This window comes from Acinetobacter sp. 766875 (assembly GCF_000582055.1).
In the GTDB taxonomy this organism is placed as follows: domain Bacteria; phylum Pseudomonadota; class Gammaproteobacteria; order Pseudomonadales; family Moraxellaceae; genus Acinetobacter; species Acinetobacter nosocomialis.
On record NZ_JEXX01000017.1, the window covers coordinates 1 to 57,671 of the forward strand.

The window sequence follows — 57,671 nt, forward strand, 5'->3', positions numbered from 1 at the left end:
TAAAAATGAGTTAACAATAAAAATTGTTATACTTATAAAAATAGAATATATATGATTTATAAATATTATATTTTATAAAATTAACAACAACAAACTGACAAAATATTAAATCTAACAAGCAATGATTGCTTAATAAATAAGCCATTATAACAAGTAAAATGGCTTATAAACAGTCTTAAAATAAATTTAGACCTATTATTAAAAGACAAACAAAGCTTTAAAAATAGTGATTTAAGAGGTTTTGTCTATTGATTTAAAACCTTAAAAATTTCTTCTAAAGTTATTCCAATCGCAAGCAATTCACTATCTTGATGAGCTAAGCCATCTATTTCAAATCCGATTGGCAGTTTTGATTTCGCGCCCTTTCCAATAGGTAAACTCAGGCCCGGTATTCCCATATTACTGCCGGGGTCTGTATTTCGCATGAGTGTCTGGAAAGTTTCAACTGAATAGACTTCTTCGTTTGCTAGTGGTGCAACAATCGGTGATGTCGGAAATAATAAAGCATGTAAATTATGCGCTTTAAATGTGTTTTGGTAGAGTTCAAGCAATTGTGGACGAGCTTCACTAATCGCTTTTTCATACAAAGGTAAAACAGGAACAAATTGACCAGTCTGATCTAAAGTTAACTCAGGAAGAATATTCAGTTTAAAAATTGCCTGTACATCTGGGCTTGAGATCTGATCGACTACAGTCTCTATGGTCAAATTTACATGATGATCTTTCAAATATTGAATCAGGTCATACTTGCCTTCATAGATGGCCACAGGAAATGAAATAGCTTGATTGAGTTGTTCTAAATTTGGCATATCAACCGAAATAATTTCAACTCCTGCACTTTTTAAAAGCTCAAGCGCAATATGAGCCTGTTCATGAACGTCTTCATCTAAATGATTCCAAAAATATGAATTGATACCGAGTCGAATTTGTTGGGGCTGTAATGGTTCTTTTCTTGGCTCCTGAGTAATAAGCTCACCAACTAAGATAATGTCAGATACGGTATGTGCAATAGATCCAGCGGTATCTCGAGTATGTGAAATCGGGGTAATACCTTCTTGTGAATATCGTCCTACCGTAGGACGAAAGCCGACACAGCCATTTAAGGCACTTGGCAGACGAATAGAAGCGCCTGTGTCTGTACCCATAGCAATCGGAACCATGCCCGCCGCAACAGCCACCGCACTACCCGAAGAAGACCCACCAGCAATATGTGACGGGTTTACAGCATTTCGTGTACCCACAACGCCCTCTATATGCATGGCAGTATTATAACCGGTTACCCCAAAGGCTAATTCGTGCATATTGGCTTTACCAACAATGATTGCACCTTGATCAATAAGCTTTTGAATAACGGGCGCAGAAGTTTGAGGTCTAAATTGAGCTAAAGCTGGTGTACCTGCACTATTTGGAAAACCTGCAACATGAATATTATCTTTAACCGCAATTAAAATACCCATCAAAGCTGGACATGGTTTTCCACTCAGTAGGTATTCATCCCAATATTGAGCTTGCTGAATTGCTGAAGCTTTATCTGTGCTAATAAAAGCATTTAAGGATTGCTGTTTTTCAATCGTATCGAAGTAATGATGCACAAGCTCTTCACAAGATACTTTTCTTTCATGAATCAGTTTAGTAATGATATCTACTGAAGCGTTTGATAAACCCTGTGATTCGATCCAATTATTTTTTTCATTTGTATTTAACATAGTAACTTAGAATCCATTTAAGTTGTAATTTTAGGACCTTAGTATAAGTTGCTCATTCATTCGCATCCTCAAAATTGAGGATTGCTTAAACTTTAATGTCGAATGAGCAAGGCCATTTCAGTGCGATTATTGCAGCCGATTTTTCTCATAGAATTGTTCAGATGAGTCCTTAATGTAGTAAAGCTAATTTCCAGTAAATTTGCCACATCTTTATCACTTAAACCTTTAGATACCAAGCGAACCACTTCTTGCTCACGCGAAGTTAAACCGTATTGGGTTGATAAATCTGCTGGTAAAGCTTGGGTAAAATAAGGTTCAAGTAAGTTTAATATTCTTTTTTCACGTTCACTAAATATATCGGCGTCTTTCGCACGCCAAATACGTAAATCACCAATATCCATACCATTTCGGACAAAATAAATATTTATACCGTGATATAAACCATAGGCTCTCAAAAACTCATTGTAATATGGTGTTTTTTTAAGTTCAGCAAGAGGCATAACTTCATTTACAAATGTTGGTTTTTGACGTTTGCGAAGCTGTGACGTAATCGGATCATCAAATTGCCAAACACACTCATAGTCCTTCATGGCTTTTGGGTCGATTTTCCATATTACGCCTTCCCTCGATAAGTTTTTGGTTGAATCCCAAATATAAGATGCAGCGAAATCAGCCCGTAATAAAATGGCAATATCTGCAAGGATATTTTCACGTAAATTGTATTGCCCTTTCCCTGAGCCAAGTTTCCATAATATTTCAGAAAACAATGTAAACTCAGATGGACTGAAATCCTTTTCTAAAAGTGCGGTCATCGTTTACCTATATAACCAAATCCATCGAATTTTAAGAAGATCGGTTAAGTGCTTCCTTTGAGCTTAATAACAAGCTTATCCTTTTATTAACTTCTTAAAAGGAATATTTTTCCAGCGAAGTAAACAATTAGCTATGTGATAAAAGCAATATATACTTTTATCTAATACATATATATAAATACGAAATGAAAAAACCCGCTTCAAAAAGAAACGGGTCATAAAAACAATAAACTTTCAGCGCAGTATTTGATACTGATAATACAAATTAAAATATGTATTTACAATATATTTTAAGAAAATAAATGTTGGGATAGGATGTTAGCCAACCACGTATTAAATGCTTGCTTTGATAAGAAAGATGGAGCTTGGAATAGATCGATATCAAAATTTAAATCATGATGACCAACAACTTTATATCGACCACCACCTAAAATAATGATGTTTGTATGAGGATATCTCAATGTTGTTAATGCATGGCCTAAGAATTTAGCTTGCTTTTCTTTATCGTGCTGATACGTCTTAAACTCATGTGAATTTACAAAGAGATCATATTCTCGATCTATTGTTGCCTTAATTTGCGTAAGTTCCACTTCGATCTCCTTATTATGGGAAATCTTTTTATAACACATAAAAACTCACTATTAGAGAGCTCTTAAGTTAAAAATTGATATCGATGTTATCGAAAACAGATGATGCAAAATCAACTATATCTTTCCCGATTTCTACAATTAAATCTTTAACTTCAACTAGATCAGGATTCACAGAATTAAGCACCGAGTTTTCTTGCTTTGGCTCATCTTGGACATCTAACTGCTCAACGTTATTAATTGGGTGTATTTGATTTTGCATAAGGTTAGTTATTCTTCAAAAGTCTGAAATTCCGGAGGAGCAAATAATGCCGTTTTATCCTTTGTACAAATTCTTTCAATTCTCAAGCCAAAATCTGTAGCCGCTTTTTGTTTTTCATCTTCTTTTGTATATAGAGGTGTCTCATAAGCCAAACCACTTACATGACCAAAAAAGTTATTGATATGGTAATTGATTATCATATTTTTCTTATCTTGGTCCAAAGGAATCATTAGCTTTTCAAGCAAATCAAGGGGCTTAATACCAGTCTGTCTTTCTAACATGATTTGATATGCTGCACTATTAAGCTTTTTACAAACTGTTGATTCTTTTTCTTCAGCATGCAATAGACTTCCAAGTGACATTAAAATTACTATAAGTATTAGTCTCACTCACCTATCTCCACATATATAAATCAGTAGCACAATAAAAACTAACGGGATTCTTCAACATTTTCAGCTAAACACGTAGCTAATATCGTTGCATAGTCATATGTCATCTGCGAAGTATATTCTGAAATAACCAGATCCTTAGCTTTGTAATCATTATTTCTATAAATTTCTTCAACTATTTCCTTAAAATCTTTAGTTTGGGTTTTACCTGTATCAAGATCTGTATATAAAACTTCTAATCCTTTTACTCTATCTAAAGCAATTTCTTTAGTAACATTGTCAACTTTCCAAAATGCAGTCATTACATAAATTTGTGCTTTGCTCTCACAATATCCTGCATGCCCCAAAATAGGTAAAAGTATTAAAGAAAGAAGTATTTTATTCATGCGCTACGCTTTAATAAATTTAAAGCCCGCGAATGCGAGCTTTATCTACTTAGTGAATTACTATAACTTCGACCACTATAACGCAAAAATAGCATTTACCCTATACAGGGTCAAGTTCTAAAGTCCTAAACAATTCAATTATCTCAGACACCTAAGATTTTTTTAACAACAAGAGCATCATCCAAATATCCAACAATATAATGTGGTTGGAAATACTGTGTTTTTGCCCTTAAGTTCTGAATCTCTGGTTTAACATTATATGGAGGGTTCGTTAATAAATAAGCCGAAACAAAATCATCCGTGTCATAAAAATTAAACCAATCTCCTTTTAATGAAGAAGGCTTAGTACGATCTTTGAAATAATCATAAAATACAGGGATACCTAAAGGAGAGCCTAAAGTCACAAATCGAGAAATTTTATAAGAGGAATTTAAATGCTGTAGAGCATCTAGACAAACAGCACTACCAAGAGAATGCCCAACCAATACAATTTCCTTAGAAGGATCCTTTTTTATCTCAGTTAATAATTTTTCTCTCACTTGTGATCTATATTGTTCATTCTCAAGAAATAGATTTGCCTCTTTGGCAAATATCTTAAGCACCCACGTATGAAACTTTTGAAATCTACTCGTAATTTTGATTAATGCCTTCGCCCCCTTATCTATAAAAGAATATGGAGTTAAAGTACTTTTTAAATTAACAGGAATTGCTTCAATAGGTAATGTTCCCATCTCATCAGTACTATGTCCGTCCATCGAGTCAGCAATATTGATTAAAATATCCTGCTCGTCTAATGACAAATCATTAAAGTTTTTTTCAAAAGCATGAAATCCATTGGTCTGTAAATCAAACAAGACTTTATTAGAAGTCGGGGTATTTAAATAATCCTTCACCAGATCTCCATAGTAAATAAACTCAAATTCAGTTGTAGCTGGAACATTCGGTATATGTGCCTGAAATACCCCCTCTAAGAAGGCCTCTATCCATATCTTTTTCAAAGTTTCAGGATCCTTATCAGTCTGGTTGATCCCGTGTACCATTATTATTTTCATGACTTTATCCTTTTAATTATATTGAAATTTTATTATATTCCTTTAAATATTAAGTGCAAACATAAGCCAGTTCAAAGCATAATATTTATATAGAACACAGCTAAAATATTTTAAATGAAATCTCTAGAAGTCGTTGCTGCAGTCATCTGGCACCAGCATAAAATTTTATGTGCCCTTAAAGGTGAGCATAAGTATCCTTATTTATCGAATAAGTATGAATTCCCTGGCGGTAAAGTTGAAGCTGAAGAAACACTCGAGCAAGCGCTCATTCGAGAAATTAAAGAAGAGCTTAATCTTGATGTTGAAGTAACAGAATATCTATTAACTGTAGAGCATACTTACCCCAACTTTAATATCGAGTTGGCCACTTTTATGTGTGTGACTAAGACTATTGAAGAATTGGCTTTAAGTGAGCACCAGGATGTACAATGGTGCGCTATCGATGAATTAGAACAGCTCGACTGGGCTGCTGCTGATATCCCCATCGTGAAATATTTACTTGATAATAAGACTGCAGAATGTTGAAAGATTTTAAACTACTAAAACCAGGTACCATTTTAAATAATGCAGAATTATGCGAATACTTCCTGTGCTCACCTCAGGGCGAAATGCGTAGATCTCATAAGACAAATACACTTATCATTGTTTTAAACCATGTTGAATCTATTTATGAAGATCAATGGATTGGCGATAAGCTACATTACACTGGTATGGGCCAAGTAGGTGACCAAGAATTAAAAAGTCAGAATAGAACATTAGCTGAAAGTCATACTAATGGCGTGTCTGTTCATCTTTTTGAAGTTTTTATCGATAAAGAATATATCTATCAGGGTCCTGTAACTCTCGTAGCTGATCCGTACCAAAAGATTCAACCTGATGCTAATGATCAAGATCGTTTAGCATGGATATTCCCGGTTAAATTGTCTGATTCATATACGGCGATTAGTGTAGAGACCATAGAGCGCGCTAACCAGAAAAAGAAGCGTAAGTATAAGAAGAAATCGATTGAACAATTGATCGCTGATGCTCACGCTACAGCACAAACACAAGTTAGTTATCGTAATACCAAAACGAAATACTTTATTCGTTCTGTTGCAATTGCAGAGCTTGCTAAGCGTTTAGCAAATGGTGTTTGTCAGCTCTGTGAACAACCTGCCCCTTTTAAAGATCAACATGGTGAGCCTTACCTGGAAACTCACCATATTGAATGGTTAGCGCACGGCGGACCAGATACCGTCGAAAATACAGTAGCACTTTGCCCGAATTGCCATAAGAAAATGCATGTTGTGAATGCTGAGGCAGATCGGGAAAAGCTAAAGATAATAAATTCTCAGCTCAATACAACTTATTCATTTCAATAAAGAAAGTTTAAAATTTAATAAATTGGTATTTTTATGCGATTAAGAGAAACTATTTTAGCTTTGATGATACCCGCCATATTAGGGTATCTATTTATATCTGGCCGTTATTTCATTATAGGTAGTGTTGAACAGACAGGTTATGATTATATAAACCTGGGTTTTGACTTTCATGATTATGTATTTCAAGGTTTTTTAGCCAATTTTAGGGCTTCTTCTTTTTTGGCACTTATACTAGCACCACCATTAATTCTTATATTGAGACAATTTTTTTACTCAAAAGAGCTTTTTGATAAAATAAATATTATATTTTCATATCTTATAGTTTTATTTATCCATAAGTATATCAAAAGAAATAAAAACATTGATAAAAAGGAATTATTTAAAGAAGAAGAGAATAAATATTTTCAAAAAAAAGAAAAAGCTGAAAAGAACCCTCTCTCGAAAACACTATTAACTTCTTATTATTTATCTATTTTCTTATATCTTTTTCTTCTTGTTTCCTTGGTGAAAATTTTAGACTTTTATAAGCAAGGTAAAGAAAGTGCTCAAGCAAATATATTAGGTAGTATCACGTATATAAAGGATGATGAATCTCAACTTTTTAGAGTTATTTGTGGAAAAGAAGTTTGCATATATGCAAATAAGAACTTTGACTCTTTCAAGAAAATAAAAGAGGATAACTACTCAGATAAAGATCTACAGCAAATTAATAATTTAGAAAAAAATTCACCATTTTTCTTCTTTCTACTATCTGAAAAGCAACTTTCACCAATAGAGAAAGTTGTCTATGTACAGATTCATTCAAAAGAAATTAATTTACACTCTAAAAATCCATATTTCTTTAGAGCCTATACCCGAAAAGTACGGCCCTATCTTTCTAACTTAAAATTTGAAAAAAGATGTTATAAAGATATTGAAAATGATGAGATTAAAGGACTGAATCAAAAAGCATCTCAGAATAAAGAAAAACTACCCTATTTTGTGGCATTTAAAATTCCTGTTGAACAAAGTATTGATCATATTGATATATTTGATCCTAAGAAAAATATCCAACAGTACAACTTTTGCAAGCAACTTTATTGATTTATGAGAGGAAACTCTAATAATTCTGGGTACCTGTCTTATTTAAAAGCTCACCACTTGATGAGCTTTTCAAAATAAAATTTTTTATACTTCAAACAGGAATAAAAATTAATCTATACACTAGAGGTTTTCTGATCTAAAAATGAATATACCCTGCAAGATAAGAAAATAAAATACAAATAAGATAAATTGAATCGGAAAACTTCTTCTTTTTATCCCAAAAGTTTTTGGGGTAGGAAAATAGAAAAAGGTGCCAATCACAAAATGAATTGTACATAAAATGATTAATCCATATCCTAAATAGTGGAAATTCTGATAATCCATTGAGTATTGTTGTGAGAGTTTTTCAGCGAAGGTATGAATCTGTTTTGTCACTCAATTGATATGGTGTGCCCGGCGAGCATCGAACCAGCGACCCTAAATTTCGGAAATCTAACTGTTCACGTGTTTAATATTTATCACATACGTTAAGTCTGCAGAGTGGTAATGCATGAGTTCATCACAAAGATTCTTTGCAGGATTGTAACACCTACTCATTGAGTGGGCTTTTTATTACTAACCGTTTTGCCTGAGGTGGTCTTGGAACTCTTGGTCGTGTACTTTGTCATAATTAACTGGGTCGTAAACGTATCCAGTTAATATAAAACTTAAGCCTCAGCCCCTAAATACCAATTTTTCCAAGAACTGGTTCCTCTCGTTTCAAGTGGTATCGTTGGAATCAGTTTTTCTTTTAGCACTTCGGTTTGCTTAACAGCTTTGGCAAGTCTTGCTTTAACGGAATGAATACATTCACGGTCACCAAATTCGCAGCGGTCTAAAGTTGTACCGCCACAAGGCCCGTTGGCTAAACCTTTTGGACACGTTTCAGGACAAATATATAAGGTATCGCTTAGGCGACACTGACCACAGCTTTCACAGCCGACTAGGCTATGTTTACTCAAGACTTCTGTTTTGAGTAATGCTTTAGCGACCACAGAATTTTCCCAAAAAGACGCTTTAAAAATAAACCGCCCAACGCCTTTGGCAATTTTAGATCCGAACAGGGCCTCATGCATCACATGTAGTTGGCGATATTTAATGATTTGTTTAGATGTTGGCTGACGTGAAAAACGAGCAATTTCAGGGGTAAACTCTTTGCCTGTCTTGACTTGCCAAAGTGAACTCCAAAGCTCTTCTAAGGCCTTAAGGTTAAGATGTCTGTATTGCTCGATGTAACTTTCAAGCAGCATTTGCTCTTCTGGCTTATGACAAGCAGATAAATGAATACCCGCAAATCCTAAGTGTCCACATATTAAAATCTGTAAAGCGCAGCGCAAATAAACACGGTCTGTATGCCCTGCCTGTTTTTCGTCTGCCAAAACTTTTAGCATGTGTGGAGTGATTACAATACCCGCAACTTTATGCTTTACCATGAAGTTGGCACGGCCTAAAGTCAGTGGCATGACGCAAGCTAGTATTTGCTGCGAATAATCATGCTTGGTTAAAAATGATTTGGCTTGTTTTAAGGCTTCAATGTCATAGCCCAATTGGGTAATGATAAAGTCAGCACCTGCTTTAATCTTCTTATGCAGTTTTAAATACTGTGCATCACGCTCAGCTTCGACATATTTAAACGGATTAAAAGCAACCCCAATACGAAAACCACCATGTTGCTTAGCTGCCATTACGGCGTTTACCGACTCTAGGTAACGACTACGAGGCTGCCCATCTCGTCCATTATGATGTTCTTTGAGTTTGTCGCCTGTAAGCAATAACAAGTTTTGAATATTGGCAGACTTGGCTTGTTCTAAAAAGCGCTCAAAGTCTTGTATGTCTCTCGCTTTACCTGAAAAGTGTAAGACTTTCTCTATTGAGTCAGGGTAACTTTTGCTGGCTTCCAGCGGCGCGATATCATGATCTGAATGTACACGATCTGCCAATGTCATTGCAGCCGGATATCCTGCAAACTCATGTCTTACAGGATAAATTTCATGTAGTGAAGTGAGGTACTCCACCAACACAAAAAACTGGTTTTGCTGGAAGCAGGGAGAAACGTGTGACATAGGCAAAGCGCTTATCAAAACATGACATCAATCATAAGCGCGGCATTATAAATCAAAATTGCATCAAGATGCGCTAGTCAGAAAGCTCATTGTTTTGCTTGTCTTCACTCTCTTTATTTCTAGGTAATTCGAGTGAACGAGGAAATATAAAATCGAAAGAATCGAGTGCATAGCGGTAAAGCTGAGCTGGTCGTTTGCCTACAATTTTACTGTGGTTGGTTTCTTCAACTGCGCCTGCTTCTATCATACGGCGTCTAAACGCTTTTTTATCTAAGGATTGTCCAAGAATAATTTCATAAATGGTTTGTAGTTCGGTCAGTGTAAATAACTCGGGCATGAGACTAGCTGGCAAAGCTGTATAGCGAGTTTTACTGGTTAAACGCTCTAAAGCTAAGCTGAGCAATTCATTATGATCAAACGCCAATGCTAAATCTTGTGCTTTTGCTACAGGCACCCATTCACTGTATTCAGCCAAAGCTTGGTGTTGATAGGCATTAAAATCGATTAATGCAAAATACAAAATGGTTACTGCCCAGCCACGCGGGTCACGTTTGGCATTGCCCACAGAGGCAACTTGTTCCAAATAAGGTGAACTAATTCCTGTTTTTTCGACCAGCTTACGATATGCAGTAGCCATCAAATCTTGATCGTGCTTTAAATCGGCAAAACCACCCGGTAAGGCCCATTGGTCTTTAGCTGGAAAGTTGGGCCGCTTAATGAGTAATACCTGCAACTGACCATTAAATACCGAGAAAATAGCCATATCGACAGTGAGTAAAGGTGCGTCATAATCTCGGCGATCATAACTGGCAAGGAATTCTTGTTCAGTTTGAATAGTCACGTTCAGTCTCTCAATGAAAATGATGAGCCGATACTCATGCAACGGCTCATCTAAACTCAGTTATGCGATGGATAAACGCTCACGTATTTGATCCAAAGTACACTCATATTGAAGTTTACCATTTTCAAAGACTGTTTTTAGTGCTCCACCTTGTTCTTGTTCGGCTGTTTGCTCATCAAACAAAGTAAAGCCATTTTCACTTTCTTCGATGCGTAATAGACCTTTCGCAGATTTTTTAACGCCTGAGTCAGTAATCGGGTCTTTAAACAGTTCGCGGCCTACACCATTCACCTGTCCCCAAGTCGCTTTTACAGCAAACCCAAAGGTGTCACGAGTTAAGTAGTTATAGGTAAAGCTGCCTATACCAAATACTAAGTTGTTTGAAGCAAAACCTTTGGCTTCTAACCCTTCTAAAATGCGCTGCGCACGGTCTAGTGTAATCGAGTCACCATAAATTAAACCGACACGTTCATTAAGCACTTTATAGCCTTGGTCCGTGGTTGTACCACCAAACACTTCCCATAAACATTCAACTGCGCCTTTATATGCTGGGCTGCCGACTTCGGCGTCTGGGTCACCACAAATAATTTTAACTGGGTCACCAGAGTCTGGACGGAAAACCAATTTAGCCAAACCTAAAGCATTGGGTTGTCTTGCCAGAATTTCAGGTTTTAACGCTACTGTAAATTCTGTAATGACTCGCCAAAAGTCCCAAGTATCAGACACGATGCTGACAACACCAGACGGATAAAGCTCGCAAATTAAACGTTTAAATGTTTCTAGCTCACTGTCTTCTGTACCCATACACATCACACTGTGTTCGGTCGCTGGTACAGATACACCAATCACACCTGTGGCATTGTAATATTCTTCCGCGTAGTCAATTGAAGCAACCGAGTCTGTTCCAATAAAACTGGTTAAGTGGCCCACACCAGACTGAGCTGCATCATAAATTCCACTCATGCCACGGCTACTAAAATCGTGCCCTTGCACAGGTACAAAATCAAGCGGTGCGCCAGTTTTTACAGCATATTGAGTTAATAAACGTTTGTACTCATAAGCAATAGTGGCGGTTGTACAGCTTTTCCAAAGCTCAGCACTTAACACCGTTTCAATATAATTCGTTAACCAAAAGAAACGCGGGTCGGTATTAATAACGGTGAGCACGGGTACACGCATATTGACGCGGCTGCCTTCTGGCAAAGCTTTAATGCGTAATGGTAAATAGCCCAAGTCGTGTAATGCTTCAATGTGATCGACTGGTACAGCACCTTCACCTAGTGAAGTATCCATACGGCGTTTATAAGCAGCCACTACCTTGTCTTTAGGCTGTTTGAAAAAGCCTTCATTCCATGTATCGATTAAAAAGTGTTTGATAAAACCCTGAAGACCAAAGAACACAACTTTATCGCCAAAGTCAGGCAACATTTTAGCAAGTCGAGATGAACGCGGTGTAAAGTTTGCGTACACGTACTCTGTACCTGCTGGATACTGACGTCTGTGATCCGCTTTATAAAAATCGATAGCGTTTAATGGATTAAGTTTAATCGTCATCTTTGTTCTCTTTATTCTGCTGCAAAAGCAATTACTGAAATTTTGTCTGATGGTTGTTGTGGAAAGCTGTCCGAGGTAAATAGCTGGTCAAGCTGCCCATCAAAAACCTCTATTCCTTTACTAAAAATACCGTGGGTCACATATAGAACGACCTTAGTGCAATTGAGACGACGTAGTTCTTTGGCAATACCAATAAAGGTTGCACCGCCGTCACAAATATCATCGGTAATGACCGCTGTTAGGCCTGATAAATCAGTCGCATGTACATGCGTACCTAAAATTTTGCCAGTTACTGGGTCACGTTTTTTATCACACTGAACAATAGTGATTGGTAGTTTTCGCTCCAGATTAAAAGCGTCTGCAACCATTTGTGTGCGTGCTTTTGCGCCTTTGTCTGGGCAAATCAGTACTGTTTTTTCATCTTTTAACAGTGTGCTTAGCGCTTCACTCTTTGCGATGATGTCTACTGAACTGATGTTTACAACTTCACTAAAAGAAGTATTGGCAGCAAGTAATGCTGTCGTTACTTCACTATGGCAGTCCCAAACAGTGATCTTGCCTTGTTTGCCCGCCTTTTTGTCATCATTGATGTTGAGTAACTTGGTCATCACATCAAGCGAGAACGCTTGGCCTACTGCACAAATACGGTCCTGACGTGCATATGGAAAATACGGAACTTCTAGGTCAATGGTTAAACCCTGAGTCAGCAATATATTTTCAAGTAGTAAATAGTCCATCACATCGTGACTTGAGGCCATGTGTGCACGGACCAATACCTTGCCAGATAGTGAACCTAAGGTTGTCTCATCAATTTGAACATGACGCTCGCCACCAGAAAACTGCGTGAATTTCACTGGAATCTCATTTCTTGCCGCATCTAAAAGCTGGATAGCCATATCATCCTCTTTTTGTCTGATGACCTTCGATGAATATATAGTGGCACAAAGCCACTATATATTTCAAGTCTAATTTTTAAACTTTTTTCAATGCCCTTTAAGACATAAAATTTGCAGTTTTAGAGCATTTAGAAATTCGATATTTAAGAGAGATTATTCTTCAATTAATTGAAATAAAAAGTTAATTTACAAAAAGTATGACGAGTAGAACTATTATTAAAAGTAGCGGATATAACTTTGCCCGCCATAAATCAGGTAGTTTTGAAATAAATTTTTCTGAAAAATATAGTCCGATCCATGTTCCAGCAACCAAGAATAAAGCAGCTTCAAACCAGATTAGTCCGATAAATCCGTTGGGTGTCCATGTAGATTGCCAAAGTGACAATACGCAATAAGTCAGCGTTGCAGTTAAAGACAAAGGCAGCGTGAGAATGTTTGCAATAGCCGCAGCCTCTGCCATAGAACTACCCCGCCGCCGTAATAAAGGAACCGTCATTACACTTCCTCCAACACCTAAAAGTGCTGCAACCCAACCAATAATGCCCCCTTTAATGAGTTCACTGTTTTGACCATAGTGTTGCTTTTGGCTTGAGGTCACTATAAACCCTGGTCGGTAATAACAATCTAGAATGGTTATGAATACATAACCCATAAATATCCAGCGAAGCCAATTTCCATTAAACAATGAGGCCATTACCGCACCGACAATTCCACCAAGTGCAATACCACCCCATAAAAAGCGGATTTTTTGCCAATCTATATGTCCAGACCGATAGTGCCGAAAGACTGCAAAACTTGCCGAGCAGAGCATGACAAAAGCTGATGTAGCTACGGCGATTTGCATGGCATGTATGCCGATATTACTTTCATTACTCCACTTTTGAATAATGACTGTATAAAGCAAAGGTACAGCAACAAATCCGCCGCCAAAACCAAATAACCAAGTCGTTATGCCTGACAGTAGTCCAAATAAAAATAGCTCATATAGCATCATCATCTTCCTCACGTTTATAGAGGCATGATATAAAATAGCTCTATGGCAAACTAACGTAGAAAAGCCATATTTTTATTTGTTTCAGCCAAAAATATATGCGTAATATTCCAATTAACGATGTAGACCATCTACCACAAGCAGTTCTAGCGTTAGGGTCAGATTATCCTGCTGATACCTTGTTAGATACGCATAGCCATCGCCGTGCACAGTTCTTATATGCACCCGAAGGCCTCATGAAAGTTGAAACTGAAGATGGACAATGGCTTGTGTTACCGTACAGCGGTGTATGGATACCGGCAGGCAAACCACATCAGGTATGGTTATCTAAAGTCAGTACCTATAGTTTGTATATAGAAGTGAGTAATGCCCCAAGACAAGCAAACTATTGCGAGGTTATACAAGTCTCGCCTTTGTTACATCAATTGCTCATTCAGGCAAATAAGTTATCCATTGATTACTCGCGCTCAGGCCGTGACGGCGCTCTTATCGATTTATTGTTATATGAATTAGAAGCTGCACCAGCCCTGCCTCTGTTTATTCCGCTGCCTAACAACACATTATTATCTAAACAGTGTGCTGAGTTTATGCAGCATCCTGATATTCATAGCAGCCCTAAAGATTGGGCACATGACCATAATAAAAGTGAACGAACTTTTCATCGTTGGTTTAAGTCTGAAACTGGCATGTCCTTTCAGGCTTGGCGTAATCGAGTCTGCATTATTTATGCTTTAAATGCCTTAAAAGAAAATATCTCAATTACTGAAATTGCCTTTAGTTTGGGCTATGAACATTCGGCAGCTTTTACCGCAATGTTCAGTAAAATTATGGGTTATTCACCTAGCCAATTTCAAAAAAGATTTCATACGCATGATAAAGCGCTATAAAGATTTACTCATATGAATGGTGTCATAGGTATCGATCCATTCCCGTTGAATAACCTCAAAACCTTGTAGACGCCAAAACTCTTCAGCCGCCGGTAAAAATGGATGGGTATGCAAATACAAAGTCGTAATTTCACTGTTTTTGGCATGGCTAAACAACATGTCACATAGCTGGGTCGCGATGCCCTTACGACGGTATTCAGGCAATACAAATAACTTAACCACCTCAACCGTATTAGACGGTAAATTTAAATCAAAACGATGGTCATAAGCCCGATATGCAATCGTGCCAATAATGCGGTTTTGGTCTTTTACTGTAATGAAGCAGCCCAGTGGATCATGGACATAATGCTGCTCAAAATTTTGTAAATCTTTGGGGACTTGCCCATGATAAATTTCTGGGAATAACAGCTGTCTTGTATAAAGTGCAAACTCTACCGCAGACGCATAGTCTGATTTGTCTACTAGCTTATAACGAAGCGTCATATTTACAGCCACGAATGATCAGGAATCACAATGGTTTTGTCTTGAATCATGGCTTCATGGAACTCAACATCATAGACACTTTTTAAAAACTTCGGATCGGTTATTCGAGTTTTTGACTCAGGCTTAACTACTTCGTGTTGGCGCATAAAGAACAAATGATCTGCAAATAAAAAAGCCAAGTTGGGATCATGCATAATCGCAATCACCGTAAAATTTTGCCGCGACAACTGACGCAACTTTTTCATTAAATAAGACTGGTAATAAACATCGAGATGATTGGTTGGCTCATCGAGCAAAATAACTTTTGGAGCTTGCACTAAAATACGGGCAATCATAACCAACTGCCGTTCACCACCCGACAACTCGGTATAAGGACGATCGCGTAAATGCTCAATGTCTAAATCAAGCAAGGCTTGATCTACACGCTCCCAGTCTGATTTTGAAGGACGATATCTGCTAAAAGCAGCACGCCCTGTAATCACCACATCTTTAACCAAAAATGGAAATACGGTTTTATGAAACTGCGGTAAAAAACCAAGTAATGCAGCCCGATCTTTCCCTTTAAAGTCCGATAGTGGTTTTCCAGAGTAACGAATCAAGCCATCTTTTACCGGTTCTAGGCCCGCCATCAATTTAAAAAGTGTTGATTTACCACAACCATTACGCCCTAAAATCACTGAAAACTGATTTTCAGGAAACTCCAGATGAATACTTTTAAGAACCTGTTTGTGCCCATAGGCATAATTTAACTGATCAATTTGAATCATGCCCAATGAGTCCTCTGTGTTTTCATTAATAATAAGAAAAATGGCGCGCCAAGTAACATGGTAAAAATACCAATCGGTATTTCAAATGTCAGTAAAACCCGAGAAAAGTTATCAATCAACAGTAGAAAACTGCCGCCCAGCACCATATTTGCAGGAATACTGTAGCGGTGATCTGGCCCAACCAACATTCTCACAATATGTGGCATAAACAGCCCATATAAACTAATAATGCCCGCCGCAGCCACAGAAGTTGAGGTACATACAGTCACCAGCACAATTAAAACAAGCTGTTCCCAACGCGGATTAACGCCCACAGCCTGTGCTTCTTCAGCACCGAGTGCCATTAAGTTTAAGCGCCAACGCATTGCAAATAATCCGGCAAGGCCAATACAGATTGGTAACACAGCGTATTGAACTTTTTGCCAAGATGCCTGATGTAAGTTGCCCATCGTCCATTGCACGATCGCTTGCAGTTTAAATGGATCACTTAAGTATTGAATAACGGTAAGTCCTGCCAAAAACAGCCCCGAAACAATCATGCCTGATAAAATTACCATGACTAAAGACGTCTGGCTTTCATGTTTCTGGTGCGCAAATAAATAGGTTAAGCCAACAGCGCATACACCAAAAATAAAGGCTGATAGATTTGGCGAAAGCCAACTTAATGAAAGCGCTAAAGCTGCACCGAACGCTGCACCAGATGAAATACCGAGTACATACGAATCGACTAAGGGATTACGAAACAATGCTTGCAAGCCATTACCCGCAGTTGCTAATGCGGCTCCCACCATAAAGGTCAGTAAAATTCTAGGCAGCCTGACATTTACTAAAATGTTTTGCATCAGCCTAAATTGTTCTGCATCAAAATATGGTGTACCAAAGACTGCTTGCACACCCCACCGCAAATAGTCCCATGCACTCAATGTTTGAGTTGGCCCAATGAGCAAAGAGATAAAAATCATGAGGAAAGGTAACGGGTAAAACCAGTAATATTTCAGTTTTTCCATATTTATTGCACCAACGCTTTTGCAAGGTTTTCACCATACAACTTGGTTAAAATACGCTGTTGTAAAGCACTTACAGGTAAGTCGGACTGTTCAGGGTAAATACTGTGATTTAGATAAATCGCCGTAATAATAATTTTGATGGTGTGTGGGTTATATATAAATGCAGGACTCAAATTAAATACCTTTCGGTTTTGTACGGCGCTTAAACCTTGTAATTCTTTTCGTTCATAAATCAGTTTAGGATTGGTATTCCAAAGCACAATATTGTCAGGGTTCCATTCAATTAAAGTCTCGGGGTTGACGTTGGGCTGGTTAGCAGCAGTCTGAACAATGTTGTAAGCACCAGCTAGCTCTATAAAATCATTGGTAATCGACTCCCGTCCTGAAGTAGAAAAAATTCGCCCTCCTGACCATGCATAGTAAATCGATTGTTTATTTGGCTGACGTGCAGTTTTGGCTGCGACTTCTGCCACAATTTCATCCGAAAAGCTTAAAATTTCTTGAGCACGCTTTTGGGCACCACTAAGAACGGCAATTTCAGATAGCTCTTCTTTCACTTGTTTGTAGGTGCCTGACTCCATTACATATACAGCGATACCAAACTGCCGTAACAGTTCAATCGTTTGGGTTTGCCCACTTCCCAAAATGACCAAATCTGGTTTTAGCAACACCAGACTTTCAATATTGGTTGCATTGGCTCCTTGCGAAGGTGCTGCAAGCTGCTTATTAGCAATGCGTTTATCTATTTTTGAATACGCATTAAATAATAAAGGTTGAATGTATACTTCAGCAGGTATACCAATTACTTTGTCACCTTGCCCTAGCATATAGAGGCCATCTAAACCCGACTCAAACAAAGAGACAATTCTTTGGGCAGGTTTGGCTACACAGACTTTTGTATTTGTACTATCAAAGACACATATTGAATGAGAGGTTGAGTTTTCTTGAGTTTTTCTATTTTGCTCAGATGAGGAACATCCACATAGAATGAGTAAAGTGAGTAATGAAGCCAATAACTTCATTATGGCACCCCGTGCACAAATAGAGTGCAAAATAAAAAGATGTGTTTATTTAGTGCATTTTTCATGTGAAAAAAACACCATAAGAGAGCAAGACGGTTTGAATCATCATTTATACAACAATCAAATTAAGTATGTTAGCTATGGCCTTAGATAGTAAGCAAAAAAAACGCCAAATTTACCAACTAATAAAAACTATTTAATGATTGGGCAAAAAGTCTATAAAAGCGAGTCAAATAATTTAATCATGTTTATAGCGGTGAGCCTCGTGTTAGGACTCAGCATACCTGTTTTTGGATTTAGTATTTTATTTAAGCTATTTATCTTTGCTATACATAAATATATACCTTCTAAATCATAGTGCTTGCATTAATTAACCTGATGGGCTGTGCACACATAGCTATAGTATGCACAGCTCAAATAATGTCTGAATTAATCTTCAGACAGTGTTTTCATATCAATCACAAAACGATACTTCACATCGCTCTTTAGCATACGTTCAAAAGCTTCATTAATGTTTTGCATATTAATCATCTCTACTTCAGAAACGATATTATGCTCACCACAAAAATCGAGTAGTTCTTGTGTTTCTTTAATTCCACCAATAACCGAGCCTGCAATTGATTTTCTACCTAAAATCATAGGTACTGAATTTGCGCTAATTTCACCTAAATATCCAACTAATACAATGGTTCCATTTAAAGCTAAAGTTGGAATATAAGGCTTCAAATCATGGTTATAAGGCACAGTATCAACAATTAAATCAAATTGATTTAATACCGACTTCATTTGATTCTCATCTGTTGATAACACTACATGATGTGCGCCAAGTTGTTTTGCATCTTGTTCTTTGTTTGCTGAGCGAGTAAATAGTGTCACTTCAGCGCCTAGAGCATTGGCAAGTTTAATTGCCATGTGTCCTAAACCACCTAAACCAACGACAGCAACTTTACTGCCCTTTTCAACATTCCAGTGACGTAGCGGTGACCATGTGGTAATACCCGCACAAAGTAGTGGTGGTACAGCTTGAGCATCCAGATTTTCAGGTACTTTTAATACAAAATCTTGACTACAGGTAATGCTTTGTGAATATCCACCATAAGTTGGGCGTTGGTCATGGCGATCTACGCCGCCATAAGTCTGGATGTTACCTTCTTCACAATATTGCTCGAGTCCTGAATGACAAGCAGAACAAGTACGGCATGAATCGACCATACAGCCAATGCCCACTAAATCACCAACTTTATACTTTGTGACTTTAGGACCGATTGAGGTAACACGTCCAACAATTTCATGGCCCGGAACTAATGGATAAGTACTAAATCCCCAATCGTTTTTAGCTTGATGTAGATCAGAGTGACAAACACCACAATACTCAATTTGAATGACAACATCATCTTCACGTGGGGTTCTACGTTCAAATTTAAACGGAACTAAAGGAGTTTCTGATGACAGCGCGGCATAACCTAAAACTTCAGTTGTCATATTTTTTCTCTCATGCTTAATGTAAATAAAGGCGATTTTTCGCTGGGAGCTCATTTAGAGCGATTGATTGTGAAAACTGGTCAATACATTTTGGAACCTTTGACCCACTTGCAGACTTACTTTTTCAGCAAGTATTTTCTGTATATTTTCAAATTGATGAGAACTAACACCTTGAGTCTTTGCAATATTAAGATGGGATTGAAGTTGGCTATCTACACCTTCTAGAGCCGAAAGCATGCTCAAAGTAGCAATCTCACGATCTTGCCAATTCAGCACATCCCTTGAAAAAATATCGCCAAAAAGATGAGCCTTTAAATACTCATCTATAGCTGGAGCAAACTCAAAAAGTGCACCTTTTACAGGTTGACCCACCAACTGAGTTTGATTCTGAGTACCTTGTAAAAGTGCCTGATAATCTTTCGGTAGAGTGCTGTTAGTCTTACCCTCTATGTCACGAATACCGCTTTCTTTACGCTGCTCTAGCACCTGCATAAATGTTGTAAGGGCATTCAAACTTCGAGGAAAACCTGCATAGGCATAGGTTTGAACTAAAACTTCCTTAATTTCTGCAATGGTTAACCCTAAATCTAAACCATCTTTTAATGATTGACTGAGTTTAGCTAGGTCACCATTTGCAGCATAGGCAGCAATCGGTATGATTGCCTGTTGCTGTTCGGATAAAGAATTTTGCATTTGCGTTATTTCCTTCTTTTGAGATAAAGGAAGCTGGACCATATGGGTAGCTGCATAAATCTGTTGATTCAGCGCCAACAAACTGATGGCTAGAAATAAGGACTTTATAATTTCAGTGGCCCGCCTCTTTATATTGCTCATCTGATACAGGCTCCAACCAGTCCACATTTTTGCCATGTTCATCAGTTGCAGTTAAAGCAAGATGTGTCATCGCAGAATTTCCACTTGCACCATGCCAATGTTTCACCCCAGGTGGACAATAAATCACATCTCCTACAGAAATTTTTTCCGCAGGTTTACCCCATTCTTGCACCAGTCCCTCTCCTTCTGTAACAATGAGATATTGCCCTTTAGGATGGGTATGCCAAAATGAACGGGCATTGGCATTAAAACTTACATAAGCACTGGAAGCATTTATACTGTCAGTAACATCAGTTAATGGTTTAATTGCAACTTGACCCGTGAAAATATTATCTAGGCCGGTAATTACCTGTTGTTGGTTGGCTTTTTTAACGGTTTGAAATGCTGTGACTGATTTTTTATCCATTGCGGGTACTCCCATTGAGATAAATAAACTGGTCACAAACGTGACTGCCTTAACATTCATCTTTTTTCCTAGATTGATACCAATGCCCTCAATTTAATGAGGGATGCAGGATTAAGCGTTGTTCAAACAGTATAAAAATGAAAGTTGTAAGGTGTTGTTCTATTCCTCTCACAGATTTGCCTAATCCTCCGAATTGTTGCACTTCTCACTATTTTTCTTATTTGAAATGCCTACAATAAAAATACAGAGGGTAATCGGTAGAATCTGAATGGCGAATAGGTCTAACCATAATCAAGAATTGGCTCAACTTGTCGATCAATGGACACGAGAAAAAGGTACATTCGAAACACCTATTATGGGACTGACTTTATATCGCGCAGAAACATTGACCCAACCAAGTAGCAGTATGATGGATGCAAGTCTATGTATGATTGCTCAAGGAAAAAAACAGGTGATTCTGAGTGAAGAAACCTATACCTATGACTCTAACCATTTCCTTTTTACTGCAATTGACCTGCCTGTAATTGCTCAAGTTCTTGAAGCTTCAGTTGAACGACCTTATCTTTCAATCGTCTTACGCCTAGACCCGTATGTACTCGCCCAAATCATGCTTGAAGCCCACATACCTTTTAAAGATGTAAATACTGAGAAAAAAGGAATGGCTGTTGGAGTAGTCAATTCAGAGCTGAATGATGCGTTTATACGGTTAATAAAACTACTAGATACGCCACAAGACATTCCCATATTGTCTCCTCTTATTATTAAGGAAATTTTTTATCGTTTATTGATGAGCCCGCAAGGCGATCGACTTAAACGTATTGTAGCGGCAGGCACTACAGGTCATCGAATTGTGAAGGCGATTGAATGGCTGAAAACAAATTTTGCGAAACCATTTAGTATTGAAGAACTGGCAAGCACAATGGGGATGAGTGCATCAAGTTTTCATCAACATTTTAGGGACATAACCTCAATGAGTCCCTTACAGTATCAAAAGAGAATGAGATTGACCGAAGCACGGCGTTTGCTAATGACCGAAGAATACGATATTTCATCTACCAGCATGCAAGTCGGTTATGAAAGCTTGTCCCAATTTTCCAGAGAATATAAACGCTTTTTTGGGGTTTCTCCGTCGGTAGATATTAAGAATATATAAAAGCAATAAACGTGGACTATTAAAAAATTAATACCAGAAAAAAAGCGGTACTTGATTATGTCTATTCATCAAGTACCGCTAAAATTAAAGCAATATTACACATGATTCATTCGTTCAAGCTCACGAATTAAACCAGAATGATCAAGCTCACCGTCTCCGGCAGCAAGCATATTTTCAAATAATTGACTGACTTTTTCGGCTATAGGTAAATTCAACTCAAGCGATTTAGCATAGCTAACGGCTGTATGAATATCTTTATACTGGTTTCGAGCTGTACCTCCCGGTTTAAAATTTCTACTTAGCATACGCTCGCCATGTTGCTGTAAAATTGGAGAATCTGCAAAACCGCCTGTGAGTGCTTGTTTGAGCTTAATAGGATCGGCTCCTGCTTTAGTCGCAAGCAATAACCCCTCGCTTACAGTTGCAATGGTGGTTGCTACTATCATTTGATTTACCAGTTTTGCCAGCATTCCGCAGCCAGCCCCACCTACTAAAATTGGTCGGCCCATTGCACTTAAAATAGTTTCAGCATGTGAAAATGTTTTAGCTTCACCACCTACCATAATAGCAAGACTTGCATTTTGAGCACCTTTTTCACCGCCAGAAACAGGTGCATCTAAATATCTAAGTCCTTTTTCTTTACATTTTTCACTTTGTGTTTTTGCAACTTCAACCGGTATTGAACTCATCACAATGACCGTGCTTTCAGGTTTTAGCTGTGAAATTGCACCACGTTCTTGAAATAGAATTTCATCACAGGTTTTTCCATCACTGAGCATACAAATCAGAAACTCTACATCTTTTCCGACTTGTGCAAGTTCACTACAAACATGTGCACCCGCTTCTTTTAAACTTTCTGCTTTAGATGAAGTTCGATTCCAGACCTTAACTTGATGACCAGCTTTTAATAAATTCATGGCCATTGGCATTCCCATAATACCAGTTCCAACAAAACCAATTTGAGCCATTATTTCATCTCCGTAGCAGTCCGCACTTTAAGTCGCTGTTGTTCTACTTTTAGGCTATCAGACTTTAACTTTGCCAAAAGCAGTAACCCCAAACCGCCCATGGCAACAAATCCTGCAATGGCAAGGAACGCTACTGTATAGGTGCCCGTGGTGGTATATAAATAGCCTGTTAAATATGGACCAGTAAAACCACTTAAATTACCTACAGAGTTAATTAAGCCAATACCGGCTGCAGCGCCCACTCCTGTTAGAGTCTGCCCAGGGATAGTCCAGAAGATATTAATCGCACTAAATACACCGATTGCGAGCAGAATAAAGCCCACAATAATTGCCCACGGTTGATTCACAATTAAAGCAATCGCAATTGCGAAAGCCGCCATAAGTGCAGCACAAGCACCGTGTTTATAACGTTCTTGTTTACGGTCAGAACGGCGGCTCCATAAAACCATTCCAACCGCCGCAAATGCATATGGAATAGCGGTGAGTAAGCCATTTTGGATAAGGCTGATTTGCATACCAAAGGTATTACGGAACGACTCTAAAACACTTGGTAAGAAGAAGAACATCGCATTTGAACCAGACGTAATTCCAAAATAAACAATTGCCATAATCCACACTAAAGGATTTTTAAACACTTGTTTAATGAGTTCACCTTTTGTTAAAGCAGCATCGGCAGATTGCTGTTTTTCTCGTTCTTCACGCTCTAGCGTATTCATGAGCCATTGACGCTGCTCAGCTGTTAACCACTGTGCTTCTTTTGGGTTATTGGTTAAATATTTTAGGCAAACCAGTCCTAAAATAATGGAAGGAATCCCTTCTAAAATATACATCAAACGCCAGCCTTCATAGCCAATGGTATTGCCCCATTGCATAAGACCGACCGAAATTGGCGCTCCGATAATTTGAGCAATTGGTAACCCTAAATAGAAGGTCGCGAAGACACGGGCACGATATTTAGCAGGAAACCATAAGGTTAAATAAAAAATAACCCCCGGAAAGAAACCCGCTTCTGCAATACCCAGTAAAAACCGTAAAATAATAAATTGGGTACCACTATGGATAAATCCCATAAGCCCGGCAATAATTCCCCAAGTAATCATGATTCGGGCAATCCAAATCCGTGCACCAAACCGATGAAGTAAAACATTACTCGGTACTTCTGCAATAAAGTAACCCAAGAAAAATACACCCGCACCTAAGCCAAAAATAGTTTGGGTAATTCCAATTGCATCATTCATATGTAGCGCAGCAAAACCAATATTGGTTCTGTCTAGAAAGGCCATAATGAATAAAATAATAAGAAACGGGATAATTCGACTCGAAATACGCTTAATTGTCTGCTCTTCGAGAGCAGTGACATTTTTGATATCTTCCATAATAACTCTCACATGAATTGGCGATCACTGCCATTAATTTTGGGTATCTTCTATATGTGCCTGAATGATGCTTTCAAAATTCTCATCTGCTTGGAAACCTAAAGATTCGGCATATTCGGCTTTCACTTGAACCGGCCAACTTTGAACAATCCTTTGAATCGTTTTATCTTCCTGCCACTGCACTAAATCAGTTGCTTGTTTACCGGCAACTTTTTCAAGAGCCTCAAGCATTTGCTTAACGGTAACGGTCAATCCCGGTAAGGGAATAATTCGGTTATCTTGGAGTGCATCTGAAGAAATTGACGCAGCCTTAATCATTGACTCAACACAGCGTCGTGGTGAAGTAATAAAAACCGGAGTATCTGGCGGGACTGGACAAACTGCCGTTTCACCTTTTAAAGGCTCGCGGATAATTGAGCTAAAAAATGTAGATGCGGCTTTATTAGGCTTACCCGGACGAACCACAATAGTCGGTAATCTTAAAACACGGCCATCAATAAAGCCTTTACGTGAATAATCTGAAACGAGCAATTCTCCTACTGCTTTTTGCATACCGTAAGAGGACTTTGGTGTAACCACCGTATCATCTGTTACAACTTCTGGTAATTGACCACCAAATACAGCACAGCCACTCGCAAAAATGACTCGAGGCGTGGTTTGTTTTTTTCTTAATTCTTCTAATAAATTTAAAAGGCCATAAAGGTTTACATCCATTCCCAAGTCAAAATCGGCCTCTGCTGCCGAACTCACCACGGCGGCTAAGTGCCAAACAACATCAATTTTTTCTGTGATGTTTGCGACTGTGGTTTTGTCGGTAATATCCCCTACAATCACCTCAATCTTAGGGTCTTGCGGTAAATCATCACCAGCAAACGCATCAAACAAAATAATTTTATCGATGGGCTTAGCTTGTTTACCGTCTAAAGTCAGGCTTCCGGTTTTTAAAATCTCTTTGGCAATTTGCTTTCCAATAAAACCCGTGCCACCAGTAATTAACACATTCATACAGGGATCCTTTCCTAATTCTTATTCACTTAAAGATTTTTAATCATCATGAATTAAACGATAAGGAGTCCCTGCAATAATTTCCAATGAATAATTTCTAAATATTGATAACTTTTTAATATCAGTTTCATGGTTAAACATTAACTAAATTAAATCTGCTTTCTTTTAATTTAAAAGCCCCAAGTCTTCTATGTCTTGAGGCTGAGGACTTTACTTACGTTTTGCATTTTTAAGTAAAATATTAATAAATGCTGCAGCTATATCAGACACTGGTTCATCTTTACGTGTCAAAATTCCATAATCTTGAGCATCTAAAATCAGGTCTGTTTCTAAAATCTGTAGCTGTCCTTCTTTCACCTGATCAATCACCATTGCTTCTGGCAACATGCCCACCATAGGCGCCCCTTTTAAGATCTGTAAAAAGGTCTGCATCGACATGGTATTTACCGTATTTAAAGGAATTTTGACTTTAGCTCGGGCGAATGCACCTTCCATACGCTCCCGAATGGGTGTGCCTTTAGGATAAAGTACCCACGGCCATTTTAATAATTCTTCTAATGTACAAAACTTTTTCTGGGCACATGGGTGCGCATTATTGACAACAATACAGAACGGCTCTGGGCCTAAGGGCTGGAAATCGAAAAACTGACTTTGCGTCACATCGGTAAAACGGCCTATGGCTAAATCTAGAGTATGTTCACTCAACATTTCCATTAAATGATCACTGGTCTGTTCAACAACATCGATAGAAAGTAGCGGCCATTGTTTCTTAATTTCGATAATTGAGTTTGGAATTACCACGGCGGTTGCTGCAAATATTCCCCCTACTTTTAAAAACCCATGTCCACCCAACCGTAAAATCTCGATGTCTTCAACAAAATGTTTTGCGTCATTCAAAACCCGCTGGGCATAACGAATGACATGTTCACCCAATGCCGTTACAGGCATATTACGGGGCAGTCGCTCAAAGACCTGAAATCCAAGAAGGCCCTCAATTTCCTTTAGCATTTTACTTACAGCAGGTTGACTTAAATTCATCTGCTCGGCAGCCAAATGCATGTTATTGGTTCGAGCTAAAGTCTCTAACAAAACCAAGTGCTTGAATTTAAGCCAGTTATTTAAACTTGAGTAAGTCAGATCTGCCATTTTTAAAATTCCTTTTCGATAACCATTGGTTATTAATAATTAAATTATTACGATTGGTGTTTATTAAATAAGAAACATATCATGATTTCAAATAAAAGAAGGAAGCTTTAAATGAACTTTACGTTAAATTCCCAGAACTCATTACCAGATGATGCAACTCAAGGATGCTTAATTGGCCGTGCGTGGATTCCAAGTCAAATCTCGGGTCCATCACCTATTATTTTAAGAGGCAATCAAGTTTTTGATATTTCGGAAAAATTTCATACCATTTCCGAATTACTTGAAAGGGCTGATCCTTTAAAAGCTTTATCTGAAATTGAAGGAAGACAAGTTGGTTCAATTGATGAGTTATTTGCCAATACTGTCGCCGAGCCAGATACCAACAAGGCATACTTTTTAGCCCCAATTGATTTACAAGTAATTAAAGCAGCAGGTGTTACCTTTGCTGCAAGCATGTTAGAACGTGTGATTGAAGAACAAGCCGGTGGTGATGCACAAAAAGCTCAATCGATTCGTGAAGTTGTACAAGGCGTAATCGGTGATAATTTAAAAACAATCGAACCCGGTTCTGAAAAAGCGTTACAACTCAAAGAATATTTAATCGAACAAAAAATGTGGTCTCAATATCTTGAGGTGGGTATTGGTACAGACGCCGAGATTTTTACTAAAGCCCCTGTTTTAGCAGCTGTAGGTACAGGACAAAATATTGGTATTCACCCAAAGTCTGAGTGGAATAATCCAGAGCCGGAAGTCGTATTAGTTGCTAACAGCCAAGGTAAGATTTTAGGTGCGACTTTAGGTAACGATGTGAATTTACGGGACTTTGAAGGTCGTAGCGCTCTCTTGTTAAGCAAAGCGAAAGATAACAACGCATCTTGTGCAATTGGCCCATTTATTCGTCTTTTTGACCATACTTTTACTTTAAATGATATTCGTACTTGCGATGTTGAACTGCAAATTCAAGGCACTGATAACTTTGTGTTAAATGGGGTGAGCTCTATGTCGCAAATTAGCCGAGATCCTGAAGATTTAATTCAACAAACTCTTAATGAAAACCATCAATATCCAGACGGTTTTGTTTTGTTCTTGGGCACTTTATTTGCACCTACTCAAGATCGCGAACAAGCTGGGGCTGGCTTTACCCATAAAGTTGGAGATGTCGTCCGTATTCATTCGCCTAAACTTGGTACTTTGTACAACACGGTTATGACCAGTGATAAAGCAACACCGTGGAATTTTGGAATAAATGCTTTGATGCGTAATTTGAAGCAGCGTGAATTACTATAATTTTCACGTATTATCGATCGGTTGAATTGCAAGATTCATCTCGTAAATAAACTAAATTTCAAAAAGTATGAGTGAAAGGATCAAAAAATGAATGATCAAAATAAACGGATTTTTTTACGTAGCCAAGAATGGTTTGATGATCCTGAACATGCTGACATGACCGCTTTATATGTTGAGCGTTACATGAATTATGGTTTGACCCGTGCCGAGTTACAATCAGGTCGCCCGATTATTGGAATTGCACAAACGGGGAGTGATTTGACCCCATGTAACCGTCATCACAAAGAACTTGCTGAACGCGTTAAAGCGGGTATTCGAGACGCAGGCGGTATTCCAATGGAATTCCCCGTCCACCCGATTGCAGAACAAACCCGTCGTCCAACTGCTGCACTTGACCGCAACTTAGCCTATTTAGGTTTGGTTGAAATCTTGCATGGTTATCCGCTTGATGGTGTAGTACTGACCACTGGCTGTGACAAAACTACTCCTGCATGTTTAATGGCAGCAGCCACAACAGATATACCTGCAATTGTGTTGTCTGGTGGGCCAATGCTGGATGGTCATTTTAAAGGTGAGTTAATTGGTTCCGGCACTGTGCTTTGGCATGCGCGCAATTTACTTGCGACCGGTGAAATTGACTATGAAGGGTTCATGGAGATGACCACTTCTGCTTCACCTTCGGTCGGACATTGCAACACCATGGGCACAGCACTTTCCATGAATGCTTTGGCAGAAGCGTTGGGTATGTCTTTACCGACATGTGCCAGTATTCCAGCGCCGTATCGTGAACGTGGGCAAATGGCCTACATGACCGGCAAAAGAATATGTGAAATGGTTTTAGAAGACTTACGTCCTTCTAAAATTATGACCAAACAATCTTTTGAAAATGCAATCGCAGTAGCCTCAGCTTTAGGCGCATCGAGTAACTGCCCTCCTCACCTCATTGCAATTGCCCGTCATATGGGGATTGAGCTGAGTTTAGAAGACTGGCAACGTGTTGGGGAAAATATTCCGCTCATTGTGAACTGTATGCCGGCGGGTAAATATTTGGGTGAAGGTTTCCACCGTGCGGGTGGTATCCCTGCCGTTCTACACGAACTACAAAAAGCTGGTGTATTACACGAAAATTGTGCATCGGTTAGCGGTAAAACAATTGGGGAAATTGCCAAAAATGCAAAAACTTCAAATGCAGATGTCATTTTTCCTTATGAGCAACCTCTTAAACATGGTGCCGGTTTCATTGTGCTTAGTGGCAACTTCTTTGACAGTGCCATTATGAAAATGTCTGTGGTGGGCGAAGCATTTAAAAAAACCTATTTATCAGATCCAAACAATGAAAATAGCTTCGAAGCACGTGCAATTGTTTTTGAAGGTCCCGAAGACTATCACGCACGTATCAATGACCCTGCCTTAAACATTGATGAACATTGTATTTTGGTTATTCGTGGCGCAGGTACAGTGGGTTATCCGGGTAGTGCTGAAGTCGTCAATATGGCTCCACCAGCGGAGTTGATTAAAAAAGGGATTGACTCACTGCCTTGCTTAGGAGATGGCCGCCAAAGCGGAACTTCTGCCAGCCCCTCTATTCTTAATATGTCACCCGAAGCGGCTGTAGGCGGTGGAATTGCCTTACTTAAAACCAATGACCGTTTACGTATTGATTTAAATAAACGTTCTGTCAACGTGCTCATTTCTGACGAAGAGTTAGAACAACGCCGCCGTGAATGGAAGCCGACGGTCTCTGCCTCTCAAACACCTTGGCAAGAAATGTATCGCAACATGGTAGGTCAATTATCGACTGGTGGTTGTTTGGAACCTGCAACTTTATATATGCGAGTCGTAAACCAAGACAACCTTCCAAGACACTCTCATTAATTTCAGGATATTTGTTATGACCATTATCGGACACAACTTTATTGGCGGTTCACGTAGCGCACAAGGTACAACCTTATTGAAAAGTGTAAATGCAACAACGGGCGAAACTTTGCCTTATGAGTTTCACCATGCAACCGAGCACGAGGTTAATCAGGCCTGTGAAGCAGCCAGTCAAGCCTTTAAAACTTACCGCCATACGTCTCCTGAACAGCGTGCTGTTTTTCTAGAAAATATTGCCGATGAACTTGATGCATTGGGTACAGATTTTCTTGAAATCGTATCGCAGGAAACCGCTTTGCCACTTGCACGCTTACAAGGTGAACGTGCCCGGACCAGTGGGCAAATGCGTTTGTTTGCCAAAGTATTACGCCGTGGTGATTTTTTAGGTGCCCGTATTGATACTGCTTTACCTGAGCGCCAGCCTTTACCTCGCCCAGACCTGCGTCAGATTAAAATCGGTGTTGGCCCTGTGGCAGTCTTTGGGGCAAGTAACTTTCCTTTAGCATTCTCAACCGCGGGCGGTGACACTGCTTCGGCACTGGCAGCAGGTTGCTCTGTAGTGGTGAAAGCCCATAGTGGACATATGGCGATAGCAGACTTTGTAGCTCAGGCAATTGAGCGTGCCGTAGAAAAATCAAATATGCCTAAAGGTGTATTTAACATGATTTATGGTAATGGCGTAGGTGAACCACTGGTTAAGCATCCTTTAATTCAGGCTGTGGGTTTTACAGGTTCACTGCGTGGTGGTCGCGCTTTATGTGACATGGCAGCAGCCCGTCCACAACCGATTCCGGTGTTTGCTGAAATGAGCAGCATTAACCCGATGTTGATGTTGCCAGAAGCCTTAAAAAACCGTGGTGAAAAAATTGCACAGGACTTGGCTGATTCGGTGGTTTTAGGCTGTGGTCAGTTCTGTACCAATCCGGGTTTAATCTTGGGTATTAAATCGGTCGAATTTAGCCAGCTCATTAGCAACCTAACCGACATTATGGGTGCTAAACCTGCACAAACTATGCTCAATGCCGGAACCTTAAAAAGTTATACCGCTGGTCTTGAGCACTTAACCCAGCATCAAGGCATCAAGCATTTGGCAGGTCAAACTCAACAAGGCAATCAGGCTCAGCCGCAACTGTTTAAAGCTGATGTTGAGCTTTTACTGGCCGGTGACCAGCTTTTACAGGAAGAAATTTTTGGGCCAACCACAGTCATTATTGAAGTTGAAGATAAAGCCCAACTCATTCAGGCGCTACAAAGCATGAATGGTCAGCTGACTGCGACTTTAATTGCCGATGAAACTGACTTAAACGAGTTTGCAGATGTAGTTCCTGTACTAGAAGAAAAAGCCGGTCGATTACTTATAAATGGCTACCCAACGGGTGTTGAGGTTTGTGATGCGATGGTGCATGGCGGGCCATACCCAGCCACTTCAGATGCAAGAGGCACCTCAGTTGGAACCTTGGCCATTGACCGTTACTTAAGACCTGTTTGCTACCAGAACTATCCGCAAAGTTTATTACCGGAAGCTTTAAAAGACAGCAACCCGTTGCAGATTTTAAGACTGGTGAATGGTGAGACGACTAGAGAAGCGATCTAAAAAAATAAAAAGAGACCATAAGTTGGTCTCTTTTTTATCGATATTCAAGTCTTACGTATAGGATATAAATTGCTAAATTAATTTGGTTTGTAATTGATATTTTTTAAAAATAAATCAACCGCGTAATCAACCCAAGCACTAATTTCATCGGTTGATATTAAATAATCAAGATGAGTCAAACATTTTAGATGAGCATCACTTCTTAACAGTGATAAAAATATATTTGCTGCGACTTCCGAAGAGGAAGTTAATTCAATTTCTCCTTGTTTAACCGACTTTTCAAGATAACCCGCAATAATATTTGCCAGACGTTGTGGCCCCACTTCAAAGAACTTTTCAGATAATTCCGGGAATCTTACGGCTTCTGCAATACAGACTCTAAAGAATGCCAAACCCGAATGCGATAAAATAAAACACAAATAAGTTTTCCCAATTTCAGTTAAAGCTGAACGTAAGTTTTTGGCCTTTGTTTCAACCAATATAATTTGTTCTTGCATATTGGCACATTTGCGCTCAATGACGGCAGCAAACATCGCTTCTTTATTTTTAAAACAACCATACATGGTCGCTTTTGAAACACCTGCTTCTTTTTGAATCATATCTGTGGTTGTGCCACTAAATCCGTGGATCAGAAAAAACTTTGTTGCTGCATCTAGAATTTTTTGATCTTTCTCTTTGGTTTTAGTGCAATCTGACATACGAACCTACAAACATATTTAGCAATTTCATTCTTAGTTTAACTCATCGAAAAGTTCAAAATCGAGAATTGACGTAATTTTAATAAGATAGTAGAGTACCGATCGGTACAGTTGAGCTTAATATTTGCCCTGTTCGGTGCAACAAGCTCATTTTAAAATTTAAGGTAAAAGATGAATATACGACCACTCATCGGTTTGGCAGGTGCAATTTTTGCAGCCATGACTGTCGAATTTAATAACCGAATTAGCAGCATTACCTTGGTCGATATTCGTGGTGCAATGGGCATTAGTGTCGACGCTGGTTATTGGGTCAGTAGTATTTATGCCAGTGCCATGATTATTGGCATGATCCTGTCCACCAGTTGGGCCGTTATTTTTTCTATGCGTCGGGTTCTTCTTTTTGCGATAGGACTTTGCCTCTTCTCTAGCGTTTTAATTCCTTTTAGCCCAAATATCGAAATATTTTATTTATTACGGGGCCTGCAAGGACTCGCCAATGGTTTAACCATTCCTTTACTTATGGCCTGTGCACTTAGATTCCTAGGACCTGAAATTCGTCTATGGGGTTTGGCCTGCTATGCATTAACAGCAACTTTTTTCCCCAACTTAAGTGCTGCACTTGCTGCCTTTTATTTGGATGTGATTGGTTGGAAGATGATATTTTTCCAAACCATTCCTTTTTGTGCTTTAAGTGCTGCGTTAGTTTACTTCGGTATTCCGCAAGATCCGTTAAATTACTCAAGAATAAAAACTTACGATTGGACTGGCGCGATTCTAGCCATTATTGGTTTGGCAAGCCTTAGTACCATGCTTTTGCATGGCAATCATTTGGACTGGTTCCATTCAAAATTGATTTGTGTTTTGGCTTTAATGAGTGCCATTACCCTCCCTTTATTTTTAATACATGAATGGCGCTATCCAACACCATTAATTAAACCGCAAATGCTCGAAATACGAAATTTTGGTTATGCTGTTATTGCGTTGTTCTGCTTTGTGGTTATTGGTATGTCAACCAGTACATTACCCCTTAATTACTTAAGCGCCGTGCATGGTTATAAGCCTACTCAAACCATGTGGATTGGCTTACAAATTGCCGCATTACAATTTATCTATATCCCGATTGTTATTAAAGTTTTGAACCAAGCTTGGGTTGATAGCCGATATGTACATGGATTTGGTTTACTTTTGGTTATGGTTGGCTGCTTAGGTGCAAGTCAACTTGATACGACTTGGAACCAAGAACAATTCTATTTTTGGCATGCAATCTCATGTTTAGGACAAACCTGTGTAGTGCTTTCGCTCCTCATGATGGGTACAAATAGTGTCCACCCAACTATGGCAATCTATGCTTCGCCTATGATTAACACCCCGCGTGCTATTAGCGGCGTACTTGGTGTGTGCCTTTTGGACTGGGTCAATCGAGTACGTGGTGAATACCATTCAACACGGCTGATTGAAAATACCGCACAACATGTTTTTCAAAATATTCAAGGTCCTGTTATTAATCCTCTTCCCCCGCCTGTGCTGAGTGCAGATGGTACCGAACGTGTTTCCGGTGGTTTATCTGCCTTAAATTCTGCGATTCAGGCACAGCAATCAGTGTTAGTCATTAGCGATCAATATCTGATTTTAGCGGGACTTACTGCAATTTTATTTATCGTTATGGTGATTTTGCCAGTTAGAACTTATCCACCACGCATTGCTCTCATTAAGTTAATGAATAGTCATAAATCAGGAAAATCTTTATGAGTACTCTCGAAGCCCAAGATCACTCCATGACCGAGTCACCCAAGTTAACAAAGATGCAATATCTTAAGAAACACTGGGTTATGGTTATTGCATTTATTATCGTTCTAGTTTCCATTTTATGGATTTTAAAAGTTATATTTTTACCTTCTTCAGTGGTTAAAACTGACGATGCACGGGTAGATGTCGAGTACTCAACCATTGCTCCTAAAGTGTCAGGCAATATTGAAGAAATTTATATTAAAGATCACCAGACCGTAAAAAAAGGCCAACTTTTGGCACGGATTGATGCACGAGATTATCAGGCGGCTTTAGCTGAAGCAGAATCTAATTATGCTAAAGCACAAGCTGACTTAAATGAAGCAAAGCTGGCAGTAGAAAGACAACCCACTGTTATTCGAGAAACAGAAGCCCAGCTTAGAAAAGTAGAAGCTGGTATTAAACTCACCAAAGATAATACAGCACGTTATGAGCAACTACAGGCGCTTGGTGCTGAGTCTAGATTGATTACGCAACAGTCAAAAACCACATTGACCGAGCAATATGCCGACTTGGACAGCAGTAAAGAAAAAGTCACAGATGCACAGTATCAGCTCAACCAATATAAGATTAAGGTTCAAGCAAAAAAAGCCGCTTTAAAACAAGCTCAAGCTGCACTTGATAAAGCAAAACTGAATCTGAGTTATACAGAAATTCGAGCGCCTATTGATGGCATGATTGGGCAAAAGTCTGCAAATGTGGGCAACTTTGTTGGCGCAGGTAATCCACTCATGGTGGTTGTGCCTTTAGATCAAGTATATGTAGAAGCCAACTTCCGTGAAATTGAGCTAAAACAAATTAAAATCGGCCAGCCTGTCACTGTTTATGTCGACGCTTACAATGTTGAGTTAAAAGGCGTGGTAGATAGTTTTTCACCATCGACTGGTGCATTTTTCTCGCCAATTTCGGCTACAAATGCGACGGGTAACTTTACTAAAATTGTTCAGCGTTTACCTTTACGCATCAAACTTCTTGAGAACCAGCCGGATATTAAGTTGTTGCGCCCTGGTCTATCTGTTGTAGTTTCTGTGGATACCACTAAAAAGTAAATTTGAGATTGTGGCGTAATTAAAAAGAGACCTTAAATGGTCTCTTTTTTTACATTATGAAAACTCATCTGTTCTAAATTAAATAAAAGCCACTCTTTAAAGTGGCTGTGATTACATTAAAAATTGTATCGACCTAACAAGTTGATTCGAGATAACTTTCCGTCTAAATCTGAAAAAGTTTCTCTCTCACCATAGGTGTATTCAACACCAAGATCGACTTTCTCTACAGGTGTCCAGAATAAGTTGACGCTTGCATTGATTAGCCTTTTATTTTGATTAAGGTTATTTTCTGAAAAATTTGAATCTTTATGGACAAGACTACCAGCAGACAAAGAAGAGCGTAAATTTTCATTCCATTTACGCATATACCCTAACTCGATAGAATCAAATTCACTTAAATACATTTGATTTTGATCAAAGTAGAACGCGTCATTATCTTTTGAATAAAGCATATAACGATTATCACCTGCTATATGGTAATAATTGAATACAATCGCATCATTTTCAGAAAGCTTATACTTCGTGCCTAATCCAGCTCCCCAAGCAAGTTTAGTTTGCTCCTCATTCGCATTAGAAATTGCTCGATTTTCATGTAGCATGCCGTGCAATTGAACCAATAAATTTGGATTCTTAAATTCATATCTCATGGTTAATGCAGGAAGACGACTTCCACCTTCTACATTTTTATTTTCAACATCACCACCTTCCAAAGCGACTAATAATTTTTGTTTGGCATCAACGATGTGCTGATAACGGATTTGGATATTACGCTGAGTTCCTGTGCCCATTGCACCTGTAAAATCAACCAAACTTGGCGCTGTATCACTATTCACAAAAGGTGAAGTCGTCTGACCAATTAGCCAATTTCCTAGTGAAATATAAGCGTGTCTAACCCGAACCGAACCATTCCCGTTATCTCCACCACTTCCCATAAAATCGGCTTCTAACTTTCCAACTAAATCTCCCTTCGAGGTCGGCTTAACGATATCCACCCCTACACGTGAAGTCGCGGCAGAAACATTTAATGATTTACTTGTTGAGTTTGAATTATCTAATGGTATTGACCCTGTTTTATTCGCAATAGTACGGGTTGAACCTTCAAAATCATACGCAGCATCAACACGTATATTTCCATAAAATTTAATTTTAGTCTGATCAGCCGAAACAGGTTTGTCAGTATTTGATGTTTTGCTTTGACTCAATTCAGGTGCTTTATTCAATCCGTTATTTTGATTTAAGTTCTGCTGCTCCATCAGATAATCTATTTGCTGTTGTAATTTAATTATTTTTTCATTTAGCGCTGAGTTATCTTGGCTTTCAGCTTTGGCTTGCTGCAGAGTCATACCCATTAATAACGATAAATAAATAATCCCTTTATGTTTCATGTCCTTTTCCTTTAGACGAAATCACATAGACCGAATTGAAATTTCCTATTTTTCAATCAGTAAAATAATGATTATTGAATTAACTTTAGATAGGCTAACGAAGCTCAATCATTGACTTCGCTAGTTCCCTTCCTGTTTGAATAGCTTTGAATGACCTTATTCCGGTAATTCACATCCCTTTTGTTTTAAGCTGTTAATCACCCAACTACGATCATTTTCACCTACGGCGATTTGCTCTAATTGCTTTTGTTCAGCGGCATGTTTGGCGCTTGCTTTCAGATAAACTTCTTCAACTTCCGCATAAGGCACGCTTAAAAGCCCATCTTCATCCCCTAAAATCAAGTCTCCAGGTTCAATTACCATTCCATTGATTGCGATAGGGACATTAATTTCCCCCGGTCCGTCTTTATAAGGTCCTCGATGTGAAATTCCTGCTGCAAAAAGTGGAAATTCACCTTCTCCAATTACAACTGAATCACGAATCGCGCCATTAATAACAATGCCAGCTATACCTTTTTTAATGGCATACGCAACCATCATCTCTCCAATTAATGCATTGGTTAGATCGCCACCCGCATCAACCACAATAACGTCTCCCGCTTGGGCAATATCAATCGCGTAGTGCAACATCAAGTTGTCACCTGGGCGCGCCTTAACTGTAATGGCAGGGCCCCAAAGATATCCCTTTTTATGCATTGGTCTTAATTGAGCCCCACCTGAAGTCATTCGATTCATTGAGTCACTGACATTAGCGACTGGTAGATCTCGATATTGTTCAATCCATTTCTGCTCAACTTTTCTGTCGTTTTTTAGCACTCTAAAACCAATTGCCATAATTTTTCCCTTACATCAATTTTCTTGTGCAAATTAATATGACAGCATTTTTTTGAAATGTCATTTCATTTTTAAATTAAATTTAATTAAAATTTACTCAATTTTTAAATTTATTTTTTCTATTGACTAATTTTTTGAAATGTCGTTTTAATAATATAAACCACTAAGGACGTATTTTGTTCAAAATACTTAAATGGAGTGCAAGCCAAAAATGAAACGTAAAGTTCTTATCACGGGACCCACATTAACTTCAGATGCGTTACTGTATGCTCAATCCCATGATATTCAGTTGATTCCAACTGAACCCTACATGGCAAAAGATGAAATGGAAAAACTCATCCATGATGAACAACCTGATGCAATCATTGTTCGAACAGGCAAACTTTCTAGAGATATGATTTTTGCTTCTGACAATTTAAAAGTGATTGCAAAACATGGCGTTGGGTTTGACACAATCGACACTCAGGCTGCTGCTGAACGAAAAATTCCTGTCACTATTGCCGTAGGCGCAAATGCACAATCTGTTGCCGAACACGCTTTTGCCCTTATGTTTAATGTTGCTCGACAAGTCACATGGTTAGACCAACGGATCCGAGAAGGTCACTGGGATAAAGCAAGTGCAAATGGTGTGGAGCTATATGGCAAAACGCTGGGCTTAATTGGTTTAGGGGCAATCGGTAGCATACTCATGAAGTTAGTCGCTCCCTTAAATATGAAAGTAAAAGTATATGACCCGTTTCTAGAAAATTTGCCAGAGCTAGATTATGTAGAACAAGAGCAAGACTTTGAAAAACTTTTAGAAAACAGTGACATTATTAGCTTACATTGCCCACTTACAGCAGAGAATAGACACTTATTTTCTTACCCTCAATTTGAAAAGATGAAACGCTCAAGCATCTTAATTAATACAGCACGTGGTGAATTAATTGATCAGGCTGCATTAGTTGATGCACTTAAAAATAATAAAATTGCTGGTGCAGGTCTGGACACTTTTCCTTCAGAACCGCCAGAAAAAGATAACCCATTATGGGAATTACCTAATTTGGTTGTGACTCCTCACATAGGAGCAAATACAACAGATTCACGTAATCGTGTCGGTCTATTAGTACTCGAACAAATCGTGAGTATTTGGAATGGTCAACTACTAAACCCACGAGCTATCGCTAACTGGAAGTTACTCAATAGCTAATCATGGAACTCAATTGTTTCTAAGCTTTTAGATGCAAGAACAATTAAAATATTGAATATAAAAAAGGATTTTTTTATGTCTACAGAATACTCTCAACCGAGTGCGATTGAACGTGAAACGATGCGCAAGGTAGCGTGGCGATTACTGCCTTTTTTAACGATTTGTTATGTTATCGCTATTATTGATCGTGGCAATATTGGTATGGCTTCATTACAAATGAATGAAGACCTGGGATTAACAGCTACTGCTTTTGGTTTTGCCAGTAGCTTATTTTTCTTTGCATATTTTCTATTTGAAGTACCCAGCAACCTCGCCATGCAAAAATTTGGAGCAAAAGTATGGATTGCCCGAATTATGGTGACGTGGGGGGTAATATCATCCACAACTGCATTCGTTGAAAGCTCCACATCGTTATATATTATGCGGTTCTTACTCGGCGCTGCCGAAGCAGGTTTTTTCCCTGGTGTAATTTTATATTTAACCTATTGGTTGCCTGCTAATTATAGAGCCAGAATGGTGGCAATATTCATGGTGGCAATTCCAGGTGCAAACTTTCTAGGTTCACCATTATCAGGATTTTTATTATCCCTAGATGGCTGGATGGGCATGCGTGGATGGCATTGGCTATTTATTTTAGAAGGTATTCCTGCGGTTTTACTGGGTATCGCTTGTCTGTTTGTTCTTACTGATCGACCAGAACAAGCAAAATGGCTCAATAGCGAGCAAAAAGCTTGGTTAGTTGAAAGACTACAGTTTGAACGCCAACAAAAAACGCCAATTGGTCATATTTCACTATGGCAACTTTTAAAGAATAAATATATTTGGACTATGATCATTATCTATTCGGGTGCTTCTGCTGCTGGTAGTACGATGAGTGTTTGGGCACCACAATTAATTAAATCATTCGGTTTGAGTAATGTAGAAATTGGTCTAGTCAATGCAATTCCTTATGGCATCGCTTCTATTGCCATGATTCTTTGGGGTCGCAGCTCAGATCGTAAAAATGAACGCCTTTGGCACACAGCAATCGCTCTATTGATGATCTCAATTGGTTTGTTAATTGCTTTGTTCACGTCTTCACTTATTGGCACAATCTTTTTACTCAGTATCGTTTTAATTGGTGCTTATTCTGCAAAAGGTCCTTTCTGGGCTTTGGCATCTTCATGGATGTCACCGAGTACAACGGCGGCAGGATTAGCAGCAATTGGCGCATGTGCCAACCTGATTGGTGGCGGCATGATGGTGAATATCTACGGCGCAATTCATGATGCAACAGGAAGCCATGCTATCGCCTTACTTCCACTTGCAGCCTTAAATCTTGTGTCAGCTATCATGGTTTTTATTATGTCTAGAAAGAAAGCTGTTTTGTTTAACCAACCACAAAGTACTTCGTAAATAGCATAAATAAAAAAGGGGCTAAATCATGAGCCCCCTTTTTTTACATTTACAATCTTAGAATTAATTACGGATACTCTTACCACCCAAACTTTTCGTTAAATCATCTGCAATTTTGAAGAAAAAATCACTTACAGACTTTGCGATTTCTAAAGTAAAACGACTTGATGGCCCCGAAACAACCAATGCTCCAACTACATCATTTTGCGCGTCAAATACTGGCAATGCCATTGAAGCCGCATGCGGTTCTGTTACACCCGTTGAATAAAAAGGTTCAGTTCTAGATAAAATTTGTTCATGGGTAGATCGTAAGGCTTGAGCACCTGCCGCCCCATCCATTGGTCTAACTTCACCTGGTTGAATATGAACGCGTAATCGATGAGTAGAGTTGATACGATATTGGCAAAGGCGATATGCGCCATGCTTAACGTAAAATGAAGCCGTCTCACCAATTTCATCTACAAGTTGCTGTAAACAAGGCACGACGTGTCGTTCTAAGTCTAAAGCATCTTGATAAATTGTGTTTAAACGCATGACTTCACTAGCAAGCGTATATCGACCATCAGAAAGACGGTTAACAAAACCAAAATCTTCTAGCGAAACAATTAAACGCATGATGGTTGCTTTATTTAATTCTGTTCGTTCAGCGAGTTCTGCTAGGGTTAAAGATTTATCACCTATTCTAAAAGCAGTTAACAAAGTTAAAAGGCGATCAGCCGATGCATTTCCGCTTGTTGCTGGGTGAGGTTTAATTTTAACCATGTTTTTCCTACAATATCTTGATATCAATTTTAATGTATTGAATTAGGTTTTTAACTTTACCATATTTCTTATATTTTAATTCTATCTCTCGACAGCAACTTCTCTCATTTATCAAAGTACTTGAATTTAAGTAAGGTCTCATTATTAGCATGCTTTACGACTAACAATGAGACTTATATTAATTTCAATATTAAGCCCGTATTTTACCCTTCTACCTTTTTATCCTTACTACTTGAATAGATAAAATATAAAGCAATCCCTAAGCAAATTAGCGCTCCTAATCGATATGGCGAAAAAGGAAGTGTTTCATTGCAGAACCAGCCAAAGTTATCAATCAAAATACTCATTAAAAGTTGCCCAAAAATCACAGCAACAGTAGCAACCGCAGCTCCGATTCTTTGTACAGCCAGTACCATAATGACAATATAAGGTACGCCACACATAGCACCTAATAACTGCCATTTAGGAACATCTAGTAACGTTAAGGTTTGTTTGGGTTCAAAGTAAAAAATAAGGAGAGCCGTAATTAGAGCACCGACCGAAAAAGTCAGAAAAGCACTACGAAAAACACCAACTTTCGCTCCAAGTTGACCATTAATTGCGGCCTGTACACTCAGCAAAGCACCACCAATCACAGCGAGAAGAATCATTAAAATTGTCATGGCTATCTCCTACGCTTTTGCCACAAGTATAAGTGCGACAACAATAAAGATGAGTGCCACTACCCGTTTACGGTCTACTTTTCGATGTGGAGTTCCCAGTAAACCATAGTGGTCGATAATCAGACTTTTAGACACCTGACCCGCTAAAATGCCAATCATGGTCATTGCAATACCAATAATTGGAGTCGTAATGGTCAAAATAATGACGTAAGCAGGACCAAGAACACCGCCGAGTAATTGCCAAGATGGAAGTGTAAAAAATGAAGGACTATTCCGTGGGCTAAAAAACAGCATGAGTAGAAAGGTAAGTGCTGCACCCACACCAAAAATACTAAACGTGGCCCATAACTCACCCACTTCCTTTCCTAACGGCCCTAGAAGCCCTGCTTCGACCGATAGCCCCATACCCCCTAAAATGGTTAGGAGTAGTAATAGAATTTGCATCTACATTGCCTCATCTGTATCTAAGCAACGAATAGTAAGGTAGCCAATTCATCAGAAAAACAGCATAATTCATGAATCACTTTTGCAGAAATTGCACAAATGGATTTAACAAATTCGATTGATATCCGCACGCTTCGCTTCTTTATTAGTGTTTATAACGCGCAAAACTTCTCAAATGTAGCACGTAAAGAAGATGTATCAGCGTCTATGATTTCACGCACCATTCAACAACTTGAAGATGCATTGGGCCAGCAACTTTTCTACCGAAATACGCGAGCAATCACACCGACCGAATCGGGCAAATTATTTTTTGAGTACGCGAAAAAAATTACCGAACAATTTGATGAAGCTCAAAAGGCTTTACAAGATAAAACCATAGAGCCATCGGGACTCGTCCGCATTAATGCCCCTGTGTTTTTTGGTCAACGGCATATTGCACCGTGGTTGGCTGGTTTATCAGAGCGTTATCCAAGACTTTTAATAGAACTAATTCAAACCGATGAATTTATAGATCCATTACGCGAAAGCACAGATTTAATATTTCGTATTGGAGCACTGACTGATTCATCATTTCATGCACGTATTTTTGGTACACAAAAATATCATTTGGCAGCGTCTCCTCAATATATTGCCAAATACGGTACGCCTGATCATCCGACAGAACTTAATCAGCACAAATGCCTAGTCTATAAAGGTTTTGAAGGTCCTAACCGCTGGTTAGTAAGAAAGCCCAATGAAGAATGGGTACATTATCCAATTACTCCATTGCTGTCTTCAAACAATGCCGAGAGTTTAATGACAGCCGCGCTTCATGGCATGGGGATTGTTTTATTTCCTGATTGGTTGATTGGCGAAGCTTTAAAACGAGGTGACTTAATAAAGCTTTTACCTGAATATGAAGTCGCGATTAAATCACAACCCCAGCATATCGCGGCCATTTATCCCAATGTCCGCCATCCACCGCTCAACATTAGAGCAGTGATAGATTATTTTGCAGAAATTTATGGAGACACACCGTATTGGCAGAATTAAATTTTTCTTTTAATCATCATTTATAAAGACAAAAACCCTGATTCCAGCAATTAAATAAACACTGAAATCAGGGATCACCGTTAGATACTAATTAATCGCTATCTCATAATGAAAATTATCGGCCAAACCATAAGACTCACGGTATTCGACTGCTACTCCTTCAAGATTTTTTGCGATACGGCATACCTTCACTAAAGGGTCTTCAAGGTGATTATTTAAATGGCTATCTTTAATATTTTTCTCAAAAGTTAACCGTTCTGTTGCAGAAGAAATAAATTGACCACAGTGCTGATAATAAAAAGGATAAAGTAGATTCCCAAACTCAGCGATTGGAATTTCTTCCAGATTTTTAAATAAGCGTTCAGGCAGCCAGATTCTTTCGCTTAACACAACGACGTCTTCATGCTTACGGACACGCTCGATATAAAGCAACTTTTCGGTGTGCCCAAGCCCTAACTCGGCGTTTACTTCCGGAATTGCATCACACACTTCTACTTTTTTGATTTGTCCTTGTGGCTGAATAAAATCGCCTTTTTTATTACGTAATCTAAAAAAACGAATGAGCGAGTTTTCAAAGTTAGGTTGTTTTAGGAAAGTTCCTTTTCCTTGCTGTTTGACCAATAAGCCATCTTCAACCAGTCCTTCAACCGCCTTTCTCACGGTTCCTACCGATACGCTATACATTTGCGCAAGTTCTTGTTCACTTGGAATAGGCTCTTCAACTGTCCATTTTGACTGAATCAGTAGTTTTTGAAGTTCCCAACGGACCTTTTCATATCTTGGCAATTTAAAATTTTTAAATGCAGTCTCATCAAGCATTTGCGTTAAACATTATGAAATCGATTTGACAATATTAGCATAGTTTTGTGTAATACAAAAAAGTAAACATATATATGTTTAGATGTTTATATATTTATCAAGGAAGATAATATGACCGCATTGATGCTGATAGCTTTAGCTGTATCTATAGGCTTAGGTTATAAAACAAAAATCAATATCGGATTTTTTACGATAGCGTTTGCTTACCTGATTGGTTGCTTTGGCATGGGCCTTAAACCTTCCGAAGTTATTGAATTATGGCCTGTCAAAATTTTCTTTATTATTTTATCTGTCACTCTGTTTTATAACTTTGCTTTGGCAAATGGCGCACTAGAGAAGCTTGCCAGCCATCTTTTATATAAATGCCGTAATTTTCCTCAGTTTTTACCTTTAGCGATTTTTTTCGCAGCAACCATTATTGCAGGCCTAGGTGCTGGTTTTTATACGGTACTTGCCTTTATGGCACCCATTACACTGCTGCTGTGTAAAAAAACCAATATGAATATGGTTATTGGAGGGATGGCGGCAAATTACGGCGCTCTGGCTGGCGCAAATTTTATGACATCGCAAAGTGGCATTATTTTCCGAAGCTTAATGGAAAATACTGGCATTAGCTCACAAACAGCTTTTTCATATAGCAGTGGAGTTTTTGTCTTAACTTTAATTATTCCAATTGCGGTGTTGGGAATTTATACCCTATGGAATAGAAAAAGTAATTCAATTGTGATTGAAGATCAAAAGCCTGAACCATTCGACAAAAAACAGAAACAATCCATCTTCCTTATTGTTTTAATGATGTCGATTGTTTTAATTTTTCCAATCTTGCACCTTGTTTTTCCCGATGTAAAAACGATTAGCTTTTTAAACTCCAAAATTGATATTGCCTTCCTTGCCATTACCTTCTCGCTCATTAGTTTACTTATGAAACTTGCCGATGAGAAAAAGGTCATTGCACTTGTGCCGTGGGGAACACTGATCATGATTTGCGGTGTCGGTATGCTCATCGCATTAGGTGTGAAGCTTGGCATTATTACGACCCTATCTGAATGGTTAGCAAACAATGTTCCTGTGTGGGTTATTCCAGTACTGTTATGTCTGATCAGTGCCATTATGTCTGTATTTTCAAGCACTCTAGGTGTGGTTGCGCCTACCTTATTCCCAATTGTTCCGGCGCTTGCACTTAGCTCTGGCCTAAACCCACTAGTGCTGTTCATTTGTATTGTGGTTGGCGCTCAGTCTACAGCGATTTCTCCTTTCTCGTCTGGCGGTAGCCTCATTATGGCTTCAGCACCAGCAGACATCGACAAAACCAAATTCTTTAATCAACTGTTATTTAAAGCAATTCCTGTAGGAGTCATTGCCGCTTTAATCGCTATTTTCGCTTTAAAATTTGTAATGTGAGATGAAAATGAACTGTATAGATACACATGCACATGTTTTTTCGACTCAGGACCACAGTATCGAAACAGCACGTTATGCACCTGATTATGAGGCAACTGTACAAAGTTTTATCTCTCATCTTGATGAACACAATTTTACGCATGGTGTTTTGGTTCAACCCAGCTTTTTGGGTACCAATAACCAAGCGATGTTAAACGCAATTCAGCAATACCCTAAGCGTTTAAAAGGGATCGCCGTTGTTCAACATACGACGACTTTTGATGAGCTAGTGAATCTCAAGGCACAAGGCATCGTTGGTGTTCGCTTAAATCTATTCGGTCTTAACCCTCCTGCGCTAAATACTTCTGACTGGCAAAAATTTTTACGAAATGTGGAAAGCCTCAACTGGCAAGTTGAATTACACGCACCGCCGAAATATCTAGTTCAGCTTTTACCACAATTAGATGAATACAGCTTTAATGTCGTAATTGACCATTTTGGCCGAGTTGACCCTGTTAAAGGGATCGAAGATCCGGATTATCAGAAATTTTTAAGCTTACTTAACGTAAAACAGCACTGGATTAAAGTGTCCGGTTTCTACCGTTTGGGTGCCGCTCCAAACAACATAAATACGGCACGACAGGCCTATAACATTTTTAAAGAAAAAGGCTTTTTACACAAACTCATTTGGGGAAGCGATTGGCCACATACCCAACATGAATCTTTAATTACTTATGAAAATGCATTTAGAGCTTTTAAACAGATTGTGTTTGATAAACACGAGCAATGTTTAATTTTAAATCAGAACCCTACCGAGCTGTTTGGTTTCTCACGTACATAAGGAGTATGTATGAAAAATGATATATCTATATCGGAAGTAGAAAAGTCAACGATCCGTAAACTCTCTTTTCGTATTCTTCCTTTCCTCATTCTTTGTTATTTCATCTCATATATTGACCGAGTAAACATTGGTTTCGCCGCTTTAACCATGAATCAAGAAATTGGTTTAACCGCGACTGCCTTTGGTTTTGGTGCGACATTATTTTTTATTGCATATGTCATATTTGAAATTCCAAGTAATATGGCCATGGAAAAGCTAGGTGCACGTATCTGGATTGCCAGAATCATGATTACTTGGGGCATTGTCGGTTGCTGTACCGCCTTCATTACTGGCCCTATTTCATATGCAATCTCACGGTTTTTACTTGGTGCTGCCGAAGCCGGATTTTTTCCTGGTGTATTACTGTATTTAACCCTATGGTTCCCTAAACGATATATGGCTCGAATTGTTGCCGTATTTATGGTTGCCATTCCTTTATCTAATTTTATTGGTTCACCATTATCTGCCTTACTGTTGGGCTTACATGGTTTAGTTGGTTTAAGTGGATGGCAAGTGCTTTTAATTTTTGAAGCATTGCCTGCAATTCTTCTTGGCATATTATGTTTAGTTTGGCTTCCAAATAAACCGAATCATGTTAAATGGTTAAGTTCTGAGGAAAGAGAATGGCTATCGAGTACCTTAACTTTTGAAAAAAACCAACAGTTAAATACTGAAAAACAAGACAGTGCCGAACAGAAAAAGAGTAAGTTTAAGCTTCTGATTACCAATAAATATTTATGGTTCTTCGCAATTATTTATGCAGGAAGCTCTGCAACGAGCAATATTTTATCATTATGGATGCCTCAGATTTTAAAAGCTTTCCATTTAACTGCTATGCAGACTGGTCTTTTAAATATGATTCCGTTTGGTTTAGCTGCCGCTTTCATGATTGTTTGGGGCGTACATGCCGATAAAAGTGGTAATAAGAGTCTCAACACAGCTATTCCATTGTTTGTAACGAGTTTTGGTTTGCTCGTTACTATTTTTACTTCATCTTTAACCTTGAGCTTACTTTTATTCTCACTCGTTTTGATGGGTAACTATGCCATTAAAGGTCCTTTCTGGGCATTGGTTTCTGAGCGCTTACCGCCTACTTTAGTGGCTGTAGGTATTGCAGCGGTAAATACCATTGCGCATATTGGTACGGGGCTTATGAACTCTATTATGGGCATAGTGAAAGATTACTCAGGTAATTTCCCTGTTTCACTTCTACCGTTATGTATTCTTACCTTTATTGGCGCCGTGATTGCGTTGTATTTAGGAAGAAAACCAACTTTGCCGAAAGCACAAAAGGTTCAAAAAGTGGTTTAGGTAATCATTTATTTGCTCTCATTCTTTAATCGAACCCTGCTAATAATCAATATTTAGCAGGGCTTTTTTTACCGTAATGAATACGGTTGATTTACAGAAAAATATTAAAAGCGATAACCCACACCCAAATAAGTAATTAAAGGATCAATATCAACTTTGGTTGATGCATGAATTAACTGCTTACCTGTTTTGCTATCAATCACATCAATATTTGCTCGGTTATTTAACTTTGCATAGGACACGGAACCAACAGCATACCAATTTGGTGTAATGTCATAAGTAGCGCCTAGACTCACAATTGGAGCAATCGCATCAGTCGTTTTCACTCGAACATAAGGGTTTGCACTTGAGGTTTTACCATCTAACGCAGCTCCAGCATTATTGTCTAGCACATTCTGAATCATGTGTCCCGCAGCAATTAAGTCTGAGTTGATTTGGTCGTTTAACTTAATATTGGAGAAGCGTGAATACATAACACCAGCACCAATATAGGGTCTAAACTTATTTACACCAGACTTACCGAATTGATATTGGGCTTCTAATGCTGGAGTCCATGCACGTACCGTAGCAGCTTTCGATTTATTACCAAGATTGGTGATTGGAATATCTTGCAGCAAATCTAGTTTATCTCCAATTACTAAAGCTGCTAACCCTTCAGGATTTGCAAAACCAGATAACGGCGCGTTGATTTCTCCTTTCCCCTTAATATCAACTTTTGGAGGAATCCCACCGATTAACTGTAAAGACACGTTCTCGTTAATATAGTAATTGAACATTAAGCCCAATGTATCTACATCTTCTGCTTCAAGCCCTGTACCTTTTCCTTCCCATTGCTCTAGACCTTTGATAGTTGCCGTACCTGTTATATCAGATGAAACCATGTCATTTTCATCTACGAGTCCTAATAGTTGACCAACCGACTGCTCTTGATTGCCATTTTCATCGACTGGATGACTAAACACCATATCAAGAATTTCTTTAGCATTTTCACCCGTTGATAATTTTGCATTAGGGTCTATTGATTTCATAAATGCTGAAGTAGAAATAGTTCCAACTTTGGCAGTAGTTCCATTTGCTACAGCAGTATTTATGTTGAATGGATTTGCCTTTCCTTGTGGCATGACATGCAACCATCCAGCAGATACGGAAAACCGTTTAAATTCTGCATGTGCTGTCTGTGTTCCCGTTATAAAAGCCACAGCGAGCAGATTCCCGCCGATTAATTTTAAAATATCCATTTTATTTCCTTTATTTTATTTAAGAGGTTTCCATTAACCTCATCATTTAAAATAAAGATTTTTTGAACTTTTGGTAAAATTTTCCGATAAAAAGTATTATAAAACAATATATTAATTTTAATTAATATATTTTAATTGATTGAAAAATATACAATATAAATGTCTTTTGTATGGAAATGATAGATTGAAAAAAAGCCCATCTTCCGATGAGCTTTTTATTTAACTAAATTTAAGAATATGCATTAGACTTTAAATTCTGCTAATACAAAGTTTTTTACGATTTCATCAAAATTAGGTTTCAGAAGAGTTGGCTTGCTATCTTTTATAGTTTTATACCAATAACTCGCTGCAACTCCCATGCTAATCAAAGCTAACAATTTCATTGCTCACCTCACTTATTGGGAAGAGTGGACTTCAACTTAACATCCGCGTTTGTAGCGTTCCAACTCGTTTTAGAGAGGTTTCTGTATATTTTTTAAGCAATGTGTAATAAAAAAAGCCAACATCTTTATGAGCTTTTTTTATAAAAATAGTAAAATTTACTGACGTTTAGTCCACTTTCACTCAACTTAGTATTTATTCTATTACCCTCTTACGGTTATGGATTCTTACCTTTATTGGTATCATGACTGTGTTGTATTTGGAAAGAGATGCCGACTTTATCGAAAGCTTATAGGATTCAAAAAGTGGTTTATATTTTGAAGTTTATAAAAAATCAGTTTTTCTATTTTTAGTTTTTATAAATATTAATAGGCAGCAATTAAAAAAACCAGCGCTACTTAAGGCTGGTTTTTTAATTATACCTCTAATCTTCGTATCATTAAATGCTTAATAAAAAATAATTTAATTACTTAAATATTATTTTTGCCTCAAATGATAATTCACCGTGCTCATAAATATCTTTGAATAATTTTAATACCAGTTCTAAATCTTGATTAACATATTTTGCTTGCCATTCATCCTCATATGGTTCAAAAACATAAACTTCTTCAGGATCTTTAGCTTTTCTATTCACGAGGCGCAAATAAGTACCTTCAGGATATTCTTCATTTTCACTAATACTGCATCCAAATAAATAACCATATTTTGAATCACAAACCATGCTGTAGCTATCAATATCACTATATGCTAATCGTCCAGACTCTTCAGAATAATCAGCATCTGTTTTATGAATAATGACACTCCCACCAACAGCATAAACATTCTTGACTATATTTGATAATTTCTCCCAACCCATTTCTTTTACACCAATTCTTGACTCTGATAAAAAAAGGTTTCTTATTACATAACTACAGACATATAAAATCATTAGTAACCTTTAACATTCACGCTGTCTTCAAACTGTTATTTTTCAACTACTGCACTCTGCTAGATAAAGTATTATTTAAAAATTAAAAAACCATTGTAGATTGCTAATACTCAATAAATTCATGTAATGAATTTATAAAATGTACAAAGTTATCAGCTAGATATAAAATCTTTCTTTTACCCTCATTTATTCCAGAATCATAGAATTCATCGTGTAAAACAAGCACAATCTTAGGTTGATCTTTGATCCAAGGGAATCTGTAATCGAAACAAATAAAATTTCCACCAGGTGTAGATCCAAATCCTATTAATTTTCCCTCATAGTCATCATCACCTTCGGGAAATTGCATCCCTTCTATTCGAGGTTCATGCGAGTATCCTCCTAACTCTACTGTACTGATATTTAGCTCACCATCAGTGTCAACATAGTCAAAGCTAGAAATTTCAGGATAAATTCCATCATGTTGAGAAATAAGTTCAACATATTCTGGCGGAAATGTTACCTCTAAGGTAGCTGCAAAATTTTCAATAATTTCTTTATTAATTGCGCCATTTGGATACTGATCCCCAATATCTTGTAGCATTTGATGGTACTCCAGTATTTAAAAAAATTTTCCTAATATTCTTAAGCTTCATAAATCGCATAGTGCTTTATTAGTACTTTAGAGCACTTTTTTGTAAGTAATTTTCCCAATTCTTCATTAAGCGATTAATATTTTCTGCATAAGAATACAATGATGGATTATATCCATCCGTAGGAGGCATATATTTAATAAAATTATCCATTTCGGCTGGACAATCAAAATCTGTATAAATACTTTCTACTTCATCTAAAGGATCTTCAAAACTTTCTCGATTAAGCCAGAGCCAGCTAAGAATTACATATAACCATTTTTGACTAATGGTCTCATATTCATCTTCTTTAAAATTTGGACATAATTCATAAATAAAAGAACTGATGTCATTTGACTCAGTGGGTATAAGGAATGACAACTCAAGCTCGGCCTTAGTATAGATCTCCGTTAATATAATATTTTCGGCTTTTTTGATTGGCAGTTCCGAAGTAATCAGATTATTTTCATAGCCCCATTTGATATCACACCATGAAAGGTTCACCTTTTCATTGATAAAATCAGCAGGTATTGAATATAAATTCATCTAATAAACTTTTGGTAAATGGTTAAAAATAACTATGATTCTACTCTTTATAGTCTATTCAATATAAAAAGTAGTAATCATCCTTAAAACTTATTCTTCTAAAATTAATAACTCATTGTAGCTTAACTTTTTTTGCATAATTTTATTTAGTATAGAATCAATTTTTTCTAAAGATGCAGCATTATTAAAATCAAACATTATAGATATTTCATTATACCATTCATCCTCGGGTGCATTATCCATCCACTTATCCCCCCATCGATCATCTCTACTCACTTGTACAGAAAAGAAATTTTCATCAATTTCATTTTCATCTAATTTTCTTGGGCCTAAATTTATTACAAGTTCTAGTTTGCTATTAATACACATTAAAGGATAGGCTACCTCACCATCAGGATTGCGCCTAAAATCGATAAAATCATATGCATGAGTCCAGTCATTTCTATCTTTTTCAGGTATATATGCTTTTAATAAATTTGTTAAGCAAAGATACATAGCAGTATATTCATCATAATTCTTGTGCCAGTATAAAAATGGAAACTTCGGATGATTTTTAAAAAAACTTACTACATTTACTGAAACTATCATAATTTTACTTAACCTTTTAAAATTTCACCCTTAAGGACATCTAAATCGATTCTTCGGCAATCATCAGTTGGAGGGATTACACCAATATAATGCTTACCACTAAAACTAAAAGAATGCTTTCCAACAGTAACTCCATATGGTGTTTTTGATTCCATCCAAGCTACCTGCGCTTTATATGCTTTTGTAGCTCCTTGATGATAATCAATAGGACTTTTAATTTTAGTATCTGGTTTACTGTGCCCTTCAAGTTTTAACATAGCTATACGCATAGAAAGCGCATATTGTTTACATAAAATAAGTGGGGGTGGAAAAGGATGATTGGTCCACACACTTCCAGCTTCAGTAGCTGTGACGATCATTCTCTTTCCATTCTGGGCTTGAATTCGTCCATTATGTTGCCCTTTATTACATTCTTTATTAGAGCTATTGCATGACCTTTCAAGCTCTTTCGATTTAGCTTGACTAGCTTGTAAAGCCTTATCTTTTTCAGCTTGTGTAATAGTTGATCTACTATCCTCAATATCTGTAGTAGCCATATCAATTTGTCGATTTAACATTCCTGTAATTGTTCCATCAGCTAGCTCAGATGGTGTAAATAAACCTGTCAACAATACGCCAATAGGATTAACTCTAGTCCCAACTTTCGCAGCTTCACCAACTTTTTCTGCAGCTACACCCCAACCGCCAAATGAGCCCGCATCAATTGCTACTCCCATTTATGGCTCTCCAATGAAGCATAGAACTTTTGACTAGCAGAATTATTTAAACTACTTTCTAGCACTCCTGCTAAAATATCAATTGCTAAAAAAGGAGGCCATAACCGCTCTTCAAGAAGACTACGGTTCCAAGGATCCTCATCAATATTATTTTTATTTAAAATAAAACAGATTTCTCCATACGCTGCTCTCCACTTATTATAATCCTCATTATTTTCCATACCATTAAGATATTTTCTAATTCTTTTTTGAGCAACAATAAGAAATTGAACACCTTTTACTTCATCATTACCAAAGTTTTTTTCTGCTAAATCACTATACAATTGCTTTAATCGATTCCAATTCCATAATGCTAGTGTTTCTTCACGATCATCAAGAAAAGCATCTAAATGTTCTTGCGTAAATTCAATTACCATATCAATTACTCTTTAAACTTAAATAATTATTATCTGAACTCTGATACCACCAATTCTTAATTGGAGTAGTTAATAAAACAAAATTTTCTTCATCTAACATCTTATTTAAAATTCTTACGATGGATGGATCATAAAACCTGAACAATGCTAACTCACCATTTGGTAATTCTGCTTGTAAAAAAGGCTGCAAATGATTAATTAATTCATATTTAGATAGAGTTGTTTCAATAATAGAAAACATTTCAGAATCATTATTCATTAATAATTGCGTTTCAATTTCATACTTCAATTCAGAATTTATACGTACTAATAAGGGTGAAACTTCTAATGGAGTAGTTTCATCTATAGTTCCCTCAAACAAGTTACCAATCTGAACAATTTTCTTTTGAGGCATCTTTTTCAGCCATTTTTTTATAAATAAAGGTTCTTTCGCTGCATCAATGAGTAAATAAAAATTAGTTTCTAAATTATTCTCAGATATTTGCTCAAGTAGTTCTATACTTTTCATATCAAATTTCTCTATGAACAAATGGTAGTGATTTTCTAGCAGCATCTAATAAGCATGAAACACAAATCTTACTAGAAATGTTAGGAAGCGGAAAATTATGCTTTACCCCTTTTGTGAACTTAGTTTGAGATGACTTTATCTCGACCAGACCGGGGCTGTTAATTTCTATTGAACCATCAGACTTTATTTTTATATAACCACCACCGCAAGTGAGCATGATTTCTTTTTTTGCAGCTAAAGTTATTGAGTTTTCTGTACTTATAATTTTACACTCTTTTAAAGAAGCTAATTCTAACTCGTCATTTTGAGCATGTATTTTAATATTACCTTTTGTAGCAAACAGATTTACGCCTTTATCTTGTGTATATAAGCTAAGCCCCTTGGCAGATTGCGCTGTAAGTTCACCAGAAGAACTTATATCAAATTGCTTACCAGCAATTAATTTTATATTATCTTTTGCTACATGAGTCTGGTTGCCTTGACTCACAGAAATAAGATCGTTAACTGAACTCATTAAAATATTGGGCTCCGTGAACTTTTCTAAAGTTTTTTCAGTCTGATTAATTAAATCTAAACTAATTTGGTAATTTTCATCTTGAAAAACTTTACTTGTACGCGCATTTTTTTCTAATAATTGTAATTGATTTAAAGATTCTGATAACTGTGATAATAAATTTTGAATATTTAATTGTACGTCTGTAGCGTTTGCTTGTTCAGCAGTACTAATTAACAAACCTTTTCCAGCTCTTAAAGCTCCCCATTTATCAGTTCTTAACTCAAATCCTTCACCTCTTCCATCACTTTCTGCGGTTTCTTTAGGATGGCTTAAGTTTCCTAAATTCAGTTGGGTTGCGCCGTAACTACTATGGAGCTGAGCACTAATCTGTCCTGTTGTATCATCAAAACGAAGTTGGTTATAACCTTCTCCATCAACTTCTTTAGAACGAATGCCACTTAGTTTCTTAGTCTCTGGCAATTTTCCTTTAATATCAAATCTAGTAGGTGTTCGTTGGGCTTCATGAATACGACCAGTGACAAAAGGACGATCTATGTTGCCATCAAAAAAATCAATCACAACAATTTCATCTTTACGCGGTAAGAAACGCGTACCATAGCCTTCCCCAGCCCAAGGGGTAAGTACATCAACCCAAGCTGAGTCAGTATCTATATCATTGGAACCTGCACCGCCATCATGAGCATGATCATCTGCACGGGTAAATAGGAAACGAACTTTAATACGCCCCCATTCATCGACATGGATTTCCTCACCATCAGTAGTAACTTTGGCTCTTTGTACATGTGCAATAGGCCTATGTTCGAGTGGATCATACTCAGGAACAACAGGAATACTTCTACGAACTACTATCAGCTCATTGGCTTGTCTTTCTTGCTCACTATCTTGACTAATTTGCCAATGGCTCTGAGTAAGTAATTTTTCGACTTGACCCTGTATGTCTTTTGGAAGATTATTTTGATTGTAAAAATGTTTGGATAGTATTAAAAATTCCTTATCATTTTCAGCGTGGTTTTTATCTAGCTCGGGATGCTCAACTAACTGAAACCAGTACCCAACCTGTGCATCGCGTACACTACTGTGCGCTGTAAAATATTTAGCCTGCAGAGCTTGATATTGGCTAAGATGTCTATTTAATTTATCAAGTTGATCATTACTTGATACTGTAGCTTGATCTTCACCTTTAAGATCACTAATCCATGATGGAGATAAACTCCACGCTTGTTCCAGACTCAGACTTTCATTGTCTCTTTGTGAACTATGTTTATGTGAGCTCACAATTGAGCCACTTCCATCTTGCTGACTTAAACTGTCTGCTTGCCAACGTTGCACATGAATAGCAGTCGGTTGTAAATGACGCTCTGCAATAAAACTAGTGATACTGTCATATTGCTCTGTAGCATTTGAACGATGATAGCGTATTGTTCTTCGATCAAGTGACTTAAATTGAAAGTTATCATCAATTAATCTCAGCTTTTGAGATTCTATGTCCCCACTATTATTAGTAGTAATATAATTTGATTCATCTATAAGCCAGTTAATAGATTCTTCACGCATTAATCTTGTTAGATAGGTGTAATCACTTTCATTGGCCTGCATGGAAAAAGGTCTTATATCATAAGATTTGGTTAAGCCACTTGTATCAAGTTTTAAACTAGCTGCAAATAATGAACTTTTGGTCTGCCACTCTTTGAATATAATTTCTACAATATCAACTACACTTTTATTCATAAATACGCGACTATTACGTCTTTTATGCCATAAACTTGTGGGATCCTGCATAGTTAAGCGATAAAGACTAAAAGCACCATCACTTTGTCCCTGACTAGCACCTGTAATTATGCCTGTTGTTCTAAATAATTTACCTGAATCAGTGATTTGATCGATTGCTACTTGGCACCCTATAAATTGTTTAAGTTCAATATACGGATTGGTTGATAAACAAATAAGTTCTGCGGATAAACCCTCATTGATACCATGATAGCCATCAATACGTTGCAACATAATTTGAGAATTGAGTTGCATATTTGAAAAATGAATACTAATAGCGCGTTTTTGTATTCCATAACCTAATTTATCAAGAATACTAAAAATACTATTGAACATTATTTATTATGACCTTTATTAAAAATAAAATACGGGAAAAACACAAAGGTATATAAAATACTCTTAATTTTCATGCTTTTGAAACTTGATTAAGTTTCTTATATATCTCAATACATGACGTAATAATATAATATTTTTCTTATTTTTTCAATAATGTTAGTATTCAGGTAGTAATGCCAATATTTTACCTGATTTAACAATATTTAATGATTTTCCAATGAAGAAATATTTATTAATTTGCCTTTTACCTATTTTTATTACTGCTTGTAGTGCTAAACCAACCCCACAAGAAGAACTAGATATTCAAGCTACCTTTTTGCCTACTGTCTTCAATCTTGATGCAGGTACTTATGCTTTAGCTCCAAAAGAAGCTCCTACAGCTTTAACCAAACAATTGTATGATGATGCATTATTTAAACTTGGTTTATTAAAAAGATATGATGACCAAGCAAGTGCAGAGTCCAAACTTGAAAAGTCTGTGAGACCTGTTGCTTTAAATACTTTATGTTTAATGAGTAAGTTTGTTAATAACCCAACTTATATAAAAGCTGTAAAGCATAGTATTGAGCAAGAGCCTGATTTAAATAAATGGCTCAAGGAACAACAACCAAAGTGGCAAGAAGCTTTGAAAAAAGAGGGCAAGGAAATTTTTGATCATCCTTGTTTATAAAAAGTAGCTTTCTAAAGAAAAGAAGCGTAACTACTAGTTATTCTTCTTTCTATTACTTACCATTAGTTGTTTGACAATAAACTGCTAAAATTAGTTACATACTTTTGCCACTTTAAAAAAGTCTTTTGTATTATAAAACATACTAATTTCTCCCCATTTTACGTTATCTTTCTCTCTATAAATTATATCTTTAACAACAGTGCCATCCGAGTTAATGACAGCATCCGCTACCAATGCCGCTTGTTGAGTATTACAGTTTATTTTCATTTTAATGAATCTTTTACCTAACCAAGTGGGACGACCATTGGGCTTCATAACTCCAGTAAACATCATAGAAATTATGGGGTATCCATCACTATAATGTTCACGTACACCAGGCCTAATATACGTAGCATCTGAATTGTTTTTAGTTAAAAATACCCATGTAATATCATTTTCGATAATATTTTTTTCTTCAGCTTTATTTGTCGAAAGATAAGTTGCAATAGATTCATTCTTAATATGCTGTGGGACAAGATCTGTTTTGTAATGAGCTACTTCTCTACTATCTTTTTTTAAATTCTCATCTACAGTTTGTTTTGGAACTTCATTTTGATTGCTAGAAGATGACTGATCATAAATTGTATTTGGTTGAGTATAATTATAAGGATAACTGCCACTTGAAGATGTAGTTTTTGTACCTACCTTTCCATTATATGGATTGACGTTACCAACTGTACTCCAATTATTATAAAGTCGTCCATCTGGGTTAGAACGGATGTGTGGACTTACATAGGTTCCATTTTTGCGATAATATCCCCGTACTGCTACACCTGCATGAACAAAAGATATATAGAAATTGCTAGCCAGAAGTAAACCGACAAATGTAAAAGTAGTTTTAATTGTCATATTAATGCTCAAGAATATTTTAATTTATTCATTAATAATATTACTCTAAGTTGTTAAATTTCTATATTTTTCAAAAAATTTATTGATTAATTGGCAGTTTACTCCCATTTTAAAAACAGGACTAATTAACTGCGCCTCTCTCCCCCAAAAAACCGCTCAACCACCATATCCCTTTCATCCAAACTGTTTGAGCTTAAAATCTGGAACATCAAGCCATCTATTAGATTTAAAACCAAATTGGCGTCAGGTTTTAACTCATGAGTTTCTAAACTAAAAATCAGGTCAAAAATCTCATGAAGCAACCATTTTCTATACTCTATTGCCATACGGTAAGCCTGTGGGTAAGCGATTTTAATTTCAAAAAAGGCTTTAAGTAAAGGTAGTACAGGCTATTAAAGTTGGCATGTAAGTTAATAATTTCTTTAAGTTTCTCTTTTGAAGTGCGGTAATGGCCTGAGTAAATAATGGAGAGCACTTCTTCTCTGAGCAAGCTTTCTTGAAAGGCAATGCACATTTCAATTAAACCTTCTTTTGAGCCAAAATATTTATAAAAGGTGGATTTGGTAATTTGGGCTTCTTTAGCAATCAGGTCTACGCCCGCTGTGTGAAAACCGTAAGTAACAAATAGGCGTATGGCAGTATGAATAACCTGTAATTTTTTGGAAGAAGTTTTTAAATTTTG

Annotated in this window: 58 protein-coding genes and 2 pseudogenes (1 of these 60 running past the window's edge); 18 read left to right on the forward strand and 42 right to left on the reverse strand. The window is 37.6% G+C overall.

Going from position 1 to position 57,671, the window contains the following annotated elements:
- Positions 1-245: 245 nt before the first annotated feature.
- The 7 genes from iaaH to J576_RS13650 form a co-directional block, all read right to left on the reverse strand.
- On the reverse strand, positions 246-1,706 hold the full coding sequence (iaaH, locus tag J576_RS13620; protein WP_002052385.1) for an indoleacetamide hydrolase: 1,461 nt from the start codon (positions 1,704-1,706) through the stop codon (positions 246-248).
- A 92-nt stretch (positions 1,707-1,798) separates the two neighbouring features.
- Positions 1,799-2,518 (reverse strand): response regulator transcription factor, encoded by a 720-nt coding sequence (locus tag J576_RS13625; protein WP_002052359.1) that lies wholly within the window; start codon positions 2,516-2,518, stop codon positions 1,799-1,801.
- A 290-nt stretch (positions 2,519-2,808) separates the two neighbouring features.
- Positions 2,809-3,108, reverse strand: a complete 300-nt coding sequence (locus J576_RS13630) for a hypothetical protein (protein ID WP_002052381.1) — start codon at positions 3,106-3,108, stop codon at positions 2,809-2,811.
- A gap of 67 nt (positions 3,109-3,175) precedes the next feature.
- On the reverse strand, positions 3,176-3,367 hold the full coding sequence (locus tag J576_RS13635; protein ID WP_002052373.1) for a hypothetical protein: 192 nt from the start codon (positions 3,365-3,367) through the stop codon (positions 3,176-3,178).
- Between the two features lie 8 nt (positions 3,368-3,375).
- Positions 3,376-3,729, reverse strand: coding sequence for a hypothetical protein (locus J576_RS13640; RefSeq protein ID WP_025467953.1), 354 nt, complete (start codon positions 3,727-3,729; stop codon positions 3,376-3,378).
- A 68-nt stretch (positions 3,730-3,797) separates the two neighbouring features.
- Entirely contained in the window at positions 3,798-4,142 is a 345-nt protein-coding gene (locus J576_RS13645; RefSeq protein ID WP_002052380.1) for a hypothetical protein, read from the reverse strand.
- Between the two features lie 143 nt (positions 4,143-4,285).
- The gene (locus J576_RS13650) at positions 4,286-5,194 is read right to left on the reverse strand and encodes a lipase family alpha/beta hydrolase (protein WP_002052357.1); all 909 of its coding nucleotides are present in this window, start codon (positions 5,192-5,194) and stop codon (positions 4,286-4,288) included.
- 114 nt (positions 5,195-5,308) lie between these two features.
- Here J576_RS13650 and J576_RS13655 point away from each other — a divergent pair, with 114 nt between their 5' ends.
- Genes J576_RS13655 through J576_RS13665 form a run of 3 tightly spaced genes read left to right on the forward strand, consistent with a single transcriptional unit; the run spans position 5,309 to position 7,638 of the window.
- On the forward strand, positions 5,309-5,719 hold the full coding sequence (locus J576_RS13655) for a (deoxy)nucleoside triphosphate pyrophosphohydrolase (RefSeq protein WP_002052375.1): 411 nt from the start codon (positions 5,309-5,311) through the stop codon (positions 5,717-5,719).
- Positions 5,713-6,555: an HNH endonuclease gene (locus J576_RS13660; protein ID WP_002052362.1), complete on the forward strand. Its 843-nt coding sequence runs from the start codon at positions 5,713-5,715 to the stop codon at positions 6,553-6,555. Before J576_RS13655 ends, J576_RS13660 begins: the two co-directional genes overlap by 7 nt.
- Positions 6,556-6,588: 33 nt before the next feature.
- Complete coding sequence (locus J576_RS13665; protein ID WP_033855633.1) at positions 6,589-7,638, forward strand: hypothetical protein; 1,050 nt, start codon at positions 6,589-6,591, stop codon at positions 7,636-7,638.
- 647 nt (positions 7,639-8,285) lie between these two features.
- Here J576_RS13665 and J576_RS13670 read toward each other — a convergent pair.
- The 5 genes from J576_RS13670 to J576_RS13690 all read right to left on the reverse strand — a co-directional run bounded on the left by J576_RS13670 (position 8,286) and on the right by J576_RS13690 (position 13,962).
- Positions 8,286-9,680: a methylenetetrahydrofolate reductase C-terminal domain-containing protein gene (locus J576_RS13670; protein ID WP_025467689.1), complete on the reverse strand. Its 1,395-nt coding sequence runs from the start codon at positions 9,678-9,680 to the stop codon at positions 8,286-8,288.
- 73 nt (positions 9,681-9,753) lie between these two features.
- Positions 9,754-10,521, reverse strand: a complete 768-nt coding sequence (gene ntrR / locus J576_RS13675) for an ADPR responsive transcriptional repressor NtrR (protein ID WP_000155300.1) — start codon at positions 10,519-10,521, stop codon at positions 9,754-9,756.
- Between the two features lie 60 nt (positions 10,522-10,581).
- A complete protein-coding gene (locus J576_RS13680) occupies positions 10,582-12,075 on the reverse strand; it encodes a nicotinate phosphoribosyltransferase (RefSeq protein WP_002048639.1) in 1,494 nt (497 codons plus the stop codon).
- An 11-nt stretch (positions 12,076-12,086) separates the two neighbouring features.
- Positions 12,087-12,971 (reverse strand): phosphoribosyltransferase family protein, encoded by an 885-nt coding sequence (locus J576_RS13685; protein ID WP_002048629.1) that lies wholly within the window; start codon positions 12,969-12,971, stop codon positions 12,087-12,089.
- 181 nt (positions 12,972-13,152) lie between these two features.
- Positions 13,153-13,962, reverse strand: coding sequence for a sulfite exporter TauE/SafE family protein (locus tag J576_RS13690; protein WP_002048625.1), 810 nt, complete (start codon positions 13,960-13,962; stop codon positions 13,153-13,155).
- 98 nt (positions 13,963-14,060) lie between these two features.
- Between J576_RS13690 and J576_RS13695 the strand changes: the two genes are divergently transcribed.
- Positions 14,061-14,849: an AraC family transcriptional regulator gene (locus J576_RS13695; RefSeq protein WP_002048634.1), complete on the forward strand. Its 789-nt coding sequence runs from the start codon at positions 14,061-14,063 to the stop codon at positions 14,847-14,849.
- Here the strand turns inward: J576_RS13695 and J576_RS13700 are convergent.
- From J576_RS13700 to J576_RS13715, 4 genes are read right to left on the reverse strand one after another with little or no spacing between them, the layout of a single operon-like run.
- A complete protein-coding gene (locus J576_RS13700) occupies positions 14,844-15,332 on the reverse strand; it encodes a GNAT family N-acetyltransferase (protein WP_002048617.1) in 489 nt (162 codons plus the stop codon). The two genes, J576_RS13695 and J576_RS13700, sit on opposite strands and share 6 nt — an antisense overlap.
- Positions 15,333-15,334: 2 nt before the next feature.
- The gene (locus J576_RS13705; RefSeq protein ID WP_002048613.1) at positions 15,335-16,099 is read right to left on the reverse strand and encodes an ABC transporter ATP-binding protein; all 765 of its coding nucleotides are present in this window, start codon (positions 16,097-16,099) and stop codon (positions 15,335-15,337) included.
- The gene (locus J576_RS13710; protein ID WP_002048637.1) at positions 16,096-17,106 is read right to left on the reverse strand and encodes a FecCD family ABC transporter permease; all 1,011 of its coding nucleotides are present in this window, start codon (positions 17,104-17,106) and stop codon (positions 16,096-16,098) included. The genes J576_RS13705 and J576_RS13710 overlap by 4 nt, the downstream gene beginning before the upstream one ends.
- Positions 17,107-17,108: 2 nt before the next feature.
- A complete protein-coding gene (locus J576_RS13715) occupies positions 17,109-18,128 on the reverse strand; it encodes an ABC transporter substrate-binding protein (protein WP_002048623.1) in 1,020 nt (339 codons plus the stop codon).
- 256 nt (positions 18,129-18,384) lie between these two features.
- Here J576_RS13715 and J576_RS20595 point away from each other — a divergent pair.
- Positions 18,385-18,486 (forward strand): annotated as a pseudogene (locus tag J576_RS20595) (hypothetical protein); the annotation flags it as partial.
- Between the two features lie 71 nt (positions 18,487-18,557).
- Here J576_RS20595 and J576_RS13720 read toward each other — a convergent pair.
- The 3 genes from J576_RS13720 to J576_RS13730 form a co-directional block, all read right to left on the reverse strand.
- Positions 18,558-19,610 (reverse strand): NAD(P)-dependent alcohol dehydrogenase, encoded by a 1,053-nt coding sequence (locus J576_RS13720; protein ID WP_002048628.1) that lies wholly within the window; start codon positions 19,608-19,610, stop codon positions 18,558-18,560.
- Between the two features lie 54 nt (positions 19,611-19,664).
- Positions 19,665-20,303, reverse strand: coding sequence for a carboxymuconolactone decarboxylase family protein (locus J576_RS13725; protein ID WP_001181581.1), 639 nt, complete (start codon positions 20,301-20,303; stop codon positions 19,665-19,667).
- A 112-nt stretch (positions 20,304-20,415) separates the two neighbouring features.
- Complete coding sequence (locus tag J576_RS13730) at positions 20,416-20,910, reverse strand: (R)-mandelonitrile lyase (RefSeq protein ID WP_001989396.1); 495 nt, start codon at positions 20,908-20,910, stop codon at positions 20,416-20,418.
- Between the two features lie 208 nt (positions 20,911-21,118).
- On the opposite strand from J576_RS13730, the gene J576_RS13735 reads away from it, so the two are divergent.
- Positions 21,119-22,003 (forward strand): AraC family transcriptional regulator, encoded by an 885-nt coding sequence (locus tag J576_RS13735; RefSeq protein ID WP_002048633.1) that lies wholly within the window; start codon positions 21,119-21,121, stop codon positions 22,001-22,003.
- A 95-nt stretch (positions 22,004-22,098) separates the two neighbouring features.
- On the opposite strand, the gene J576_RS13740 is transcribed toward J576_RS13735, so the two are convergent.
- The 4 genes from J576_RS13740 to J576_RS13755 form a co-directional block, all read right to left on the reverse strand.
- Entirely contained in the window at positions 22,099-22,971 is an 873-nt protein-coding gene (locus J576_RS13740; RefSeq protein ID WP_002048615.1) for an NAD(P)-dependent oxidoreductase, read from the reverse strand.
- The gene (locus J576_RS13745; protein ID WP_000389445.1) at positions 22,971-24,347 is read right to left on the reverse strand and encodes an MFS transporter; all 1,377 of its coding nucleotides are present in this window, start codon (positions 24,345-24,347) and stop codon (positions 22,971-22,973) included. The genes J576_RS13740 and J576_RS13745 overlap by 1 nt, the downstream gene beginning before the upstream one ends.
- A gap of 33 nt (positions 24,348-24,380) precedes the next feature.
- Positions 24,381-25,352 carry a D-erythronate dehydrogenase gene (denD, locus tag J576_RS13750; protein ID WP_002048626.1) on the reverse strand — a complete coding sequence of 324 codons (972 nt, stop codon included), beginning with the start codon at positions 25,350-25,352 and terminating at the stop codon, positions 24,381-24,383.
- Between the two features lie 210 nt (positions 25,353-25,562).
- Positions 25,563-26,498, reverse strand: coding sequence for a LysR family transcriptional regulator (locus J576_RS13755; RefSeq protein ID WP_000774594.1), 936 nt, complete (start codon positions 26,496-26,498; stop codon positions 25,563-25,565).
- Between the two features lie 111 nt (positions 26,499-26,609).
- Here J576_RS13755 and J576_RS13760 point away from each other — a divergent pair, with 111 nt between their 5' ends.
- The 3 genes from J576_RS13760 (at position 26,610) to J576_RS13770 (ending at position 31,254) form a co-directional block, all read left to right on the forward strand.
- Positions 26,610-27,785: a fumarylacetoacetate hydrolase family protein gene (locus J576_RS13760; protein ID WP_002048619.1), complete on the forward strand. Its 1,176-nt coding sequence runs from the start codon at positions 26,610-26,612 to the stop codon at positions 27,783-27,785.
- Positions 27,786-27,872: 87 nt separating this feature from the next.
- Positions 27,873-29,660 (forward strand): IlvD/Edd family dehydratase, encoded by a 1,788-nt coding sequence (locus tag J576_RS13765; RefSeq protein ID WP_002048631.1) that lies wholly within the window; start codon positions 27,873-27,875, stop codon positions 29,658-29,660.
- A gap of 16 nt (positions 29,661-29,676) precedes the next feature.
- Positions 29,677-31,254, forward strand: coding sequence for an aldehyde dehydrogenase (NADP(+)) (locus J576_RS13770; RefSeq protein ID WP_033855634.1), 1,578 nt, complete (start codon positions 29,677-29,679; stop codon positions 31,252-31,254).
- Positions 31,255-31,331: 77 nt separating this feature from the next.
- Here J576_RS13770 and J576_RS13775 read toward each other — a convergent pair whose 3' ends face one another.
- Complete coding sequence (locus J576_RS13775) at positions 31,332-31,952, reverse strand: TetR/AcrR family transcriptional regulator (RefSeq protein ID WP_002050874.1); 621 nt, start codon at positions 31,950-31,952, stop codon at positions 31,332-31,334.
- A 171-nt stretch (positions 31,953-32,123) separates the two neighbouring features.
- Between J576_RS13775 and J576_RS13780 the strand changes: the two genes are divergently transcribed.
- Both J576_RS13780 and J576_RS13785 read left to right on the forward strand, forming a co-directional pair.
- Positions 32,124-33,701, forward strand: a complete 1,578-nt coding sequence (locus J576_RS13780; RefSeq protein ID WP_033855635.1) for an MFS transporter — start codon at positions 32,124-32,126, stop codon at positions 33,699-33,701.
- Positions 33,698-34,786 (forward strand): HlyD family secretion protein, encoded by a 1,089-nt coding sequence (locus J576_RS13785; protein WP_033855636.1) that lies wholly within the window; start codon positions 33,698-33,700, stop codon positions 34,784-34,786. Before J576_RS13780 ends, J576_RS13785 begins: the two co-directional genes overlap by 4 nt.
- A gap of 116 nt (positions 34,787-34,902) precedes the next feature.
- Here J576_RS13785 and J576_RS13790 read toward each other — a convergent pair whose 3' ends face one another.
- Both J576_RS13790 and J576_RS13795 read right to left on the reverse strand, forming a co-directional pair.
- The gene (locus J576_RS13790; protein WP_002050850.1) at positions 34,903-36,171 is read right to left on the reverse strand and encodes a DcaP family trimeric outer membrane transporter; all 1,269 of its coding nucleotides are present in this window, start codon (positions 36,169-36,171) and stop codon (positions 34,903-34,905) included.
- A 156-nt stretch (positions 36,172-36,327) separates the two neighbouring features.
- Positions 36,328-37,005 (reverse strand): RraA family protein, encoded by a 678-nt coding sequence (locus tag J576_RS13795; protein ID WP_033855637.1) that lies wholly within the window; start codon positions 37,003-37,005, stop codon positions 36,328-36,330.
- Positions 37,006-37,198: 193 nt separating this feature from the next.
- On the opposite strand from J576_RS13795, the gene J576_RS13800 reads away from it, so the two are divergent.
- Together J576_RS13800 and J576_RS13805 are read left to right on the forward strand one after the other, a co-directional pair.
- Entirely contained in the window at positions 37,199-38,194 is a 996-nt protein-coding gene (locus J576_RS13800) for a hydroxyacid dehydrogenase (RefSeq protein WP_171062652.1), read from the forward strand.
- 75 nt (positions 38,195-38,269) lie between these two features.
- Positions 38,270-39,589 carry an MFS transporter gene (locus J576_RS13805; RefSeq protein WP_002050873.1) on the forward strand — a complete coding sequence of 440 codons (1,320 nt, stop codon included), beginning with the start codon at positions 38,270-38,272 and terminating at the stop codon, positions 39,587-39,589.
- 63 nt (positions 39,590-39,652) lie between these two features.
- Here J576_RS13805 and J576_RS13810 read toward each other — a convergent pair whose 3' ends face one another.
- From J576_RS13810 to J576_RS13820, 3 genes are all read right to left on the reverse strand, one after another.
- On the reverse strand, positions 39,653-40,351 hold the full coding sequence (locus J576_RS13810) for an IclR family transcriptional regulator (protein WP_002050824.1): 699 nt from the start codon (positions 40,349-40,351) through the stop codon (positions 39,653-39,655).
- 203 nt (positions 40,352-40,554) lie between these two features.
- Positions 40,555-41,013, reverse strand: coding sequence for a DMT family transporter (locus J576_RS13815; protein WP_002050801.1), 459 nt, complete (start codon positions 41,011-41,013; stop codon positions 40,555-40,557).
- A gap of 9 nt (positions 41,014-41,022) precedes the next feature.
- Positions 41,023-41,457 carry a DMT family transporter gene (locus tag J576_RS13820; protein WP_002050842.1) on the reverse strand — a complete coding sequence of 145 codons (435 nt, stop codon included), beginning with the start codon at positions 41,455-41,457 and terminating at the stop codon, positions 41,023-41,025.
- A gap of 99 nt (positions 41,458-41,556) precedes the next feature.
- Between J576_RS13820 and J576_RS13825 the strand changes: the two genes are divergently transcribed.
- Positions 41,557-42,489, forward strand: coding sequence for a LysR family transcriptional regulator (locus tag J576_RS13825; protein ID WP_002050862.1), 933 nt, complete (start codon positions 41,557-41,559; stop codon positions 42,487-42,489).
- 87 nt (positions 42,490-42,576) lie between these two features.
- Here J576_RS13825 and J576_RS13830 read toward each other — a convergent pair whose 3' ends face one another.
- The gene (locus J576_RS13830) at positions 42,577-43,308 is read right to left on the reverse strand and encodes a GntR family transcriptional regulator (RefSeq protein ID WP_002050860.1); all 732 of its coding nucleotides are present in this window, start codon (positions 43,306-43,308) and stop codon (positions 42,577-42,579) included.
- A 111-nt stretch (positions 43,309-43,419) separates the two neighbouring features.
- Here J576_RS13830 and J576_RS13835 point away from each other — a divergent pair, with 111 nt between their 5' ends.
- Genes J576_RS13835 through J576_RS13845 form a run of 3 tightly spaced genes read left to right on the forward strand, consistent with a single transcriptional unit; the run spans position 43,420 to position 46,879 of the window.
- A complete protein-coding gene (locus J576_RS13835; RefSeq protein WP_002050826.1) occupies positions 43,420-44,709 on the forward strand; it encodes an SLC13 family permease in 1,290 nt (429 codons plus the stop codon).
- A 7-nt stretch (positions 44,710-44,716) separates the two neighbouring features.
- Positions 44,717-45,529: an amidohydrolase family protein gene (locus J576_RS13840; protein WP_025467882.1), complete on the forward strand. Its 813-nt coding sequence runs from the start codon at positions 44,717-44,719 to the stop codon at positions 45,527-45,529.
- 9 nt (positions 45,530-45,538) lie between these two features.
- Positions 45,539-46,879 carry an MFS transporter gene (locus tag J576_RS13845; RefSeq protein ID WP_002050847.1) on the forward strand — a complete coding sequence of 447 codons (1,341 nt, stop codon included), beginning with the start codon at positions 45,539-45,541 and terminating at the stop codon, positions 46,877-46,879.
- 104 nt (positions 46,880-46,983) lie between these two features.
- On the opposite strand, the gene J576_RS13850 is transcribed toward J576_RS13845, so the two are convergent.
- The 10 genes from J576_RS13850 to J576_RS13895 form a co-directional block, all read right to left on the reverse strand.
- Positions 46,984-48,117, reverse strand: a complete 1,134-nt coding sequence (locus J576_RS13850) for an OmpW/AlkL family protein (protein ID WP_002050861.1) — start codon at positions 48,115-48,117, stop codon at positions 46,984-46,986.
- A 242-nt stretch (positions 48,118-48,359) separates the two neighbouring features.
- Entirely contained in the window at positions 48,360-48,500 is a 141-nt protein-coding gene (locus J576_RS19825) for a hypothetical protein (RefSeq protein ID WP_002050829.1), read from the reverse strand.
- A 464-nt stretch (positions 48,501-48,964) separates the two neighbouring features.
- Positions 48,965-49,426 carry a hypothetical protein gene (locus J576_RS13860; RefSeq protein ID WP_025467880.1) on the reverse strand — a complete coding sequence of 154 codons (462 nt, stop codon included), beginning with the start codon at positions 49,424-49,426 and terminating at the stop codon, positions 48,965-48,967.
- Positions 49,427-49,529: 103 nt separating this feature from the next.
- On the reverse strand, positions 49,530-50,009 hold the full coding sequence (locus J576_RS13865; protein WP_002050823.1) for an SMI1/KNR4 family protein: 480 nt from the start codon (positions 50,007-50,009) through the stop codon (positions 49,530-49,532).
- Between the two features lie 70 nt (positions 50,010-50,079).
- Positions 50,080-50,583, reverse strand: coding sequence for a DUF2247 family protein (locus J576_RS13870; RefSeq protein WP_002050870.1), 504 nt, complete (start codon positions 50,581-50,583; stop codon positions 50,080-50,082).
- 90 nt (positions 50,584-50,673) lie between these two features.
- The gene (locus J576_RS13875; protein WP_025467878.1) at positions 50,674-51,171 is read right to left on the reverse strand and encodes a hypothetical protein; all 498 of its coding nucleotides are present in this window, start codon (positions 51,169-51,171) and stop codon (positions 50,674-50,676) included.
- An 8-nt stretch (positions 51,172-51,179) separates the two neighbouring features.
- Entirely contained in the window at positions 51,180-51,887 is a 708-nt protein-coding gene (locus J576_RS13880; protein WP_002050880.1) for a hypothetical protein, read from the reverse strand.
- Positions 51,878-52,303 (reverse strand): hypothetical protein, encoded by a 426-nt coding sequence (locus tag J576_RS13885; RefSeq protein ID WP_002050891.1) that lies wholly within the window; start codon positions 52,301-52,303, stop codon positions 51,878-51,880. The genes J576_RS13880 and J576_RS13885 overlap by 10 nt, the downstream gene beginning before the upstream one ends.
- Before the next feature lies 1 nt (position 52,304).
- Positions 52,305-52,811, reverse strand: coding sequence for a DUF4123 domain-containing protein (locus tag J576_RS13890; RefSeq protein WP_002050818.1), 507 nt, complete (start codon positions 52,809-52,811; stop codon positions 52,305-52,307).
- A gap of 1 nt (position 52,812) precedes the next feature.
- The gene (locus J576_RS13895) at positions 52,813-55,431 is read right to left on the reverse strand and encodes a type VI secretion system Vgr family protein (RefSeq protein WP_002050840.1); all 2,619 of its coding nucleotides are present in this window, start codon (positions 55,429-55,431) and stop codon (positions 52,813-52,815) included.
- Between the two features lie 217 nt (positions 55,432-55,648).
- Between J576_RS13895 and J576_RS13900 the strand changes: the two genes are divergently transcribed.
- A complete protein-coding gene (locus J576_RS13900; RefSeq protein WP_002050892.1) occupies positions 55,649-56,101 on the forward strand; it encodes a putative periplasmic lipoprotein in 453 nt (150 codons plus the stop codon).
- A 90-nt stretch (positions 56,102-56,191) separates the two neighbouring features.
- Here J576_RS13900 and J576_RS20085 read toward each other — a convergent pair whose 3' ends face one another.
- Together J576_RS20085 and J576_RS20345 are read right to left on the reverse strand one after the other, a co-directional pair.
- On the reverse strand, positions 56,192-56,989 hold the full coding sequence (locus tag J576_RS20085) for a hypothetical protein (RefSeq protein WP_002050887.1): 798 nt from the start codon (positions 56,987-56,989) through the stop codon (positions 56,192-56,194).
- A 125-nt stretch (positions 56,990-57,114) separates the two neighbouring features.
- Positions 57,115-57,671, reverse strand: a pseudogene (locus tag J576_RS20345) (TetR/AcrR family transcriptional regulator); it runs 3 nt beyond the window's last position.

Bases quoted from the DNA above. Each gene is read 5' to 3' on its own strand.
- denD (WP_002048626.1), bottom strand. From the start codon at position 25,352: ATGAATGTGTTAATTACTGGTGGCACGGGTTTTATTGGAAAGCAAATT.
- J576_RS13805 (WP_002050873.1), top strand. From the start codon at position 38,270: ATGTCTACAGAATACTCTCAACCGAGTGCGATTGAACGTGAAACGATG.
- J576_RS13740 (WP_002048615.1), bottom strand. From the start codon at position 22,971: ATGGCTCAAATTGGTTTTGTTGGAACTGGTATTATGGGAATGCCAATG.
- J576_RS13825 (WP_002050862.1), top strand. From the start codon at position 41,557: ATGGATTTAACAAATTCGATTGATATCCGCACGCTTCGCTTCTTTATT.
- J576_RS13680 (WP_002048639.1), bottom strand. From the start codon at position 12,075: ATGACGATTAAACTTAATCCATTAAACGCTATCGATTTTTATAAAGCG.
- J576_RS13710 (WP_002048637.1), bottom strand. From the start codon at position 17,106: ATGGAAAAACTGAAATATTACTGGTTTTACCCGTTACCTTTCCTCATG.
- J576_RS13890 (WP_002050818.1), bottom strand. From the start codon at position 52,811: ATGAAAAGTATAGAACTACTTGAGCAAATATCTGAGAATAATTTAGAA.
- J576_RS13875 (WP_025467878.1), bottom strand. From the start codon at position 51,171: ATGATAGTTTCAGTAAATGTAGTAAGTTTTTTTAAAAATCATCCGAAG.
- J576_RS13885 (WP_002050891.1), bottom strand. From the start codon at position 52,303: ATGGTAATTGAATTTACGCAAGAACATTTAGATGCTTTTCTTGATGAT.
- J576_RS13810 (WP_002050824.1), bottom strand. From the start codon at position 40,351: ATGGTTAAAATTAAACCTCACCCAGCAACAAGCGGAAATGCATCGGCT.
- J576_RS13860 (WP_025467880.1), bottom strand. From the start codon at position 49,426: ATGATTTTATATGTCTGTAGTTATGTAATAAGAAACCTTTTTTTATCA.
- J576_RS13725 (WP_001181581.1), bottom strand. From the start codon at position 20,303: ATGCAAAATTCTTTATCCGAACAGCAACAGGCAATCATACCGATTGCT.
- J576_RS13700 (WP_002048617.1), bottom strand. From the start codon at position 15,332: ATGACGCTTCGTTATAAGCTAGTAGACAAATCAGACTATGCGTCTGCG.
- J576_RS13640 (WP_025467953.1), bottom strand. From the start codon at position 3,729: ATGTCACTTGGAAGTCTATTGCATGCTGAAGAAAAAGAATCAACAGTT.
- J576_RS13735 (WP_002048633.1), top strand. From the start codon at position 21,119: ATGGCGAATAGGTCTAACCATAATCAAGAATTGGCTCAACTTGTCGAT.
- J576_RS13755 (WP_000774594.1), bottom strand. From the start codon at position 26,498: ATGGCAGATCTGACTTACTCAAGTTTAAATAACTGGCTTAAATTCAAG.
- J576_RS13780 (WP_033855635.1), top strand. From the start codon at position 32,124: ATGAATATACGACCACTCATCGGTTTGGCAGGTGCAATTTTTGCAGCC.
- J576_RS13660 (WP_002052362.1), top strand. From the start codon at position 5,713: ATGTTGAAAGATTTTAAACTACTAAAACCAGGTACCATTTTAAATAAT.
- J576_RS13745 (WP_000389445.1), bottom strand. From the start codon at position 24,347: ATGGAAGATATCAAAAATGTCACTGCTCTCGAAGAGCAGACAATTAAG.
- J576_RS13730 (WP_001989396.1), bottom strand. From the start codon at position 20,910: ATGAATGTTAAGGCAGTCACGTTTGTGACCAGTTTATTTATCTCAATG.
- J576_RS13820 (WP_002050842.1), bottom strand. From the start codon at position 41,457: ATGCAAATTCTATTACTACTCCTAACCATTTTAGGGGGTATGGGGCTA.
- J576_RS13895 (WP_002050840.1), bottom strand. From the start codon at position 55,431: ATGTTCAATAGTATTTTTAGTATTCTTGATAAATTAGGTTATGGAATA.
- J576_RS13650 (WP_002052357.1), bottom strand. From the start codon at position 5,194: ATGAAAATAATAATGGTACACGGGATCAACCAGACTGATAAGGATCCT.
- J576_RS13760 (WP_002048619.1), top strand. From the start codon at position 26,610: ATGAACTTTACGTTAAATTCCCAGAACTCATTACCAGATGATGCAACT.
- J576_RS13685 (WP_002048629.1), bottom strand. From the start codon at position 12,971: ATGGCTATCCAGCTTTTAGATGCGGCAAGAAATGAGATTCCAGTGAAA.
- J576_RS13800 (WP_171062652.1), top strand. From the start codon at position 37,199: ATGGAGTGCAAGCCAAAAATGAAACGTAAAGTTCTTATCACGGGACCC.
- J576_RS13715 (WP_002048623.1), bottom strand. From the start codon at position 18,128: ATGAAGTTATTGGCTTCATTACTCACTTTACTCATTCTATGTGGATGT.
- J576_RS13785 (WP_033855636.1), top strand. From the start codon at position 33,698: ATGAGTACTCTCGAAGCCCAAGATCACTCCATGACCGAGTCACCCAAG.
- J576_RS13840 (WP_025467882.1), top strand. From the start codon at position 44,717: ATGAACTGTATAGATACACATGCACATGTTTTTTCGACTCAGGACCAC.
- J576_RS13720 (WP_002048628.1), bottom strand. From the start codon at position 19,610: ATGACAACTGAAGTTTTAGGTTATGCCGCGCTGTCATCAGAAACTCCT.
- J576_RS13705 (WP_002048613.1), bottom strand. From the start codon at position 16,099: ATGATTCAAATTGATCAGTTAAATTATGCCTATGGGCACAAACAGGTT.
- J576_RS13770 (WP_033855634.1), top strand. From the start codon at position 29,677: ATGACCATTATCGGACACAACTTTATTGGCGGTTCACGTAGCGCACAA.
- J576_RS13870 (WP_002050870.1), bottom strand. From the start codon at position 50,583: ATGAATTTATATTCAATACCTGCTGATTTTATCAATGAAAAGGTGAAC.
- J576_RS13765 (WP_002048631.1), top strand. From the start codon at position 27,873: ATGAATGATCAAAATAAACGGATTTTTTTACGTAGCCAAGAATGGTTT.
- J576_RS13815 (WP_002050801.1), bottom strand. From the start codon at position 41,013: ATGACAATTTTAATGATTCTTCTCGCTGTGATTGGTGGTGCTTTGCTG.
- J576_RS19825 (WP_002050829.1), bottom strand. From the start codon at position 48,500: ATGAAATTGTTAGCTTTGATTAGCATGGGAGTTGCAGCGAGTTATTGG.
- J576_RS13880 (WP_002050880.1), bottom strand. From the start codon at position 51,887: ATGGGAGTAGCAATTGATGCGGGCTCATTTGGCGGTTGGGGTGTAGCT.
- J576_RS13655 (WP_002052375.1), top strand. From the start codon at position 5,309: ATGAAATCTCTAGAAGTCGTTGCTGCAGTCATCTGGCACCAGCATAAA.
- J576_RS20085 (WP_002050887.1), bottom strand. From the start codon at position 56,989: ATGACAATTAAAACTACTTTTACATTTGTCGGTTTACTTCTGGCTAGC.
- J576_RS13670 (WP_025467689.1), bottom strand. From the start codon at position 9,680: ATGTCACACGTTTCTCCCTGCTTCCAGCAAAACCAGTTTTTTGTGTTG.
- J576_RS13845 (WP_002050847.1), top strand. From the start codon at position 45,539: ATGAAAAATGATATATCTATATCGGAAGTAGAAAAGTCAACGATCCGT.
- J576_RS13835 (WP_002050826.1), top strand. From the start codon at position 43,420: ATGACCGCATTGATGCTGATAGCTTTAGCTGTATCTATAGGCTTAGGT.
- J576_RS13695 (WP_002048634.1), top strand. From the start codon at position 14,061: ATGCGTAATATTCCAATTAACGATGTAGACCATCTACCACAAGCAGTT.
- J576_RS13850 (WP_002050861.1), bottom strand. From the start codon at position 48,117: ATGGATATTTTAAAATTAATCGGCGGGAATCTGCTCGCTGTGGCTTTT.
- iaaH (WP_002052385.1), bottom strand. From the start codon at position 1,706: ATGTTAAATACAAATGAAAAAAATAATTGGATCGAATCACAGGGTTTA.
- J576_RS13635 (WP_002052373.1), bottom strand. From the start codon at position 3,367: ATGCAAAATCAAATACACCCAATTAATAACGTTGAGCAGTTAGATGTC.
- J576_RS13900 (WP_002050892.1), top strand. From the start codon at position 55,649: ATGAAGAAATATTTATTAATTTGCCTTTTACCTATTTTTATTACTGCT.
- J576_RS13795 (WP_033855637.1), bottom strand. From the start codon at position 37,005: ATGGCAATTGGTTTTAGAGTGCTAAAAAACGACAGAAAAGTTGAGCAG.
- J576_RS13865 (WP_002050823.1), bottom strand. From the start codon at position 50,009: ATGCTACAAGATATTGGGGATCAGTATCCAAATGGCGCAATTAATAAA.
- J576_RS13830 (WP_002050860.1), bottom strand. From the start codon at position 43,308: ATGCTTGATGAGACTGCATTTAAAAATTTTAAATTGCCAAGATATGAA.
- J576_RS13665 (WP_033855633.1), top strand. From the start codon at position 6,589: ATGCGATTAAGAGAAACTATTTTAGCTTTGATGATACCCGCCATATTA.
- J576_RS13790 (WP_002050850.1), bottom strand. From the start codon at position 36,171: ATGAAACATAAAGGGATTATTTATTTATCGTTATTAATGGGTATGACT.
- J576_RS13625 (WP_002052359.1), bottom strand. From the start codon at position 2,518: ATGACCGCACTTTTAGAAAAGGATTTCAGTCCATCTGAGTTTACATTG.
- J576_RS13645 (WP_002052380.1), bottom strand. From the start codon at position 4,142: ATGAATAAAATACTTCTTTCTTTAATACTTTTACCTATTTTGGGGCAT.
- J576_RS13690 (WP_002048625.1), bottom strand. From the start codon at position 13,962: ATGCTATATGAGCTATTTTTATTTGGACTACTGTCAGGCATAACGACT.
- J576_RS13775 (WP_002050874.1), bottom strand. From the start codon at position 31,952: ATGTCAGATTGCACTAAAACCAAAGAGAAAGATCAAAAAATTCTAGAT.